The following is a 47836-nucleotide window of genomic DNA, read 5'->3' as shown; positions in this document are numbered from 1 at the left end:
TCGGGGTGTGGCTTTCTTGCGTTAGGCGACCATGCGAAGAATTGCTCGGGAGCGCCGGCCAGGCATCCCTGGTCTAGGATCCTCAGCCCAGAAGGCGGAACCCGCGGGCTCTAAAATGGAGACACAACTTCTGTCGCCGGGCGCACCGCCGACAGCCAGTTCTCTGCTTCGAAAGGCTGCGCCATGCACTCGACTTCTGACTCCCATCCGCACACCGCTCCCGCAGTCTCGGTGCCGCACCCTGATCGTGGCGACCCGCGCTTGCCGCACTTGCGCAACGCCACCGGTTTCATCGAGTACATGGAGACTGGGTGGGCTACTCCCGATCGCACGCCCGACACCGTGCCGGGCATCGCCGCGGCCACGGCAGCACACCGCGAGCGGTTGAGCCCCGCGTTTGCCGGCCGCACGATCGTGGTGGTGGGCGGCGTCGCACCGGTGCGCGTGAACGACAACTATTACGGATTCCGCCCCGACAGCAATTTCTTCTGGTTGAGCGGATGCTCGGCCGAAGACGCCGTGCTCGTGATGAGCCCCACAGCCGGTGGCCACGACGCCACGCTCTTCATTCCCGCTCCGGCATATCCGGGCGAGGCAGACTTCTTTGCGGATGCCGCCCACGGCGAACTCTGGGTTGGCTCCGCCCCCGGCATGCCCGAGTGGACTGCCGCGCTGCAGATCGAGACGCGTCCGCTCTCGGAACTCGATGCGGCTTTGGCTCGCGCGAGCGATATCGCGCTGACCGGATCGCTGCACGGCGCCCGCCCGCTGTTGCGCGACATCCCGGTCTCGCACGATCTCGGTCGGGTGCTCTCGGAGATCCGCATGATCAAAGACGAGTGGGAGATCGCCGAACTGCGCGGTGCCGTGAACCACACCATCGAGGGCTTCAAGGCGGTCGCTCGCGAGATTCCGCAAGCCATCGAGTTCGGCGGCGAACGCTGGTTGCAGGGCACCTTCGACCGCTACGCGCGCACCGTCGGAAACGGCACCGGGTACACGACGATCGTCGGCAGCGGAAAGAATGCACCCGTGCTGCACTGGGTGCGCTGCGACGGTCCCGTGAATCCCGACGCCGCCGTGCTGCTCGACATGGGAGTGGAAGCCCGCTCCCTCTATACGGCGGATGTCACGCGCACGCTTCCGGCATCCGGAACCTTTTCGCCCGCCCAGCGCCAAGCGCACGACCTCGTCGAGAAGGCGCACCGTGCGGGACTCGCGGCCGTTGGCCCCGGAAAAGTCTTCAGCGACTTTCATCTCGCCGCGCTCGAGGTGATAGCGACCGGTCTGCACGACTGGGGCATGCTCCCCGTTTCGGTCGATGAGGCGTTGAGCCCGCAGGGCCAGCACCACCGTCGGTACATTGTGTGCGGCATCGGACATCACCTCGGCCTCGACGTTCACGACTGCGCGCAGTCGAGCTACTCCGCGTACCAGAGCGGCGAACTCGTGCCCGGAATGGTCATGGCGGTCGAGCCCGGACTCTACTTTCACGAGTGGGATAACACGGTGCCGCCCGAGCTGCGGGGCCTCGGCGTGCGCATCGAAGACAACGTGATGGTCACCCCAACAGGCCACGAAATTCTCTCCGAAGCACTTCCAATCACGGCGGATGGCATTGAAGGGTGGATGCGGGGCCTCTAACCAAGGACAATGGGGAGCGATCGCTCATTTTTTGAAAGGTGCATACATGGAAATCTTCGCCACTGGCGGACTCGTCCTCCTCATCGGAATCGGGGTGGTCATCCTTGTTGTACTTTTCCTGGTCATGTTGCTGATCGCTCGCGCCTGGTTCAAGGTCGCTCGCGCCGACGAGGCTCTCGTCGTTTCGGGGCGTTCGCAAAAGGACTCCTCGGGTAAGGACTCCGCCGTCACGGTTATCGTGAATGGCAAGGCGTTGGTCAACCCGATCACGCAGCGCCACGAGACAATCTCGCTGCGTTCGCGTCAGGTATCGATGACCGCTGAAGCGCAGTCGGCCGACAACGTGACGTTGCAGGTCGAAGCGGTTGCGATCGTCAAGATCGGTTCGGACCCGATGCTGGTTCGTCGCGCTGCTGAGCGTTTCGCCTCGCAAGACCAGGCCATCGAGCAGTTCACGACAGAGCAGCTTGAGGGTGCTCTTCGTGGTGTTGTTGCCACGCTGTCTGTTGTTGAACTCATGCGTGAGCGCAAGAAGTTCTCTGACCAGATCGCGACGGATGTTTCAACTGAGCTTGCTGAGCAGGGCCTCATTCTTGACTCGTTCCAGATCAAGGGCATCGGCGACAAGGTGGGTTACATCCAGTCGCTCGGTACCCCGCAGATTGAGTCGAAGCGTCGCGAAGCCGAGTTGGCTACCGCCGACGCTAACCGCGAAATCTCCAAGCGCAACATCACCGTTGCCGAGGCAAACCTGATTGAGCAGACCGCGCTCGACAAGAACACCGCAGACTCTAAGGCCGAGGTCGGTAAGGCTAACGCTGAAGCCGAGCAGGCCGAAGCTCTCGCTCGCGCCCGTGCCGAACAGGGCGTTCTGCAGCAGCGTGCTGAGAACCGTCAGGCGGAGCTCGACGCTGACGTGAAGCGTCTCGCTGACGCCAACCTGTACAAGGCTCAGAAGGATGCCGACTCCGACGCTTACCGTCTCGTTAAGGGTGCAGAAGCTCAGGCCCAGATCGCGGCTGTCGAAGCTGAAGCAGTGCGCGTTCGCGCCGCTGCCGATGCGGATGCCACCCGCCTTGCCGGTGAAGCAAAAGCTGCGAGCATCGAAGCTGAAGCCGCGGCTCTCGCTAAGCATCAAGACGCGCTTCTCGCTCAGCGCGCCCTAGAAACTCTGCCGCAGGTCATGGAGCAGTGGGCCAAGGGTTACGGCCAGATCGGTTCTGTCACCGTCATCGGCGGCAGCGGAGCCAGCGGTGGAGACACCGTCGGCACCGAAAGTGCTGTTGCGCTGCGTGGAACGTTCGAGTCGATCAAGGCAGCAACCGGCCTTGACCTCGCGTCGATCATCCAGGGCCGCACCGTTGGTCAGGCTGTAGGCGAAGCCGCTCGCGGAGAGTCGAACGACAGCGCTCTCGGCGCCACGCTAGCGCAGGCAGCAAACACCGTCGCAAACGCTGCGCCTCAGTCGGCTCCGGCCGCTACCGAGGGCGACACGGCTGAGTAGCGTTTGGCACCTCAACTAGAACGGCAATGGCCGGGCATCCTCACGGATTCCCGGCCATCGTTGTTTTTGCCGCTAGGGGCGACGGGGGCGCGTGCCCACTGCGCCTCGAGCGCTAGTCGTCGTCGCTGACGAGTTCTGAGCCCTCGGGATACACGTCGAGCTGGGGCTTGCGAGCGAGGAAGATGATGCTCGCGATGAGGCCGCCCCACACGAGCACGGCGGCGATGATGAAGAACGTGATGGCGATGCCGCTCATTTCTTGAGCTCCTTCAATACTTGGGCGCTGGGCCAGGGGGTGAAGTCATCTGGGTCGTGCTTCCAGCGCAGCGCGGTCATGGTGATTGCCCCGATCAGGATCACCGCGATGGTGCCCCAACCCGCAATCGCGAGGTACCAGAGCGGGTAGCCCTCGTAGCCTTCCGTGACGAGCACGATGATGCGTTGGATGAGCATGTAGAGCAGCACGGCGGGCGCCAGAATTCCGACGAGAAGCTGCCAGATTCGCCCGACCTTGAAGGTGGAGACGGCGTTGAGGTGGCCGGCCAACTCTGGCCCCTTACGGAAGACCCAGATCACGAGGATTGTCGCCGCAATTGCCGCACCGACGATTCCAATGTTGTTGGCCCACTGGTCGACGGTGTCGAGGGTGATGAGTCCGGTGGTCGTAGAGAACAGCAGTACCGAAACAACGGCCAGTGCCGACCCGACCCGGAGCGATGCCTGGCGGGAGGTAATCCCGAACTTGTCTTGGAACGCGGATGACACGACCTGCAGTACTGACAACAGCGAGGTGAAGCCGGCCATCACGAGCGAGCCGAAGAACAGTGCCCCGAAGAGTGGCCCGCCGGGCATTTGCGAGACGATCGCGGGGAACGTGATGAACGAGAGGCCGACGCCGGTGAGCCCCTCGAGCTCGTCGACACCGACGCCCTGTTGGAACGCAAAGAAGCCGAGCGTCGCGAAGACACCAATGCCGGCGATGATCTCGAACGAGGAGTTCGCGAACGCAACAACGAGAGCGGGTGCTGTGACGTTTGCCTTGCGGCTGCGGTACGAGGAGTACGTGATCATGATGCCGAACGCGATCGACAGCGAGAAGAAGATCTGGCTGTAGGCCGCGATCCACACGCCGGGGTCGCTCAGGGCGGAGAAGTCAGGGGTGAAGAGAGCATCCAACCCGGTCATCGCGCCATCGAGGAACAGAGCGCGAACGACGAGGATGAGGAAGGCCACGACGAGCAGCGGCAAGAAGATCACGTTGGCGCGCTGTACGCCCTTGGCGATGCCGGACCCGAGAACGGCGAGCACTGCAACCCAGACGAGCACGAGGGGGATGAGCACGGCAGGCACGAACTGCGTGCTAAAACCGGGGTCTGAGGTTTGCAAGAACTCACCGAGGAAGAAACCTGCGGTGTCATCGCCCCAGCGCAGGTCAAAGCTGAAGGTGAAGTAGCTGGCTGCCCACGCGACGACGGCGGCGTAGTAGACGGCGATGACGATGCAGATCCAGACTTGGAACCAGCCAAGCGACTCTAGCCACTTGCCCGCCTTGCCGCCGAGACGACGGAACGCGGTCGGCGCTGATCCGCGAAAGCGGTGCCCGATCGCATAGTCAAGAAAGAGAATCGGGATGCCGGCCGTGACCAGTGCGATCAGGTACGGAATCAGGAATGCCCCGCCACCGTTCTCGTAGGCGACACCGGGGAAGCGCCAAATGTTGCCGAGACCCACGGCGGAGCCGATGGCCGACAGGATGAAACCCAGCTGGCCCGACCACTGTTCACGCGGCCGTGAGGCGACCGTTCCGTGTGCTCCCGAATGCTGTTGCGCTGACACAGTTGCTCCTCTGCGTGATGGTCACCCGAATGACCGTCGCTGGGGCCGCCCCGAAATAGTGGCCCGCTACCCCCGAAGGAGTGTTCTCACGTTAACACCGTGGGGTGCCAGATGGCGACATGTGACGGTGAACGATGGCGGTGGGCTGGCGCTACAGCGCTGCGGTAAGGGCGTCAAAGGGGAGCTCGACCCCGAGGATGTTTTCGGCCGCGCGGTGACCGGAGCGTAGTGCCGCGGTAACGGTGGCTGGATCATCCGTCCACGTTGCTTCGCCCGCAAAATGCAGCACGTTCTCGACCGGCGTGGCCATCAGATCGTGGTCGTCGGGCGTGGATCCCGGGGTCATGTACGCGTACGACCCGTACGAGTAGGGATCGTCTTGCCAGCGCGTCACGAGCACTTCGTCGGGGTGCTCGACGCGCTCGCCGTAGAGCCCGCGCAGAGCATCGAGAACCGACGAGCTGATGTGTTCGTCGCTCCACTCGCGCGCCTCGATAGCGCTGGGGCCGGCCGCGAACGTGAGCAGGGTGGGAACACCGTGCAGATCGGTGAGATCGTACCAGGAATGCCACCACTTGCCCGCCTCGCCCTGCTGGCGAATCGCGTAGACGCTCTCATCCCAGAAGCGAGTGGGGAAGCGCAGAAAGACCTTCTCGAAGTTGTTCATCTCGAAGCCATCGATGGCGTGGGTGAGCCACTCGGGCAGTGCTGGCTCGAACGTGAGATCGCCGCTCTTGAGCACCCCAATCGGCACCGTCACGATCACGCGGTTCGCAGCAAACTCACCCTGCGCGGTCGCAACCGTTGCGCCTTGCTTCGACCAGCGGATGCCGGTGACCACATGCTCGAGACGCACGTCGAGTCCCTGCGCGAGATTCGTTGCCAGCTCGTCGTAACCGTCGGGGAACACCACCTCGTCGCCCTCAACCGTGTCATCGTCGAGACCGTGCGCATCGAGCAACCCGGCGTGCACGCCGTACTGCTCCTCGGAGCGGTGCAGCACGAACTCGCGCACGCGCTCCGCCCGATCGAGGTTCCAGCCGAGGGTGGAAAGCGCGGCATCGGTCGCCTGCTCATACGACGAGCCGAGAGTGGAAGCCTGCACCGCCGTGGCAAGATGCGCGTCGAAGGTGCGTACGTCATCCGCGAACTGGGCGACAGCGTCGTCGCTGAGGCGCTCGCCGGTGGGGCTGTAATAGGCGATGGGGCGGCCGGTGGGTTGGTAGCTGCCGACCGTGAACTCGGCCGTGCGCATGCCGAAGGCGTTGACGATTTCGGTGAGGGGGTTGTCGTCGATGCCGTGAATCCAGGATGCTCCGCGGTCGGTGGCGACGTCGCCGGAGCGTTCGGTGAAGGTACGGCCACCCGTGCGGTCGCGGGCTTCGAGCACGAGCACGCGCTGGCCCGATTGGGCAAGAAAGCGTGCCGCGGTGAGCCCGGAGACTCCGGCGCCGACGACGATCGTGTCGAAGCGTGTTGCGGCAGGGTCGACGGTGGGCGCGCTAGCGAAGTCGGTCATGAGGTCACAGTAGCAACGCGGTGTTGGGTTCGGATGACCTTGACGTCGGTTTGGGGTGTACCCCACGTGGGCGGTTCGCGACCGCGACCGTCCGTAAGGGGAACCTATTACGGTCGGTAGTCTTCGCGGTCTTCGTAGAGTGAGCGAGCGCTGGGATCCGCGCTTCGGCCACCGTTGGCCGCTCCGCCTAACTGGGTAAACACGAATGCCAGGCGCTTAGCGACCCGACCCATCAGATTGAGAAACCGTTTCAACATCGTCGGTCCCTTCTCGGTTAGCTCAACTATATTCAGCAACGCAGTTCGACTGCAATACTCTCCTCCGCATCCCGGAGTTCGAACGGTGTCACAAGCGGAGCGCCGAACGCGCTGATGTCGTCACACACGCTTCGGCCTCTCACCCAGACGCTTCGGGAAGCCCAGCGGTCACTCGAATTGGTTGTCGAACAGCCAGCGCTGCGGCCTTCGTTCGACGCCGAGATTCGCTGATCGCGACGTCGAGTGTTGAGGTTGTCAGTGCGCCAATTCTGGGGCCACGAAAGAATCGCAACTCTTGCTGGTTCACCGCATTTTCGAGGAACTACGTCTAGACGTAGTTTCTTAACGAGGCTCTCCCAACATAGGATCAGAACATGGGAACGAGAGTCGCAACAGGTCGTACGCGCACAGCACGCACGACGATGTTCGCGGCTGCAGCATCCGCCCTCCTGCTCGGTCTCACTGGCTGCACCGCGGCTTCGGATGCGACCGCCACGACCGACCCGAACGATGACCGCCCTGTTGTGCTCACGACCTTTACGGTGCTCGCTGATATCGCCGAGAACGTGGCCGGCGACAACCTGCGGGTGGAATCCATCACCAAGGTGGGTGCTGAGATCCACGGCTATGAGCCCACGCCGGGCGACATCGCCAAGGCGGCCGACGCTGACCTGATTCTCGACAACGGGCTCAACCTCGAAGCGTGGTTCGCGCAGTTCGTCGACGGTCTCGACGTGCCACACGTTGTTGTCTCTGACGGCGTAGACACCATCAACATTGCCGAAGATGCCTATGAAGGGCTGCCCAACCCGCACGCGTGGATGAGCCCACTCAACGCACAGATTTACGTCGACAACATGGAGGCCGCGTTCGCTGAGCTCGACCCCGATAATGCCGCCGACTACGCCGCAAATGCTGAGGCGTACAAAGCTGAACTGCAACTCGTGCACGATGAGCTCACCGCAGAACTGGCCGAGCTTCCCGCAACGCAGCGCGCGCTCGTCACCTGCGAAGGTGCGTTCTCCTACCTCGCGCGCGACTCCGGCCTGACCGAGCAGTACCTGTGGGCGGTCAACGCCGAGCAGCAGTCGACGCCGCGCCAGATCGCATCCGTCATTGAGTTCGTGCGTGCCAACGACGTGCCCGCCGTCTTCTGCGAATCCACCGTGTCCGACCGCTCTATGCAGCAAGTAGTCGAGGCCACTGAAACGAGCTTCGGCGGAACCCTCTACGTCGACTCCCTGTCGGAGGCCGACGGCCCAGTGCCCACCTACCTCGAGCTGCTGCGCCACGACGCCGAGACCATCATCGCCGGGCTGGGCGGGGCCTCCCAGTGAGTGCGCCTGCCATCGAAGTGCGCAATGTCACCGTTCACTACGGCGATGTGCTCGCGCTCGACAACGTGAGCCTCAGCCTCGCGCCCGGCCGCATTTATGGCCTCATCGGCATGAATGGCTCGGGCAAGTCGACCCTTTTCAAGACGATTACCGGGATGCTACGCCCCGACCACGGCACAGTCACGCTGGCAGGTCAGCAGCCTGCACTCGCGCGCAAGGCCGGAGCGGTCGGCTACGTTCCGCAGAGCGAAGACGTGGACTGGGCGTTCCCGCTTTCGGTTCGCGATGTGGTGATGATGGGTCGCTATGGCCACATGGGTTTCTCGCGTCGCCCGAAGGCTGCCGATAAGGCTGCCGTCGCCGAGGCGCTTGCCCGCGTTGAACTGACTGACCTCGCTGACCGCCAGATTGGCCAGCTCTCGGGCGGCCAGAAGAAGCGGGCGTTTGTGGCCCGCGGCATCGCTCAGGGCGCGACGATCCTGCTTCTCGACGAGCCGTTCGCTGGAGTGGACAAGCGCTCCGAACGCACGATCACGATACTGTTGCGCGAGCTCGCCGCCGAGGGAGCCACCGTGCTCGTCTCCACCCACGACCTCAATGCGTTGCCGAAACTCGCCGACGAGGCGATCTTGCTGATGCGCACGGTGCTGCTGCAATCCACTCCCGCCGAGGTGCTGAAGCCCGAAAACCTCGCACGGGCCTTTGGCCTCGACGTCACGGCGGGAGACGCAGAATGAACCCTCTCGATTTCCTCCTCGAACCCCTCAGTTACGACTTCATGGTGCGGGCCCTCGCCACAAGCGTGACCGCCGCCATCGTGTGTGCGGTGCTGTCGTGCTGGCTCGTGCTCATCGGCTGGTCGCTCATGGGCGACGCTGTTTCGCATGCGGTGCTCCCCGGTGTGGTGCTCGCCTATGTAGTGGGCGCGCCCTTCGCACTCGGTGCTGTCATCTTCGGCTTCCTTGCCGTCGCCCTCATTGGCATCGTGCGAAACACGAGCCGCATCAAAGAGGATGCCGCCATCGGCATCGTCTTCACCACCCTGTTCGCGCTCGGAATCGTGCTCATCTCCGTCACGCCCTCGCAGACCGACCTCAACCACATCATCTTCGGCAACCTCCTCGGAGTCTCCTGGGCCGACCTCGCCCAAGTTCTCATCCTCGGCGCGATCACGCTCACGATCCTGCTCGTGAAGCGCCGCGACTTCACCCTCTACGCCTTCGACGCCACCCACGCCCACGCGATCGGCCTCAACCCCAAAGTGCTCGGCGCTGCGCTGCTCGGCCTACTCGCCCTCACCGCCGTCGTCGCGCTTCAGGCCGTCGGCGTCGTTCTCGTCGTGGCCCTGCTCATCATCCCCGGCGCCACCGCGTACCTGCTCACCGATCGCTTCTCGCGCATGCTCGTGATCGCCCCGGTAATGTCGGCGCTCGCGGCCGTCACCGGGCTGTACCTCAGCTACTACCTCGACACGGCATCCGGCGGCATGATCGTGCTCGTTGAAGGCTGCATCTTCGCGCTCGTCTACCTGTTCAGCCCCACGCAGGGTGTGATCGGTAAGCGCCTCGGTGCGATGAAGCGGCAGCGGATGCTCGCCGCTCAGTAGCTCGAAAGGCACCGCCTGCACGCGGAACCCGCGCGGTGCGCCTCAGGTCATGCCGTGAGGGTGCCGCCCGATACGTAGAGTGCGTCGGTCGCGCTCCGGCCCAGGCTGATCGGCACAGCGGATTGGCGCACAGCACCGTCAGTCGCCTCGCCCCGCGCCTCACGGCTCGCCTCACCGCTCTTGCCACTAGCGTCATCGACCACAACGACCTCGAGCGCATCCGAATACGGCGCCCCGGCGTTCACGCTGAGGGCCGCTTCGAACACGATTCCGCGCTCTTCGAAGAACTTAAGTAGCTCGGGGTCGTCGTCGGAGATGCGTTCCACGACCACGGTGCTGCCGGGGGCAATGCGGGTGAGCTGCACGGCATCCGGGATTGTGATCACGCCGTCGGCGCTGGGGATAGGGTCGCCGTGCGGGTCGCGGGTGGGGTGTTCGAGAAACTCGTCGATGCGTTCCACCATGAAGTCAGAGACGGCGTGCTCGAGGTTTTCGGCTTCGTCGTGCACTTGATCCCAGCCGTAGCCGAGCACGCTCACGAGGAACGATTCGATGAGGCGGTGCCGGCGAACCATCGCCACGGCGTGCGCGCGACCCACGTCGGTGAGGGCGATGGAACCGTAGCGGGCATGGTCCAGGAAGCCTTGATCGGTGAGGCGACGCACGGCATCCGAGACGCTTGAAAGCGTGTAGCCGGTGCGCTCAGCGATCACGGTGGCGGTGACGGGGGAATCTGACCATTCGGAAAGACTCCACACAGTCTTCAGATAGTTCTGGGTGCTGACCGAGAGCTCTGTGACCGACATGCGCCCAGTCTAAAGCCGAAGATTCAAGTACGGGTAGACGTAGTTCACGGCGTTTGCCCCCGCCGGGAGAACATCAGGCGGGGGCAAACGAGTGAAGAAAGTTAGTTGAACATTCCGTCGAGACCAAGGTCACCGCTGATGCCACCGATGAGGTCGTCGGTGTCGATAACACCGTCGAGGATGTCGTCAACGTCCACGACGTCAGTCACGTCGGTGACCACGTCGGTGGCGTTGTCTACAACGTCGGTTGCCTGAGTGGCGTTGTCGACGACGTCGGAAACGTTGGCGTCGTTCGCTACGTCAGACACGTTCGCGGAGTCGCTCACGTTGCCGACTGCGGTGTCGTTGCCGGATGCCACGGGTGCGTTGATCTCGTTGCCGGAAGCAACAGCGTTGCCGTTGAGAAGGTCACCGTTGAGGATGCCGCCGCCGAGGATGTCTCCACCCAGAAGGTCAACGTCGCCGACCTCGGGTGCTACAACGACGGGGATGTCGGTCTGCTTGGGGGAGGAGTAGGAGTATGGCTTCGTCGAGGTGTAGCTGTCACCGGTTGCTGCCATGGCGGGAGCTGCTGCTCCGACTGCGATGAGGGCTACTGCGGTAGCGGTTGCGCCGAGCGTTGTCTTCTTCGTAAATGCGTTCATGACTGAACTCCTTCTTACGTGGTCGGCCTCCGTAGAGGCTCTGCGTCTCGAGGCTTTCCCGAGGCGCAATGAGTACTCCGGAGTGCGGGTGTGACCGGTTTGGGGGTCATGTCGAAAAAGTGTGAAATCGGGCAATCGGGGGTGCGGATGCCGGCTGCCGGGTGCGCGCAGATCCGCATGTTTCCGGGGCTGAGGTCACAAGCTGGCAGTCAACTGAGGGGAATCTGGTGAACTGCCCAGTGCTGCATCCAGTGGGCTATTCGGCGGCGGCAGCTTTCACTGCCGTGTACGCCTCGAGGGCTTCGCGGCGGGTTTCGGCGAGATCCACGATGGGTTCGGGATACGCGTCGGTGCCGAGTTCGGGAATCCAATACGAGACGTAGGCACCCGTGGGGTCAAACTTTTTCTGCTGCAAGACCGGGTTGAACACACGGAAGTAGGGGGCGGCATCCGCACCAGATCCGGCAACCCACTGCCAGTTGGCGGGGTTGCTGGCTTCGTCAGCGTCAACGAGGGTGTCCCAGAACCACTGTTCGCCGGCGCGCCAGTCGATGAGCAGGTTCTTGATGAGGAAGCTCGCGACGACCATGCGCACGCGGTTGTGCATCGTGCCGGTGTGCCAGAGCTCGCGCATCCCGGCATCCACGAGGGGGATGCCGGTGCGGCCGCGGCGCCACGCGTCGACTTCGCTGACACCGGCAGGCTCGTTCACGTCGCCGAGCTGGTCGACGGTGTAACCCCAGGGGAAGGCGTTGTAGGCGGGGCGGTAGCTGTCGGTCGCGAGGCGCGGGTTGTCGAAGAGCAGGGCGGTGGAGAATTCGCGCCAGCCAATTTCGCTGAGGAACTTGGCGACGTTCTTGCGGGCCGCGGTGGGCACATCGGCGGAGCCGTTGCCGTTACCGGAGTCGCTGTCGTTGCCGGCGCCGCTACCGTTGCCGCGCAGCCGGTTCCAGATCTGGGTAGGGCTGATCTCGCCGAACCGCAGGTGTGGGCTGAGCCCACTCGTGGCATCCACGGCAGGTTCGTCGCGGCGGTGATAGTCGGCGAGACGTTCGGCGACGAAACTTTCGAGGCGATCGTGGGCGCCATCTTCGCCGGGAGTCCAGGTCTCGCGCAGTCCCTCGGCCCAGTCGGGGCGGGTGGGCAGCAGATCCCAGTCGGCGAGGTCGTCGCTCGCGGGGGAGTCGGTAGGCCAGCTCAGCTCGGCTGCGGTCGGCGCCGGCAGTGCATCTCGCACCGGACGATCTTGTGCCGCACGCCAATACGGAGTGAAAACCTTGTACGGCTCGCCCTGCCCATTGCGGATATGCCACGGCTCGTTCAGCAGATTACCCTGATGGCTTTCGACCGTGAGCCCCTGCTCGCGCAGACTCGTTTTGAGGCCGGCGTCAATGTCGCGGGCTGCCGTGTAGCGACGGTTCCAGTGCACCGAGGCGGCGCCGAGCTCGTCCACGAGCGCCGGCAGCACCTGCGCGGCCGGGCCGTGACGCAGCGTCAGCTGGCCGCCTAGATTCAGTAGGGCGGCATCCAGAGCAGTGAGGCTGTGATGCAGCCACCACTTGCTTGCCGCACCCAGCGGACGGATGCCGTCGCCGGTTTCATCATGAACATAGACAACAACAAGCGGTCGGCCTTCGCTCGCGGCGGCCGTTAGCGCAGGGTTGTCGGCTAGTCGCAGGTCGTTGCGCAGCCACACGATGGAGGGCTGATTCTGGTTTCCGCTCACCCCTCAACTCTAGGGTCGGCGGCTGACTATTTAGCTGAGCGGGTGAAAGTGCTCGCACTGCCACTGCTGGGTGTCCTGGGCCTGGCGATTGCGGGTATCAGCCCAGGGTGGGTACACGCGGAAACCGCGCTTGCCGCCTAGCCCGTCGACCGAAACGATGCCGCGGGCGATCAGCGTGCTGACCGGAAAGATGAAAGCGCCAAAGCCGTTGCTAGCGCGGGTGACGACAACGAGGTGCTGCGTGCCATCATCGCTGGGGAATGGTTGCGTAGTGCCATCCACGTCGCGGCGCCAGACCGTGACGAAGAAGCCGGGCTTGGTGGGGGTGAGTTTTGCGACCCGAAACCGGGTTGCAGCAGGAAGCGTGGTGACGGCCCCGTACTCGGCGTTGTCGGGCTCGGCCACGAGTTGATCGTGTTCGAGCAGCGCGTCGCCAAGGATGCGGATGACGTGGGCAACATCCGGATGCACTGGGGCGGTGGTCACGGTGTCCGTTCGATTCGGCGGTCGTGTCAGCCTAGGCCGTGCGATCCCCAAAAATCGCGCACCGCTTAAATAGTTCGAGGGCCGGTTTCAGAGGCATGAAACCGACCCTCTCCCTTTGCACCAAGAGTGTCCTGCAATCACATTCCGCAGTAGCTGCCACAGCAAACAACCTCTGCTCTATGAATGTATAACGGAAAGATAACGCTGTCTAGTTACCGTTCCGTTATTTTTGGCAAATTTCCAGAAAAGTCTGTCTACCCCTGCGTTTCTGGGCAAAACAGGCCGAAATGGAATGCTTTGTGCGCAGATGAGCAGCGGGGTTCGGCTGCCGCTCGCTGTGCCGCTCGCCCCGGCAGGAAAGCTAGTTCAATGCCACGATCTGGCCGACCGCGGTGTCGAGCTGCACCATGCTGCCAAAGGTTGCACCCTTAAGCGTCATGACGTAATTGGAGCCATCTGCCGAGGGGGCATAGTTGACCACGGTGCCTTCGGGCAAGATCGTGAGCGCGTGCCCGTCCGGTGTCGAGAGGGTGCCGCCGGGGGTGGCAAGGCTCAGGCTGGCGGGCTTGCTCTGCGGCGCGATCTGCTTCAGCACGAACTGCACGGTGCCAAGATGTTGAATGAGCGCCATCCGCTCTTCGTCGGCGGATGCGAACGACGCAGGCGCGGCGACCGGCGCTGGCGTGATGATCTCGGTGGTCTGGCCGGTCCCGCCCGTAGCCGCGCTTTCGGCGGGCTTCGACAGGGCTAAGCCTTCCGAATCAAACGTGAATTCTGTCTGCGCGACCTGAAATGTCAGGGGAGAGTTGAGAGCCGACCCGTTGAGATAGAAGTTGGCGACAAGTGCGGTCATGAGAAGCGTTCCAAAAGCGCCCAGCAGGATGCCAATGATTGGACTTAGCCGGGCGGTGGCCTCCCGATAGTGGCGAAGTCTGAGGGCGTAGAAGCCGTAGGCGATCGCAGTGATCCCCACCGTGGATGCAATGTATCCGTTCCCTGCTCCCGCCGAAGCGATGGGGAACAGGGCAAGCCCGGCAGCGATGATGCCGAAGACCAGTGAGAGTCGTCCAGGCCCATTGCGTACCAACTTCCGCGGGGCGAAAGTGGTCGTCGACCGATTCGATGAGTAACGGTAGCTATCTGCCGGACGATAGTTGTTGTTTTCGGGCGGCGACCAATCCCGTGGTCCAGCTTGCTTCATGGATTCCCCTCGACTCGCACCCCCGCGCGAGCATCACTCAATTCTTGCAGCCGGAGGCACCTCGGCGGCTACCCCAGAAGGGGTGGAGAGGTCTTTTAGTTGCGTTGATTGCCTCACTTCTGACACTATGAGCGCGGCAGATTTCCCGCTACTGCGGGGCCCTGGAAGTGGACTTTCAAGTCGCGTTTTCAGACGTCGGTCGTTATTTAGGCGAAGCGCGTCGCAATCTTTTCGCGACGACCGACAGGTATCACCTTGCCCCACTCTTCCTGCGCAAAGCTGCGCTATCTCACTATGGTTCAGGCTTCTCTCGCTCTACGGGCTATCGCTTCCTCGGGCGATCCACGCCGCCGAGAGAAAGCGCTCTACTGGTGTGAGCGGTGCCGCGCCTTTCACCTGACATCGCAGGCTGGCAATCAGAACAACAAATGGATGCGCGAAGCGGCGAAGCGAGTGAGGGCTCGCGCGCCGCTCGCAGTCCCCTAGTGCGCCGAGTCGACGAGCTTGAGCCCGACGATGCAGCCGACGAGGCCCATGAGGAGCAGAATCTTGACCCACGAGACGGGCTCGCCGCCGAAGATCATGGCGTAGGCCACGGTCAGTGCGGCGCCGATTCCTACCCAGATCGCGTAGGCGGTGCCGATGGGAATCTCGCGCATCGCGTAGCCGAGGCCACCCATGCTGGCGAGAATCGCGACGCCGAAGACGACCGTCGGCCAGAGCTTCGTGAAGCCCTCCGACTTGCCGAGGGCGGTAGCCCACACGGCTTCGAGCACGCCAGAAAGAATCAGAATAAGCCAGTACACAACAGTCTCCTTGGCCAGTCTTGTCGCATACCCGGTACTGATCCGTCGTCGGGAGCCGACTATTGCGGCTACAAATTCAGCGTAGCAAAGTGGGTGCGCCTTGGCAGCGGCGAGCAGCATCGAGCACAGCGTCGAGTGTGATCCCGCGTCGATCCATGACCTGCGCCCCTGAACCGGATTCACCGAACTCTTCCACGCTCACCACTTCGCCGTTGAGACCGACCCAGCGGTACCAGCCATCCCCGCGTCCTGCCTCGACGGCAACACGGGCGATGATTGCCGCCGGTAGAACCGACTCGCGATAGGCAGCATCGCTCGCCGCAAACCACTCCACGCTCGGCATCGAAATCACGCGGGCAGCAACACCATCCGCGGCCAAAGCCTCCGCCGCCTCAATGGCAAGAGCAACCTCGCTGCCAGTGGCGATGAGTGCGAGATCGAGGCCCTCGCCGTTCTGCCACGCAACATAGCCGCCGTGGGCGACTTTGGCATCCAAGTCGTCGCGTTCGTGCAGAACGGGAACGTCCTGGCGTGAGAACACGAGGGCCGTGGGGCCTGCGGGTTGCGCTATCAGGCGCTTCCACACCGAGACGACCTCGGCGGCATCCCCGGGACGCACCACATCCAACCCGGGCACGGTGCGCAGTGACGCTACTTGCTCAACGGGCTGATGAGTTGGCCCATCCTCACCAACAGCAACGCTGTCGTGAGTAAACACATAAACGACGGGCAACTGCATCAATGCAGCGAGGCGGATGCTCGGTCGCATGTAGTCGCTGAACACGAGGTACGTCGACGCAAACGGTCGCCATGGCCCCTGAATTGCGATGCCGGTGAGTATCGCCGCCATGGCGTGCTCCCGAATCCCAAAGCGGATGAATTCGCCGCCGGGGTTACTCGCGGTCACGGCGGAGCCGGGCACCTCCACCCCGGTCGAGCCGGCGAGGTCTGCCGATCCGCCCCAGAGAGATGAGACGTTCTGCAGTGCTTTGATGGCGACGCTGTTGAGCTTGCGAGTGGCCGACGGGGTGCCGGCGGTGGGAACCTCAATGCCGTTCAGCGCGCTGAGGGCTGCGGCGGCATCCGGATTGCGGAAGGCGTGCCAGGCGCTCGCCGCGTCGGGGTGTGCTGCCTTCCACGTTCCCAGCGCTGCGTTCCACTCTTCTTCGAGGGCCTGGCCTCGGGCGAGAGCGCCGCGGCTGAAGCCGAGGGCGTCGTCGGTGACGAGATCGTTGAGCGGAGCATCCGCAGCGAAACCGAGTGAAGTCTTGATGGCGGCAACTTCGTCGTCGCCAAAGCCGCCGGAGTGGGCGGCGGGCTTGCCCGAGAAAGCGGCCGAGGGGGCGCCGATCACGCTGCGCACGGCCACGAACGTGGGGCGGCCATCGCGAGACTGCGCTTCAGTGAGCACCGCTTCGATCTCATCGAGGTTGCTCGCGTCGTTGATCTCGAGAACTCGCCAGCCGTAGGCGGCGTAGCGAGCGCGAACGTCTTCGCTGAAGGCCGCCTCGCCAGTGGAGTCAATGGTGACGTTGTTGTCGTCCCAGATCACGATCAGGTTGTCGAGGCCGAGGGTGCCCGCCAAGCTCGATGCTTCGCCGCTCACGCCCTCTTGCATGCAGCCGTCCCCGGCGATTACCCAAATCGCGGAGTTCAGAATCTCATTGTCGGGGGTAAACAGCGCGCGCTCGCGGCGGGCGGCCAGCGCCATGCCCACGGCCGAGGCGACTCCTTGCCCGAGCGGGCCGGTGCTCATTTCAACGCCAGGGGTGTGCCCGAGCTCCGGATGCCCGGGGGTGCGGCTATCGAGGGTGCGGCTCTTGGCCAACTCGTCGAGCTCAAGCCCGTAGCCCGTCAGGAATAACTGCACGTAGAGCAGCAGGCTCGCATGGCCGGCGGAGAGCACGAGGCGGTCGCGACCCAGCCAGTCAGGGTTGCCGGGGTTGTGGCGCAGAATCCGCTGGTAGAGCACGTGCGCGAGGGGCGCCAGCGCCATCGCAGTTCCGCCGTGGCCGTGGCCCTTCGCCTGCACCACGTGGGCGGGAATGGCGATCGCGGCGCGCAGCGAATCCGCTTCGGCGGGAGTGACGTTACCTGAGAAAGGGAGGCCGGTGTCTGACATACCTGACACTTTGGTCTACTTGTGTACTAAAGTCAATGTGTGCGGAAGGATCCGCCCAGTCACGAAGTAGACTTCCCTGACGGTAGGTCACAATGCGGAGGACAAAGCTATGGCGCACGTGATCTCCACCGGTTCTGGCGTCGTGCTCGACCTCATCCGTTCGGGTCAGGCCACAACGCGTACCGATCTCATCTCCCAGCTCGGCTGGTCGCGCATCACTCTCGCTCGTCGCCTCGACGAGTTGCTGAACGCCGCGATTATCGTCAGCGCTGGCCAATCCGATTCGCGTGGTGGGCGCCCGCCCGAAGAGTTCGTCGTCAACAAAGATGCTGGCCTGTTGCTCGCGATGGACATCGGCGGCTCGCACTCTCGGCTCGCCATCACCGACCTCGTTTCCACGATCCTGCTCGAAGACGAAGCAGACATCGGGCTCGGTCACGGCCCCGACGACATCTTTGACTGGAGCTGCCAGGTTTTCGACCACATGCTCGCCCAGCTCGGCAAGTCTCGCGCCGACGTGCGCGGAATCGGCGTCGGCGTTCCCGGCCCGGTCGACTCGGCCAGTGGCCGCATCGCCTCGCCGCAGATCAATGCCCAGTGGGCGGATGTCGTGGTCAAGGATTACTTCCCCGACGATTACCGTGCGGTCTTCGCCGTCGATCGCGACGTCAACATTCTCGCGGTGGGCGAGCATCGCTTGGGCTGGCCGGAATACGACGACGCCATCGTTCTGAAGGTGGGAATGGGCATCGGCTGTGGTCTCGTGCTCAATGGTCGGGTCTATCACGGCGGTCGTGGCGGGGCCGGCGATCTGGCCCACTCGCCCTCCGGCGGCGACGACGAGTGTCTGTGTGGTCGCGTCGGCTGTCTCGACACGGTGGCCAGCGGTCGGGCGATCGCGCGCGAGTTGTTGGCGAGTGGCGCTGCTGTGCGCACGAGTGCCGACATCGTGGCGCTCAGCGACTCTGGGCACGAGGGTGTCGCAGCCCTATTGAAGGCAGCGGGGGAGCACATCGCGGATTCACTCGTCGACCCCGTGGCGCTCTTGAATCCTTCCGCCGTCGTGGTCGGCGGCAATATCGCGCACGCGGGCGACGTCTTTCTGGCGCCCATCCGGGAGCGATTGCTGCAGAACGCAACGGCGTTCTCGCGGCGCGACCTAGTGGTGATTCCGGCCAAGCTGGGTCATCAGGCTGGCGTGATTGGGGCATCCCTCATCGTGCAGGATGCGCTGTTTGAGGCGGATCGTATCAGTCGCCTCACTCGTGAGAATGGCGCTTCTCTCGCCCACTATGGCGAGAAGTAGCCACTTAGGGTTACTCGTAGACATAAGTCCCTCTTTGGCGCTAGGCTCGCAATCGCCCAGAGCATTCACTCACGGTGAAAGCTCAACGGACGAGCGAGAGAGCAGGATGCAGTGAGCGCGACCTTGGCAGACGAACTCAGCGATGACGCGATTGTCCTCGGTGCTGAGGCGAGCGACTGGCGCGCTGCCGTGCGGCTCGCGGGCGCTGCTCTCACCGCCACCGGCTCGACGACTGACGAGTACACCGCCGAAATGATTCGCGCGGTGGAAGACCTTGGCCCCTACATCGTGATCGCGCCGGGAATCGCTCTCGCGCACTCGCGGCCATCACCCGCTGTGGTGAAGACGGGGATCAGCTGGGTAAGCCTGGCAGAGCCGATCGAATTCGGCCACGCCGCAAACGATCCCGTTCGACTGGTTGTGGGCTTAGCGGCCACCGACCACGATTCCCACCTTGCCACCATGTCGAATCTCGCTGGCGTTCTCAGCGGCGATCTCGACCGCCTCCTCGAGGCGACCGATCCAGAACAACTCCGGGCAATCATCCGAGAGAACACGCAGTAAATCACTCTCGAAATCGAAAGGCACACTCATGAAGATCGTTGCGGTTTGTGGAATGGGAATCGGCACCTCGGTTCTCCTCAAAATGAACGCGGAAAAGGTGCTTCGCACGCTCGGGGTCGACGCCGAGGTGGAGGCAGCTGACATCGGAGTCGCGCGCGGAATGTCGCGAGACGCCCAGATCGTGCTGACCTCTGAAGAACTCGCTCCGGAAATCGGAGATGTCAGCGCCGAAGTCATCATCATCGACAACTTCTTTGATCTCGAAGAGATCACTACCAAGCTCAAGGCCGCGCTACCCGAATAGTGCACCGCCTTCTCGGCTAACTAACCAATACAAGGGAGAACACAATGGAGTGGCTTGTTGTAGTCCTGAATTTCATCGGACAACAGATCCTCAATGTGCCGGCATATCTCGTCGGCATCATCACCGCGGTCGGGCTCATTGCCCTCAAGCGGCCAGCCGGAGCCGTTATCGGTGGCGGTCTTAAGGCGGCACTTGGCTTCCTGATCCTGGGCGCCGGTGCCGGAGTCGTCGTCGGTTCGCTAACTCCGCTCGGCAACCTCATCCTTCTGGTCACGGGCGCGCAGGGCGTTATCCCGACCAACGAGGTCATCACGGCTCTTGCCTCGGTGGAGTACGGCGCCACCAGCGCCTACGTGCTCACCCTCGGTTTCATCGTGATGCTCGCGCTTGCTCGGTTCACGCCGCTCAAGTACGTGTTCCTCACGGGTCATCACATGGTGTTCATGGCGCTGCTTCTCAGCGTGGTGCTCTCTGTTGGTTTCGGCCCCGACCTCAACTGGCTCGTCGTTCTCATCGGAGCGCTGCTGCTCGGTGTGATCATGGTCGTGATGCCGGCGTTCGCTCACCCGTGGACAAAGAAGATCACCGGGGACGACACGATCGCTATCGGTCACTTCGGAACCCTCGGCTACATCGCGGCTGGTGCCGCTGGTCAGGCCACCGGTCAGAAGAGCCACTCCACGGAGAAGATCAACTTCCCGCAGGGCCTCAAGTTCTTGCGCGACTCCATGGTTGCTACCGCCATCTCGATGGTTCTCATCTACCTGGTCTTCGCCGTGTGGGGTCTCATCGCTCTGCCGCAGCAGGAAGCACTCGACGTCTTTGGTGCTGCTGACAGCGGCGCGTACATCATGGCTGCGTTCGCTCAGGCTCTGCAGTTCGGAGTCGGTGTCGCGATCATCCTCTACGGTGTGCGCACCATCCTCGGTGAACTCGTTCCCGCCTTCCAGGGCATCGCCGAAAAGGTAGTTCCCGGAGCCAAGCCGGCGCTCGACATCCCGCTGGTCTTCCCGTTCGCAGCTAACGCTGTACTCATCGGATTCCTCGCATCGTTCCTCGGCGGGCTCATCTCGCTCGCACTGCTGGCAACGTGGCTCGGACCGGTCTTCGGCCTCGCGCTCATCCTCCCCGGCATGGTTCCCCACTTCTTCACGGGTGGTGGCGCCGGTGTCTACGGCAACGCAACCGGTGGTCGCATGGGTGCCGTCGTCGGTGGATTCGTCAACGGCGTTCTCATCACGATCCTTCCCGCCATCCTGCTCCTCGTTCTCGGTGAGCTCGGCTTCGCGAACAGCACGTTCGGCGATGCAGACTTCGGTTGGTTCGGAACCCTGATCGGTGTCAGCCTGCTCAGTGGAGTGCCGGCCGTGGGAGTCGTGCTCACGATTCTTATTGCCGTCGTACTCGTCGTGGCGGCATCCATCTTCCAGATTCGTGTCGTCAACAAGGGCTGGCTGCCTGGCGCTAAGAGGGACGCATGGCTCGCCAGCGAGACCGAGAAGGCTGACGCTGAGAAGGCAGCAGCAAAGGTCTAACTCACAGAACCAGGCATCGGGTGCCTTGGGCGGGCGTCATCCCACGGGGGATGGCGCCCTTTCTGTTTGTCGGCGAGCCCGCGAAACGGCTTACTCGAATGCCCGCACAGAATCAGGCACGCGGATGCCGGAGCGCAGGTCGGGCGTGGCAACAACCTCCACGGCTCGAGCTCCGAACCGCACGTGCCCGCCCCACGCATCGCCCGCGATGTCGGCGTCGGTGTCATCGGGCCAATCGTCGGAGGTGCGCAACGACCATTCCGCGATCGGCAGCGCCAGCACGAGCGTCGCTGCGAGTTCTTTCTTAGTGTTCGGGCGCACTTCGGCCAGGCGGCCGGGGATCAGCTTCTCGGTGATGGCATTGACGGCGGCGGACTTCTCCTCGCCTTCCAGCGCCCGAAATGGTCCAAACAGTACGGCGCTGCTGTAAACCAACGACGATTCGAAGGCGGAGCGGGCCACCACGATGCCACCGACGGCAGTGACCGAGATCGCGACGGGCGCACCAGAAACGAGCCGCATCCAGCGTGAGCCACTGGAGCCGTGCACGATCAGCTCATCCCCGAGGCGTGCAACTGCGGTCGGCAGAACTCCGGGGGTGCCGTCGTCATGAACGTAGGCGACGTTCCCGACGATCTCCGAGTCGAGAAGTGCGTCGAGGGCGGCGCGATCGCGCGACATCTTCTCGGGCATCCGGGTGGCATCAGTCCTTGTCATCCCGCCAGTGTGGCACGCGGGATCGCGGTCTACTGGCCGAACGACGATATGACAAGCACACTTGACACATCACAGATATGTAAAGCATGCTTGTCACATGGAATCTGAAGTAAGAGACAGACGTCAGGCCGCAGGGCTTTCCCAAGCGGCCTTGGGCGCAGCGCTAGGCGTTTCTCGCCAGACCATTAATGCAATCGAGACGGGGCGTTACGACCCATCCCTGATTCTCGCGGTGCGGCTTGCCCGGTTCTTTGGGTCGACGATTGAGGAAGTGTTTCACATTGAAGACAACGACTAGTTTCACAGTTTCGACCATCAACGTGGTGCTGTTGGGCCTTCTGCTCGCCGGCGCGGTTGTCACGGGGCTCTTCGCCAACTGGTTCGAGATGGCGCTGTTGCTCGCCGCGGCCGTGTTCATTTTCGTCAGCGCCGTTTATGCGCGGGGCCAGAAAGCGAGCGACGTCACTCGGCTCAACGCCATCGAATACCGTGACGAACGCGACCGCCTTCTCGCGAAGAGTGGTTTCGCCGTCGTGGGTGTCGTTGCGCTCGTTCTTGCCATCGTAGAGTTCGTGCTCGCGGCGGTGTTCCAACACCTGGTTTTGCTCGCTTCGGCCCAAGTGCTCGTGCTCTGCGCGGTGTGGGGTATCGCTAACTCAGTTGCGGCAAAGCGCGGCTAGCCTGCCACGGGGCTCGCCCGCATCCAGACTTCTGAAGCGCCTCCAGCGGGGTGAACGCGTGCGCCCTAGATGAAGTCCGGGCTGGGCGTCGAGGCGAAGCGTACCGAGACATCCGGATGACGGTCGTAGCGGTAGCCAATGCCACGAACAGTACGAACAACATCTTCGTACGCTCCGAGCTTGGAACGCAGGCGACGGATGTGAACGTCGATGGTGCGCTCGTTGGGAGCCTCGTCATCTTCGGCCGACCAGAGCGTCGCAATGAGCTGGGCGCGGTCGATGGTCTGCGATTCGCGCAGGATAAGGAACTGCAGCAACTCGAACTCTTTGTAGGTAAGGGCTGCGGGGGAGTCATCGATGAGCACGCGCTTGCGGGAGAGGTCAACGACTACGCCGCTCGCGGGCTTCTCCTCGGGCTCTTCGACCTGCCGGTGCTTGGCGAGAGCAGAAGGATCCTGCAGGGCGAGGCGCACGACGTCAACATCGCGTCCACCAGCGCCGACGGGGGCGAGGGCCACGGCGGCGTGAGTTTCGGAGTTCGGCACGAGCTGCTGCGTGAGCTGCTTGAGCTGCTCCACAATCGCGCTCAGGTCGGTGCCAGCAGCGGCGGCCTTGAGCTCGTCGATGCCTACGTAAAGCACAAAGCCGCGGGCTTCAGTTCCCTGGGGAACAGCGCGCAGGTGCGGCGCTTCGGTCGGTGCGGCCGGAGCCGGTGCTGCGGCTGGGCGGGTGTCCCGCGCAGGCTGCACAGCGAGCGACAGTTCGCGCGTGGTGCGCGGTGCTGCGTGCGGTGCGCTGTGAGCGGGAGCCGCGGGAGCGAAAGAGGTGCGAGGGGTACGTTCGATTGTTGCAATTGACATGGGTCCAGAAATCCTTGGATAAGGGTGAAGGGCCTCTGATGATGAGGGTGTGATCCTTCGAGATAAAACAGGTGTGTCAAGTCAGAAAGTCGCCGTTATGAGGACGAAAATCTGGGGGCATTCATTCTGGTGAGAACGCCCGGCTCAAGGTTGGCCTACTAGGCACACATTCGACAACACAGCATCGCGCGTGCCGGCACGGTGCTCGAAAGCAGTGCGCCAGCGGTCCTGGAAGCCACGGGGGCGGTCAGGTCGCGAGTGTGTACGGTCATGACTGCAACTATGTTTCATGCAGCGCGCGTCTGTCAAGTTACGCGCGCGAAAAATGTGCGGCTAGACGAGGCCGTACAGGCGGTCGCCGGCGTCGCCGAGACCGGGAACGATGTAGCCGTTCTCGTTGAGGCGCTCATCAAGTGCGCCGAGCACGATCGTGACATCTTGGTCGCCCATGGCCTTCTCGAGCGCAGCAAGGCCTTCGGGGGCGCCGAGGATGCAGACAGCCGTGACGTCGGTAGCACCGCGGTCGAGCAGGTACTGAATAGCCGCGATGAGCGAGCCACCGGTAGCGAGCATGGGGTCGAGTACGAAGCACTGGCGGTTCGAGAGGTCGTCGGGCAGACGCTCGGCGTAGGTGTCGGGCTGCAGGGTTTCTTCGTTGCGCACCATGCCCAAGAATCCAACTTCGGCAGTGGGAACGAGCTTGACCATTCCTTCGAGCATTCCGAGACCGGCACGAAGAATCGGCACGACGAGCGGCTTGGGCGAGCTGATGGCCACACCCTTCGTCGCCGTGACGGGCGTCTCAATGTCGACCTCTTCAACGCGCACTGAACGGGTGGCTTCGTACGCCAAAAGCGTGACGAGCTCTTCCGTTAGCGCCCGGAAAGTCGGGGCGGCGGTGTTCTTGTCGCGCAGCACGGTGAGCTTGTGCGTGATGAGCGGGTGGTCGGCAACGTGAACTCGCATAGGCTAAATCTACTTGAGGTACGGACCACTTGGAGAACCGATCGTGACAAAGTTCGATCATTGGATGACGCGGGCCATCGCTGAGGCCACGCTCACGGCCGATTCTGCCGACGTTCCGGTGGCTGCTCTGGTCTTTGATCAGAACGACAATCTCGTCTCCATCGGGCGCAACGAGCGGGAGCTCACGGGCGACCCCACGGCGCACGCCGAGGTCGTGGCGATCCGGGCAGCTGCCGCGGCCACCGGTTCGTGGCGGCTCGACTCCATGACTCTCGTGGTCACACTGGAGCCGTGCACGATGTGTGCTGGCGCGATTCTGCAGGCCCGCATCCCGCGCGTGGTGTTTGGGGCGTGGGACGAAAAAGCCGGCGCATCAGGCAGCGTTAATGATTTGCTGCGTGACCGCCGGCTTCCGCACAAGGTCGAGGTTGTGGCGGGCATCCAAGAGGCTGAATGTGCTGCGCTGCTGACGGACTTTTTCGAGGCCCGCCGCTAGCGCCCGCCCGCCCGCCCGCCCGCTCGCGGGGCGTGCGAGGCGCTAGTTGCTAGTTGCCTAGTGCCAGAGCACCGCAACGAATACGTTGATGAGCGCGCCCATGCCTGCGAGGTGCAGGAACGGTAGCGCCGCCTTCTCGTTGCCGCCGTTTGCCAGCGCCTTGGCCTGACGCGCTCGAGCAACCAATACGGCGGCAAGGACAACAACGGCAAAGGCCGTCTTCACCGCAATCTTCGCGTTGTTCACGTCGGCGTCGCCGGCCTGCAGAACGCCGACGAGGGCGAGCCCCGTGACGAGCTGAGTGATTGCACCGATCAGCATGGTGCCGAACTCGAAGCTCTTCTTGCGACGCATCTGCAAGAAGAACGATCCCAGAATCAGCGCGAGTCCGAGGATGTGGGTAATGAGCAGCAGGGACCGAACGAGGTCAAGGGTTTCCATGGAAGGTGATCTTTCTTAGTCGTTGCCCACGATGACGATGGTGTCCGTGGGCGGAGCGGCTTCGGGCGGGCGACGGTAGACGTCGGGTTCGATGTAAATAACGCGGGCCATGGGCTCGGCCTCGCGGATCTCTTTCTCCACGCTATCAATGCTGGCAGCAACATCCACCAGCCGGGTCTGAGCGCCGAAGTCGACCTTGGCGGCGACCATGAGCTCTTCGGGGCCGAGGTAGAGCGTCTTCATGTGGATGAGCGAGCGAACGTCGGGGTGCGCGTTGATGGCGTCGCGGATAGTGTTGCGCTGCTTCACCGTCGCACCTTCGCCGACGAGCAAGCTCTTGGTCTCGATGCCGAGAATGATCGCGACGATGATCAGCAGAATACCGATGGCGATCGTGCCGATGGCATCCCAGGTTGAGTCGCCCGTAATGACCGTGAGACCGACGCCGAAGAGGGCGAGCACGAGACCGATTTCAGCGGCAACGTCTTCGAGTAGCACTACGGGAAGCTCAGGTGCTTTAGCGTGACGCACAAACGCGATCCAGCTCTGCTTACCCCGAACAAGGTTCGATTCCTTGACAGCAGTGCGCAGCGAGAAGCCTTCAAGCACAATCGCGATGAGCAGCACGGTGATCGGCAGCCAAGCTTGCTCAAGCGGGTGGGGATCTTGCAGCTTGTGAATGCCCTCGTAGAGCGAAAACACGCCACCGACCGAGAACAGGATGATCGAAACGACAAACGCGTAGACGTAGCGCTCGCGGCCGTAACCGAACGGATGCTCGGCATCCGCATGCTTCTTCGCTTGCTTGCCACCGAGCAGCAGGAGGGCCTGATTGCTTGTGTCTGCAACGGAGTGCACGCTCTCCGCGAGCATCGAACTGGACCCCGAAATCAAGAAGGCAATGAATTTGGTCACGGCAATTCCGCCGTTCGCCGCCATCGCCGCGAGGATTGCTTTGGTTCCGCCTGACGCGCTCATGCGATCAATCCTAGGATGTTCACGTGACTACTTCCCTTCCTAACATTGCAATTGTCGGCGCCGGATCAATGGGAGGCGCCATCCTGTCGGGTTTACTTGACCCTTCAGTGACCGTCAGTGGGGGCATCCGCGTCACGAACCGCACGGAAGCGAAGGCTGCCGCGGTGCGCTCTGACGGTGTCGAATCATTTGCCTTGGAGAATACTCCGGATGGCAATGCTCGCGCCGTGAAGGGCGCCAAGGTCGTCATGCTGGGCGTAAAGCCCGCGATGATCCCTGACACTCTCGCCGACCTCAAGCCGTTCTTGGAACCCGATGCGATCGTCATCAGCGTTGCCGCTGGTGTCACGACGGCGCGGATGGAAGCCATCGTCGACAACGTCGTGTTGCGGGCTATGCCCAACACTCCCGCCATCGTCGGTAAGGCCGTGACGGGGGTGAGCGCTGGGTCGCGCGCCACCGAAGACGACCTCGCGATTGGTCGCGCCGTGTTCGAGACAGTCGGCACTGTCATCGAAACTCCCGAATCTCAGATTGATGCGCTCAGCACCATCTCGGGATCCGGCCCCGCCTACGTGTTCTTGATTCTCGAAGAGTTTGCTCGCACCGCCGAAGACATGGGGTTCACGCCCGAGCAGGCACTGACGTTGGTGGCGGGAACGTTCGAGGGTTCTCTTGCTCTACTGGCGTCATCCGACAGCTCTCCGGCGCAACTCCGTAAGCAGGTTACGAGTCCGAAGGGAACAACCGAGCGCGCCGTGGAGCAACTGCAGGCCGCCGACCTCAAGGCGATCTTCGACCGCGCTACCGCTGCGGCGCTGGCTCGCGCCAAGGAGCTCGCTGCGGGCTAGCGCAGCTACTTCCACAAGCGACCGCGAGCGGGCACGGGTGCGTTTAAAAGCGGCCGTGCAGGGCGCGCGAGCGTCGTGACATCGAGTCGATGATCACGGCGAGCAGCAACACTGCTCCCGTGACCATGTAGCGCACCGAGGAGTCGAGGCTGAGTAGCGTGAGGCCGCTTGAGATCGATTGAATGACGACGATTCCCAGCAGGGCCGACCACGCACTTCCGCGACCGCCGAAGAGGCTGGCACCGCCGATGACGGCTGCCGCGATGGCGGTGAGGTTAGTGTCTCCGCCACCACTGCTCTGGTTGGCGGCGGCCAGGCGTGATGCCGCCAAAATGCCGCCGAGTGCGGCGAGCGTCGCGCTGACCATGAAGACGGAAATATACACCCGATCAACGCGGATGCCGGCACGCCGGGCTGCTTCGACGTTGCCGCCGACCGCGTAGATGGAGCGCCCCCAGCGCGTGCGCTTGAGCGCGAAGTCCATCCCGATCACGAGCACGATGAAGAGCAGGAACATGAGCCCGATGCCGCGATCGGTGTTGAGGTACCACGCTCCGAAGAGTAGGGCGACGATCATCAGGGCGCCGCGGAGCAGGATCGCGGTTCGTGACTCGGGCAACAGCCCCGCGCGGCTGCGACGATTCGCGAGCGAGAGATGGGCGCCCACGTAGGCGAGCGTCGCGACTCCGGCGAGCACGTACGAGAGCCACGCGGGCAAGAACATGAGCTGGGCGAATTGCACGATCCAGGAGTCGAACGGGATGTTGATCGAGCCGAGCTTGCCCAGTACCCAGAGCTGCAGGCCGAGAACGCCGAGAAGACCGGCGAGAGTGATGACGAAACTCGGAACGCCGAAGCGCGTCAGTAAGAAGCCATAAAACCATCCGAAGATCGCGCCAGCGGCGAGCGCTGCAGCGATGGCCGCGATGAGCGGCCAGCCCAGTTGGGTGAAGGTGACAGCGAGAATCGCGGCGGCGAGGCCGGAGAGCGAGCCAACCGAGAGGTCGATCTGGGCGAGCAGGAGAACGAGCACGACGCCGAGGGCAATCGTGCCCAGGGCGGCGGACTGCATGGCGAGGTTCACGAGGTTGGCGCTCGACAAAAAGGTCGGGTTCAGAATCTGGAAGATCGTCCAGATGAGGGCGAGGCCGACCACGACGGGAATCGCCCCGAGGTCGCCACCGCGCACCCGCGAGCGGAACGCCGCCCAAGACTCGGCGATTCCCGTAGCGGGCGGAAGGTAAACGGCAGGCGTGTTGTTCGTTGGCGGGCGGTTCTCAGAAGTGCTCATGAGCTGAGTCCCTCCTTCACGCGAGTAAACGTCGCCCCGGTCATCCCGGCCCGCCGGCTCACAGCGTTGTCGGTGGCACCGGTGATCGCCGCGATGATGTCTTCGTAGGTCACGTCGGCGACGGCGAAGTCGCCGTTGTTGCGACCGAGTCGCAGCACGACCACGCGGTCGGCGACAGCCTGCACATCCGCCATGTTGTGGCTCACGAGCACAATGCCGTGACCGCGCTCGCGGAGGTGCTCAATAAGGTTCAGCACCTCAGCAGTCTGCGCAACGCCCAGGGCGGCGGTGGGCTCATCCAACACCACAATCGACGGGTTACCGATGAGCGAGCGCGCAATGGCAACGGTCTGCCGCTGGCCGCCCGAGAGGCCCGCGACGGGAGTGCGCACCGATGGAATCTTGGCGGACAACTGACGGAGCAGCGCCCACGTCTGCTGTTCCATCTCAACTTCATCGAGAGCACTGCGGCCCAACTCGCGCCCCAAGAACAGGTTGGAGACAACGTCGAGGTTGTCGCAGAGCGCTAAGTCTTGAAACACCGTGGCGATACCGAGGTCGCGGGCGTCGGTGGGGTTCGCCAGCGACACTTCGTCGCCGCGGTACGTAATAGTGCCCGAGCTGGCCGGATGCACGCCCGCCAGTACCTTCACGAGCGTCGACTTTCCCGCACCATTGTCGCCCACGATCGCAACAACCTCGCCGGGGTAGATGTCGAGCGACACGTCATTCAGGGCGTTGATGGCACCGAACTGCTTACTGATTCCGCGCAGCGACAGGATCGGTTCATCGTCTGAACTGGCCGGGGTGACCTCGGTCATAAGATGCTCTCTTCCTTGAGTTCATGCGTGGGCGTCGGGGTGGATGTGCGTGTGGGCGAGTGTTCACTGGCGCTGCCGTGGATCATCATTGAATCCCCGCCGCCGCACACGCAGCGGCATACTCCGCCGTGCAAATTTGCTCGACCGTGTAAAAACCGTCTGCAACTACGGTCTCCATGATGTTGTCGATTGTCACGATCACGGGCGTCAGCAACGTGGTCGGGATGCCGTTGGTCTCAGGGCTCTGACCGATCAACTGTTCGCCGTTGAGTAGAGCAACCGCGTGGGTGGCTGCAATCTCGGCTTCACGCTTGAGGTCCTTGTAGATGGTCATGTACTGGTCGCCGCTCACGATGCGCTGAATCGCGGTGAGTTCGGCATCCTGGCCCGTGACGGGAGGCAGCGGGGTCACTCCGCCCGCTTTGAGCGCTGCGATCGCTCCGCCGGCCGTGGCGTCGTTGGCGGCGTAGACCCCCACCAGGCTGTCGCCGTACTGCGTGACTTGGCTCGCCATCCACTCTTGGGCTTTGTCGGGGCTCCAGTCGGGGGTGTCGAACTCGGCCACGACGGTGAAGGCGCTGCCGTCAATCACGTTGTGGGCGCCGCGCTTGAAGAGTCGTGAGTTGTTGTCGGTGGGGGAACCGTTGATCATCACGATGTTGCCCGACGACAGGCCCTGGTCGGCGAGGCGTTCGACGAGGGCTTTGCCCTGCAGCGCGCCGACTTTTTCGTTATCGAAGGACACCCAGAAGGCAAGCTCGGGGCTGCCGATCAGGCGGTCGTATGAGATCACGGGAACCTTGTACGACTGAGCGGTGGCCACGATTGTCACTGCTGCCGAGGAGTCGACGGGGTCGAGCACGAGCACGCTAATGCCCTGAGCAAAAGCCGATTCTGCCTGTTGCTGTTGCTTGGCCGGGTCCTGGTCGGCGTTGGCGTAAATCACGTCGCACTCGGGGCACAGTTCGGCCACCTTCGCCTCAAAGAACGGGCGATCGTACGCCTCGTAGCGCGCCGTCTTCGATTCGGGCAGCAACAGGGCAATCGTGCGCGACCCATCTGAGCCAGTGCTTGGCATCACGAGCCCGCAGCCGCTCAGGGCGAGCATCACGAGCACGGCGGAGGCAATCACGCGCAGCAGGCGCGAGCGGGTGCGGATCATGAGTCGTCCGAGTCCGAGTCCGAGGTGTCTGCCGAGAGAGTGGTTCCGGATCCGATGGAGAGTTGGTCAATCGCGAACGCAATTGAGCCCAGCAGTTCGCTGCGCGGCCCGAGTTGGCTCTGAACGAGGTCGGCGGCCTGCCCCGAACCCACGATCACCGAGCGTTCCATCGCGTGGCGCATGGGGCCGAGTAGGAGCTCGCCCGCCTGCGAGAGTTCGCCGCCGACCGCAATGCGCTCGGGGTCGAAGACGTTACTGAGATTGCCCGCGGCGATGCCGAGGTGGCGTCCCGCATCGGCAATGGCTCGGATGCACGCGCTATCCCCGGCGATTGCCCGCACCACAACATCGTGCAGCTTGAGACCGCGACGGCCCGTGCGCACCGACTCGACGATGGCTTGACCGCCGGCGAGAGTTTCGAGGCATCCGCGATTGCCACACCGGCACAGGGCGCCGTCTTCATCGAGCACCATGTGCCCAAATTCACCGGCTGCGCCGTGATGGCCACGGAATACTGCACCGTTGAGGATGAGGCCGGCACCGATACCGTCGTCGATGCTCACATAGAGCGAGTTGGGCTTGCCGCGCAGGGCACCCGAGCGAAACTCGGCCAGCGCCCCCAGATTGGCGTTGTTGTCGACGTACACCGGGCTGTTCAGGCGGATGCCGAGTGATTCCGCGACCGGAACACCGTCCCAGCCGCGCATGATTCCGGTGCGCGAGATTATGCCCGTCGCGGCATCCACCGGAGCGGGCATCGCGAGTCCCACCGCCAGAATCTCGTCATGGGTGGCATCGACAGACTCGAGCATGTCGGTGATGAGCTGGGCAGCACGGTTGAGTTCGTTGTCGGCGCGATGGTCTTTCGCGAGCGGCATGTGATGTTCGGCGACAACCGTGTGGGCGACGTCCGACAGCGCTACACGCATGTGGCGCTCGGAGAAATGCACGCCAACTACAAGGCCGAGTGCGCGAGCGAGAGTGACTTGATGGGCGCGTCGACCGCTGCGCGTGCTCATTGTTGTGGCGAGCACGCCAGCAGTGACGAGCTCTTTCACAATGTTGGAGACGGTGGCGGGGGAGAGCCCGGTGACACCGGCCAGTTCGATCTGCGTGAGGCCACCATGGTGCTTCACCGCGTCGATGATGCGAGCGCGGTTAGCTTCGCGGAGCGAAGTCTGCGACCCCGGGGTCGCCCGTTTTTTGCTCACGGAATCAAGATACAGGTAGCGGGCGGCCGCAGATCAGTCCACGAACGGGGCTAGGTTGCGAGAGTCGCAAACTTTTCGATGTCTTCGGAATTGCCGCTGACGATCACGAGGTCGTGGTTGGAGATCACGGTCTCGGGCGTTGCGTAGGTGAATTCCTTGCCCGGAGACTTCACGCCGACCACGGTGATGCCGTACTTGCGGCGCACTTGCGACTCGCTCAACGGCAGGCCGCGGATGGGCTTCGGGGGATACATCTTCACGATGGCGAAGTCATCATCGAACTCGATGAAGTCGATCATCCGGCCCGATACCAAGTGGGCTACGCGCTCGCCGGCTTCGGCTTCGGGGTAGATCACGTGGTTGGCGCCGATGCGGTTCAAGATCTTGCCGTGCGAACGGCTAATGGCCTTGGCCCAAATCTGGGGAATCTTGAGGTCAACGAGGTTCGCGGTGATGAGCACGCTTGCTTCGATCGAGGAGCCGACGGCGACCACCGCGATGGAGAAGTCTTGCGCGCCGATCTGCTGAAGAGCATCCAGGCTGCGGGCGTCGGTCTGCACGGCGTGAGTGACGCGCTCCGACCACTTCTGCACGAGGCTGAGGTCGGCATCGACGGCGAGAACTTCGCGGTCGAGGCGCTGCAGCTGACCGGCGGTTGCCGCTCCGAAGCGGCCGAGTCCGATCACTAGGACCGGCGCATTGTGCGGAATCTTGTCAACCAACGATGGGCCTCTCTTCTGCTCTCGTGAACAATTGACGGCGCTGACTGGCCGCAAGGGCTGCCGCCAGAGTAACTGTTCCCACTCGTCCGGCCCACATTGTGGCGGCAAGGATGTACTTGCCACTATCGGGCAGCGACTCGGTAAGGCCGGTAGAGAGCCCACAGGTGGCAAAGGCTGAAATGACGTCAAAGAGCACCCTGTCGAGCGGCTCTTTCGTGATTTGCAGAATCGCGATCGTCGACACCGCGACAATCGTTGCTCCCCACAGCGTCACGCTGACGGCCAAGCGAAGCACGTCGGTCGGGATGCGGCGCTCGAAGGCGTGCATGTCGTTGTCACCGCGCGCTTCTGCCAGCGCGGCCAAGAACAGCACGGCCAGGGTCGTGACTTTGATCCCGCCGGCGGTCGAGGCAGAACCGCCCCCGACGAACATCAGCATGTCGAAAACGAGCAGAGTCGACCCGTTGAGTTCATCGATGTCGATCGTCGAGAATCCACCCGAGCGCGTCATGGTTGACAAGAAAGTGGATGTCAGGGGCCTAGAAATCAGACTCTGCCCACCGATGGTGTTGGTGTTGTTCCACTCGAGCACCAGCACGGCCAGTGCCCCGATAAAGATCAATAACACCGTGGTGAAGAGGGTGAGGCGAGCGTGAACCGAGAGACGCGCGCCGTCCTTGAGGTTACGAACTACCGCGAAGATCACCGGAAAGCCGAGGCTGCCGAGGAACACGCCCGTTCCGATCGCGCCGAGCATCCACGGGTCTTGAGCGAATGCTTCCATGCCGCTTGCTGCAGGAACGAAGCCGGTGTTGGTGAAGGCGGATGCGGCGAAGTAGAAGCCCTGCCAGATGGCGGGCCACACGTCGAACCCTTCGACCAGCAAGCGGGGGATGATCACGAGAGCGAGAACGAACTCGATCGCGAGAGCGCTGATGGCGACGGTCGCGAGCAGCCCGCCAATCTCGCCGAGGCGGATGGCTTGAGACTCGGAGACGGGGCCGACGTGGATGCGCGAGGGGTTGGTGTCGCTCGCGGCGATGAGGCGCTGGCGCAAGCCGAGCCGGCGTGAGACCACAAGGCCCAGCATGCTCGCGAGGGTGAGGACGCCGATACCGCCCACCTGCAGGCCGATCAGAATCGCCGTATTTCCGAAGGCGGACCAGTGCGTTGCCATGTCGACGGTCGTGAGCCCGGTGACACAAATGGCAGAGACAGCGGTAAACAAGGCGTCAACGAGGGGAGTGGCTTGACCGTCGCGAGCCGAGATAGGCAGTACGAGCAGTGTGGTCAGAACGACAACGAGTGCGGAGAAGATGGCGATCGCGAAACGCGCGGGAGTGGCAGCGGCGAAACGATCGATCACATCGCGAATGCGAGCAAGGAGGCTGCGTTCACGAGGGTGTGCACGCATGGGTGCCCAAGAACTCATCTAATTATCTCCCCACGCACAGGAGGCAATGGTACTCCTCAGCAAGCCCCGGTACCCTGTCTCTCATGGCCGACATCTTTGACGTAGTAGCCGATTCAACCCGGCGTAGCCTTTTGACGGTACTGCTTGAGCAGTACATCGCCTCGGAATCTCCGAGTGGCGAGCTCAGCGTAAGTGAGATTGTCGAGAAGCTCGATTTGAGCCAACCGACCGTATCCAAGCATCTGAAGGTGCTGCGCGACCACGGGTTGGTGTCGGTGCGTGAAGACGGCCAGCACCGCTATTACCGCCTCGACTCGTCTCCTCTCGAAGAGGTCGAAGACTGGTTGATCCCGTTCTTGAGCGCGGACTTCCACGACGACTTCGACGACGAGCTTCGCGAATCGACCGGCGCGTTCGCTGCCTGGTCGGGGGCGGATGTCGGAGACAACTTCGGTCGTCGTGTCGCCGAGCGCACGCACCAAGCTCGCTCCGCGCTGCACGATGTCACGGAGGCCGCCAAGCACCTCCCGGGCACCGTGCGCTCTCGCATCTTCGGCAAGGATTAGCCCTCAGGCGCGCCGCGTAGGCGTTATTAGGGGTGGACAGCGAGTCACACCAGCCTCTATTCTTACCGATTAGCACTCCAGTCACATGCTGGGTGCGTCGTTTAGTTATTGAGGGCGCTGCGCAGTTGGTGAAAATCGCGCGGTAGCCAAACCAAAGGGGCTGGTCCGATGTCGCGGGATCTTTCTGAGATGCGCTTTCTCACCGTCGCTGAGGTGGCGGACATGATGCGTGTTTCAAACATGACCGTGTATCGACTCGTTCACTCTGGTGAACTGCCTGCCGTTCGCTTCGGTCGCTCGTTCCGCATCCCGGAATCGGCTGTAGCAACTGCTGTTGCACCCCCAATTTCTGAGGTCGGTTAGCGGCAAACGTTCGCTCTGGGTTGGTTCCCAGTTCACCGAGACTTTAAAACCCGCCCGGTGCGGTAAACTCTTCCGGTATGTCTTTCCGCGGTTCTGAATCGGACCGGGTCGGTTCGTTCAGAAATCAGTGAGGTTCCTATGGGTTCAGTCATCAAAAAGCGTCGCAAGCGTATGGCAAAGAAGAAGCACCGCAAGCTGCTTCGTAAGACTCGCCACCAGCGTCGCAACAAGAAGTAACTAGTCCCAATGACTAGGTGACCGTCTTTCTAGACGGTCACAGCTCAAACACCCGAGCGTTCATCTGAACGATCGGGTGTTTGAGGTTAACGGGAGCTTTTTCGAACGCTCTTGGCTTGCCGCTTCACGCGTTTGCGCGCCTCTTTGAGGCCGGCACGGTTGAGGGGCATGATTTGCCACCCCATTGTTTGTGCATGGTGGGTGAGCTTGACATCCGCGTTCACGGCTACACGATTGCCGACGGCGCTCAGTAGCGGGATGTCGTTGCTGGAGTCTGAATATGCCCAGCACTCTGCCAGGTCGGCTCCCACGCGCTCAGCGAGCTCTGTGGCAACAGTGGCTTTTTCGGGGCCGTGAAGCACGTGGCCCTCGAGTTCGCCCGTGAGAAGGCCGTCTTCGGCGCGCACGCGCGTGCCCAGCGCTCCGGTGAGGCCCAGGCGCTCGGCAATTACTTGCGCCACAAACTGAGGCGTTGCGGTGATGAGCCACACTTCGTGGCCTTTCGCGAGGTGCTCCTTAGCGAGGTCGACGGTCTCGGGCCACAGGTTCGGCAGAATGTCGCGTTCGTAGATTGTCTCGGCAAGCTCAATGAGCGTCTGCATCGAGTGGCCGCCCACAATCTCGAGAGCGCGCTCGCGGGCGTTCATCATGTGTTTGTGGTTTTCGCCGACCGCTACGAAACGAAACTGGTGCCAGGCGAAGCGCGCAATGTCTCGCCAGCCCACGATTCCTCGTCGCCAAGCTTCCTTGCTGAGGTAGTAAGCACTCGCGCCGCGCATCAGCGTGTTGTCCACGTCGAAGAAAGCCACAACCGCGTTATGGCTCGATGGGGGCGCCGTTACCTCGTGCATTCGCATTATTCTAAGACCGTGCCCACGAAACGTCTCACATTAATTGGAAAACCGGGTTGTCATCTCTGCGATGACGCCCGCGAAACGATTAATGCTGTCATCGCGGAACTGCCCGCAGAGTGCTCGGTCGAGCTTGTTGAGCAGTCGATTCTGGATGACGAAGCTCTTCACGCCCAGTATTGGGATGAGATTCCTGTGGTGCTTATCGACGACCGCGTACACACCATCTGGCGTGTCGAATCGCAGCGCTTGAGCGCCGCATTACTGGAGGAAGCCGAATGATCCGTCACGTTGTTATGTGGAAGCTTAACGCTGAGGATGCCGTCGGCCAGAAGGCGGCTGTGGATGCCATGGCCGCCGCGCTCGAACCGTTGGTTGGCCAGATCGAGGGCCTCGAATCGCTGACGGTGCGCGCGGATATTGCAGCGGTGGACTCGAACTGGGATGTCATCCTCGTCTCAGACCACACATCGCCCGAAGCACTCGTTGCCTACGGCACCCACCCGCTACACGTGGAAGCGGGAGCCGTAGTTAAGGCGAACACTCGCGACCGCGTCTGCGTCGACTTCGAGTTCTAGAAGCTACTTGCTTACGCTGATCGGGCCGGTCATGTGATTCTTGATCGAGTCCCGTTCAGCGGCTAGCGACGCGAGCGTTCCGCTGTCGAGACCCGGCTGGAGCATGTCGTCGAATGGGTTTCCCATGCCGCTCTTGGAGTGCACAACTTCGGCGTAAGCGGTTGCGGCCGCAGCCACTTTCGCACTTGCTCGCTGCGCCTTCTTGAGCGAAACAGCAGAACTGCCCACTATCTCGGCGTGCTTGTTGAGTGCCTTCTTGAGATCCTTGAGTGCAGCATCAATTTTCTTTGACATGACGTCATCCTGCCTTAGTGAGCTATGCGCTGGCTATGGGTTCGGTGTGTCGAACTGTGAGGCCCTCGCGAGCCCCACAGGGCGGCTACGGAGTGAGGCGGGTTGGTCCGCGGAACAGGTACGTTGCTTCGCGCAGGTTCGGTAGTCCGAGCAGAAGCATCAGTACGCGACCGAGGCCCATGCCGAATCCACCGTGTGGCGGTACGCCGTAGCGGAAGAAGTCGAGGTAGAAGTCGAGCTCCTCCGGGTCCATTCCCTTGTCGCGAATCTGCGCCTCCAACACGTCAACGCGGTGCTCACGCTGGGCGCCAGTGGAAATCTCGACGCCGTTGAACACGAGGTCGTAGCTGTTCGTGAGACCTGCATCATCCGCGTGACGCATGTGGTAAAACGGGCGGATGCTGGCGGCGTAGTCGGTCAAGAATACGAAGTCGTGATCGAAAGTTTCTTTCACGTAGGCGGCGATCTGGCGCTCACCCTCCGGGTCCATGTCGGCGTCGGCGCGCGGCACGGTGTAGCCACGGTCGCTGACGATCTGCTTGGCCTCAGCCAGCGGGATGCGGGGGAACGGGCGAGTGGGCACCGTCATTTCGATTCCGAACAGCTTCTCGATCTCGTCGCCGTGCTTGTCTTTAACAGCCTGGAAGCCGGCAACCATGAGCTCTTCGTGCAAGTTCATGACGTCTTCGTGGCTCGAGATCCAGCTGATCTCGCTGTCAACCATCGTGAACTCGGTGGCGTGACGCGAGGTGAAGCTGGGGTCGGCACGGAAGCTCGGGGCGATCTCGAAGATCTTGCCGAAACCAGCGGACTGAGCCATCTGCTTGAAGAACTGGGGGCTCTGCGCCAAGTAAGCCTTGGTGTCGAAGTAGTCGACCTCGAACAGCTCAGCCTTCGACTCGCTCGCGCTGGCCATGAGCTTGGGGGTGTGAACCTCGATGAAGTCGTTCTCGACCCAGTAGGTGCGCCACGCGTGCTCGAGCGTGGTCTGGATGCGGAAGATCAGGTTGTTGCGCGGTACACGAAGGTCGAGGAAGCGCCAGTCCATGCGCTTGTCAACGCTGGTGTCTTCCGCAATCGGAGTCTCGGGGATGGCCTCAGCGGCGATCTCGATCGCGGCAAGCTTGATCTCAACGCCGCCGAGTTTCACGCGCTCGTCGTGCTTCAACTCACCGCTCGCGGTGAGGAAGGTGCCCTGAGCGAGCCCCGAGATGATCTCGGCGAGGGGATCCTCAGCCGGGGTGCCGTCTTCATTGAACGAGCGGGGGTGAACAAGCTGCACCGCACCCGACTCATCGCGCAGTACGACGAACTGCACCTTCTTTTGATCTCGAACAGTGTCGACCCAACCCGAAACGGAGGTCTCTCCATCGCTTGCGGCGGCCAAGTTCTTAATAAGGGTGCGTGTAGTCACAGCGCCGAGTTTACAAGGGATAACGCGAGAGAAAGTGCGGCAGGGCTGCCAACGTAGACTGAATACCGTGCCAGCAGACCTCATCCATCTCGTCCGCCATGGTGAAGTGCACAATCCAGACCGCATTCTCTATGGCCGTCTTCCCGGGTATCACCTCAGTGAACTCGGTCATCAGATGGCGGATGTCGCCGCCGCAAGCTTCGCCGACCGGCCGCTCACGGCGCTTTACGCGAGCCCGCTGCAGCGCGCTCAAGAGTCAGCGCAGCCGTGGTCGGAACGCTACGGATTGCCCATCACGACCGAAGAACGCATTATTGAGCCGGCTAACTGGTTCGAGGGCGGTCGCCTGCAATTTCCGAAGGTTCTCACGCAGCCGCGGGCCTGGCCGCACCTCGTGAACCCGCTCAAACCCAGTTGGGGCGAGGCGTACGTGAGCATCGAAGCACGCATGCTCGCCGCTATCGATGACGCGTGGTCGGCTGCCGAGGGCGGCGAAGTGGTCATGGTCAGTCACCAGTTGCCCATCGTGATGGTCGCTCGTTCCGTCAAAAAGATGCGCTTGGCGCACGACCCCCGCAACCGTCGCTGCACGCTGTCGAGCATCACGACGCTCGCTCGCGAGGGCGACCATTTCGTCGAGGTTGACTATCAGGAACCTGCGGGAGAATTGCTCGTAGCATCCATCGATCTAGGAGCAGTGTGAACCGCCGTCTCATCGCCGTTGTTGTGGCGTTCGCCGCACTCACGACGGTCTCGTGTTCCAGCCCGAACGAGTCCCTTGCCGAGCAGTACCAAAACGGTTCGGAAGAGGGCTACATTTCGGGCGACGGTTCGACCGTCGAGATCCCCGCCGATAATCGCGACGAACCCATCACGTACGACGCCACTCTCGACACCGGCGATACGGTCTCCAGCAGCGACTTCGCTGGCTCGGTCTACGTCGTCAACTTCTGGTATTCGAGCTGCCCTCCGTGTCGGCTCGAAGCTCCCGATCTTGCTGACCTGAGTGAGGAGTACACCGAGGTGCCGTTCCTTGGCGTCAACGTGGCGGATACCGCAGAGACCTCTCTTACTTTTGCTGATGAGTTCGGCATCCCGTACCCCTCTGTCGTGGATGCCACGACCGCGGGCGTGCAGCTGGCGTTTGCCGGCTCCGTGCCTCCCAACGCGGTGCCGACCACTCTCGTGGTGGACCGCGAGGGCCGCGTCGCCGCCCGCATCAGCGGCCTTGTGCGTGACCCGAGCATCCTCGCAGCGATGATCGACTCTGTCGTCGCCGAGGAACAGTAAGTGTCTAATCCCGTCGGCGAGCTCATCCTCGGCGGCAACCTTCTTATCGCGATTCCGATCGCTTTGCTCGCGGGCCTCGTCTCGTTTGCGTCGCCCTGCGTTCTTCCCCTCGTTCCGGGTTACCTCGGCTACATCGGCGGCTTCACTAGCAACGAGGAAAAAGGCAGCACGAAGCGCCTTGTCCTTGGCGTTGGACTGTTCATTCTGGGCTTCACCGTGGTGTTCGTGGCGTTCACCGTGCTGTTCGGCACGGCTGGTCTTCTGCTGCGGCCCTGGCTCGACCTGATCACCCGCATCGCCGGTGCTCTCGTGATCGTGATGGGTGTCGTGTTCATCGGGCAAGTCACTTTCGCGCAGCGCACGATCAAGCCGAAGTTCAAGGTCGCAACCGGCCTCGCTGGTGCACCGCTGCTTGGCGTCGTCTTCGCCCTCGGCTGGACTCCGTGCGTTGGCCCCACTCTCATCGCTGTCGGCAGCATGGTTTTGGATGGCGGCGACCCTGGCCGGGCCGCTATCGTCGGTGTTGCTTACAGTCTCGGTCTCGGCATCCCGTTCCTCTTGGTGGCCCTCGGCCTCAACTGGGCGACCGGATCGGTGGCGTGGATGCGCCGCCACATTCGTCTTATTAACCTGATTGGTGGAGCACTGCTCGTACTGATCGGTCTCCTCATGGTCACCGGCGTGTGGCGTGCAATCGTGACAAGTTTGGGAGCGGTAATCGGTGGCTTCGACACACTCCTCTGATCCAACGAACGGCGACTCGGCCGCGGATAACTCGATGACTGAGGGCGATGCAACGCGTCCGAGCGACCACATGGATGCTCCGGCACCCGCGCCGCAGAGCAAAGTTGAGCAACCGCGACTGACTCTCGCGGGCTACGCGCGGTTCTTCTGGCGTCAGCTCACGAGCATGCGCACCGCGCTGTTCCTGCTGTTGCTGCTGGCTGTCGCGGCGATCCCGGGCTCGCTTGTTCCGCAGATCACCTCGGACCCCAACGGTGTTATCGCGTACCGCACCAACTACCCCGATACCGCTGCGGTGCTCGATTTCTTCCAAGTCTTCAACACCTATACCTCGGTGTGGTTCTCGTCGATCTATCTGTTGCTCTTCATCTCGTTGATCGGCTGTGTGCTGCCGCGCACCAAGCACCACTTCGATGCTCTGCGTGCCAGCCCGCCCAAGACCCCCGCTCGACTCTCGCGCCTGCAGGGCTTTACGACGCGCACGACCGAAGCGGATGTCGATACGACCATCGCCTCCGCCCGCCGACTGCTGCGCTCGCAGCGCTATCGCACCGAGCTCTACGGTGACTCGGTCAGCGCCGAACGCGGCTACCTGCGCGAAACCGGAAACCTCGTGTTCCACGCCGCGCTCGTGGGCGTTCTGGTCACGGTTGGAATCGGTGGTGGCTTCGGCTACACCGGCCAGCGCGTTGTTGTCGAGGGCTACGCCTTTAGCAATTCGCTCGCCAGCTACGACTCGTTCAACCCGGGGCGCTTCTTCACGGACGATGCGCTCGATCCGTACACCGTCGCGCTGGACTCGTTCGAACCCGTGTACGAGCAGAACAACCGTCAGGCGATCGGTCAAGCGATCGACTTCACGGCCAACGTCACGACCACCGTGCGTGGCGAAGAACCGCAGCAGTCGCAAATCAAGGTCAACGAGCCGCTCAGCCTCAGCGGAACAAACCTGTACCTCCTCGGTAACGGCTATGCGCCCGTGCTCACCGTGCGCGACGCCGATGAGAAGGTCATCTGGTCGCAGCCAACGCCGTGCCTTCCGTTCGATGCCAACCTCGGCAGCACCTGCGTCATCAAAATTCCGGATGGTCTCGACCAGCAAATCGGAATGCTCGGTTTTCTCTATCCGACCACCGGCACTCTCAGCTCGGGAGCGCTCGCGTCTGTCTATCCCGACCTCATCTCACCCGTGCTCACGTTGGAGGTGTACGAAGGCGATCTCGGCCTCGACAACGGCCAAGGCTCCAACGCCTATGCGCTCAACACCGACTCCCTCGAGCAGGTAGCGGGGCGTACCTCCGAGGCAGAAACACTGCGCTTGACTCCCGGCGATCGGCTCGAACTGCCCAACGACCTCGGCAGTGTCGAGTTGACGAGCATCCCGCGCTTCGTGTCGCTCGATGTTCACCACGACCCCTCGCAACTGCCCGTGCTCTTGTTCTCCGTCTTGCTATTCGCGGGTCTCATCACCAGCCTCTTTGTACCGCGTCGCCGCATGTGGGTTTCAGCCCGCACCGACGCTTCGGGAACCACAACAATCGAGTACGCCGCACTGGCTCGCGGCGATGACCCCAACCTCGAAGCTGCGGTCACAGACTTTGCCGAGAAACATTCCCAGCAACTCGGGGTTAGGGTGGATTCGTGACTGAGACCTTCGTGTCGTATTCGCTGATTGCGGTCTATTCAGCGATGGCGATCTACACCCTTGCGTTCGTGTTGTTTGCTGTCGACTTGGCGCGCCGTTCAGCAGAGTCGAGCGACGCTTCCGCAGCGCGTGCGACCGGTCTTGCTTCGGCATCCGCCCAGCAGGCCAGCGTGATGGTGAACGGCTCCAGTGTGGGAGGCACCGACACCCTGACGACGGCAGGGGCATCCGAGTCGAAGATCGTCGCGCACTCGCCCAAGTCACTCAAGCTGGCCATGGCGATGACGGTGCTCGCCTGGGTGCTGCACGTCGGTGCGGTCATCTTCCGCGGCGTTGCTGCAAACCGCGTGCCGTGGGCCAACATGTTCGAGTTCACGCTCACCGCGACCGCGCTCATCGTCGGTGTCTTTCTCATCGTTCAGTTCTGGCAAGACCTGCGCTTCCTCGGTTCATTCATCACGGGCTTCGTGCTGATCGCCTTGGGCGTTGGCACCTCTAGCTTCTACGTGGACGTCGTACCCCTGCCGCCTGCGCTGCAGTCGACCTGGCTGGTCATCCACGTGTTCGTCGCCAGTCTCAGCACGGGGTTCTTTGCGCTCGCCGCCAGCCTCTCGATCGTGCAGCTTCTGCAAGCACGCCGCGAAGCCGGCAAGGCGCTCAAGCTGCGCTTCCTCGACACCTTGCCCGCTGCTGACCGCCTCGAAACCTTGGCGTACCGCCTTACGGTTGTCGGCTTTGTCATGTGGACCTTCACGCTTGTCGCCGGCGCTGTCTGGGCTGAGCGTGCGTGGGGTCGCTACTGGGGCTGGGACACCAAGGAGGTCTGGACCTTCATCATCTGGACCCTCTACGCCGGTTACATCCACGCCCGGGCAACTCGCGGCTGGCGCGGCTCGCGTTCAGCGTGGCTTGCGATCGTCGGCTTCCTCGCGATCGTCTTCAACTTCACGGTCGTGAACCTCTTCTTCAAGGGACTTCACGCCTACTCAGGCCTGTAAGCAGTATTTGCAACTTCGGCTACGGCTTCGGCTAGAGCTGCGGCGCCGCAACGGTAGCCGCAGCCGCTACCCACATCGCCGAGGCAAAGAAAAACGCTGGGGCCGCACCGAGCAGCACCCCAGCGTTTGCTTGGGAGAGCCGCAAGCGGCTCAGGGTTGTCGAGCTTAGCTGGCGGGAGTCAGCTGCATGGCCACGGTCGGGCTGTCGTCGCCCGTCGAGAATTGGATGATCGGGCCATCGGCGCCGCACTCGTAGGGCGCTGAGTTGATCGGGGCGCTATTGAGGAATCCCTCGGTGAGGTCGGTGCCGTCAACGCTGACCCCGCCAACAGTTACCGTCATTGCAATATCGCTCTCGTCGTGCGAAGTAGTGATGACGGTGTCGCTTGCTTCGTAATCGCCGTCGATAGCGCCCGTGATCGAGCCAACGCCTTCGCTGCCAGCCACCTCAAGAAGGATCGTGAAGTCGGGCGTGTAGGTGTACGTCGTGTCGGTAAACGAGAGCCCCGTTCCGCCCTCCACGCTGATGTCGAGTCCCTCGGTGGTGCCGCTGACGGCGCTGTAGAAGCCCTGCATCTGGTCTTCAGCGATGTACCAATCTCCGAGAAGGCACTCGGGGCCACTCACCATCTCTTCTTCGGGCTCAGCGGGAGCCGAGGCATCCGTCTCCGAACTCTCGGGCTCCTCAGAATCCGCGGGCGCACTGCACGCGGTCAACGCGCCCAAGCTGAGAACGCTGACGGCGGCTAGTGCACGCAGGCGGCGCAACTCAGTAGACATTTGTACTCCTCGAAACCGGACCGCCCTCGGTGGCGACCAACGGAGCCAGCCTACTGAGCGGCCTCGCTACTGCTGTGAGTAGTTTTTACCTAGTTCGTGACAGCGAGTCAGTCGGTCGAGCCACCACTCCGTTCGTTCAGGATTGGCGGCCCACCGAACGAGCAGCGCTTCGTCGGCATCAACGCGGCGCACTTCGAGCTGGCCATCGCGGGCCCGCAGGGGAGAGGCCGTCACGTCAGCGGCGAGTAGGGATGCCGTGGCAAGCCCGCAGTCATAGTCGAGGGGCTCGATGGCGGCGGCGAGGTGCGCGCCCATGGCGAGGCCCACCGAAGTCTCTAAGGCGCTGGAAACCACGACGGGCAGCCCGGCATCATTGACGATCGCCAGTGCGCGAGAAATGCCGCCCAGCGGCTGCGCCTTGATCACCAGCAGGTCGGCGGCGCCCGCTCTCGCCACCGCGAGTGGGTCGGCGGCTTTGCGCACGCTTTCGTCTGCAGCGACCGGGATCCCCATGTACTTGATGCGGGTGCGCAGCTCGCCCAGCTCTTCCACGGTGGCACAGGGCTGTTCGACGTACTCGAGGTCGTACTCGGCGAAGGCGTGCACGGCGCGCTCGGCCTCATCGACCGTCCACGCACCGTTGGCATCGACGCGGATGCGACCTGCCGGGCCCATCACGCGACGCACTTCGGCGACGCGAGCAATGTCATCCGCCAAGGTCTGGCCAGGCTCGGCGACTTTCACTTTCGCGGTGCGGCAACCGTGGAAGCGCTCGAGCACCGCCTCGACGAGGTCGGCGGGTACGGCGGGCACGGTGGCATTGACCCAGACGTGATCCCGTACGAGCGGCGGCTGTTCGTTAAAGGCGTAGTCGATCGCGGCCACGAGCCACGGCGTCGCTTCGGCGTCGTCGTACTCGACGAAGGGGGAGAACTCGCTCCACCCCTGCGGGCCGCGAAAGAGAAGAGCTTCGCGCTGATCGATGCCGCGAAAGCGCGACGTCATGGGCAACGACACGACATGGGCGGTGTCAAGAATTTCGTTCACTGAAGGGAACATGTTCCCAGTCTGACAAGTTCCACTGTCAGTTAGGGTAATTGCGTGACTAATCCGGGTGATATCGAGCGCGTTGCGACCAAAGTCGTGCCGTATTACGTCGTCGGCGTTGTCGATGACGAAGAAACTGATGTGCCCGTTGATGGCGATTCAGAAGAGACCGTCGAACCCGAAGAGACTCCGGTAGCGCGTCGCCCGCGACCACGCTGGGTTGGATTCATCGCCGCGGCGCTGGGCTTTGCAACACTCGTGCTCTTCATCGGCGCCATGATCGTCTCGGCAGGAGGCGATTACCCCACCGGCACGGCGCTCGCTTACGCCACGATCATCACCTCGATTTCGGCGGCGATTACCGCTGTGATCTCGCTCATTCTTGGTCTGCAGCGGCGCTGGGCGGCCTTCGGTCTTGCGCTCGCAGTGCTGGCCAATCCACTCATCGTGCTTACCGTCTTTCGTTTCTTCGACCGCTAACGGCCCTCGACGGAGAAGAGAAGCTCGGCCCCAACGGTTCGGCATCAGCCCGCTCGGCGCCGCGATGGTTATGGTGGAGCCATGGCGCCTGTTTCCGAAATCTTTGACGAGAAGTTGTGGCGATCAGTCGCCGGGTTTGATGACCTCACCGACATCACCTATCACCACGATGTAACGGGCACGATTGCCCGCATCGCGTTCGACCGCCCTGAAGTGCGCAACGCCTTCCGGCCGCACACCGTCGACGAGCTCTACCAAACTCTGGATGACGTGCGCCAGAACCCGCGCATCGGTGTCGTTCTCCTCACCGGCAACGGTCCGAGCGAGAAGGATGGCGGCTGGGCCTTCTGCTCCGGCGGCGACCAGCGCATCCGCGGCCGGGCTGGCTATGAGTACGAAGGCCAAGAGGGCGCCACAAACCCCACCGCCGCTGCAGGGCTCTCCGAAGCCGTAGCCGAAGCCGAGGCCGAAGCTGCTGCCGCCGCGGGCAAGCGCCGCGCCGCAGCCGGCCGCCTGCACATTCTTGAAGTGCAGCGCCTCATCCGCTTCATGCCCAAGGTCGTTATCGCCGTCGTTCCCGGCTGGGCTGCCGGGGGAGGGCATTCGCTTCATGTGGTCTGCGATCTGACGATTGCCAGCGCCGAGCACGCCCGCTTCAAGCAGACGGATGTCGACGTCGGGTCGTTCGACGCCGGCTACGGCAGCGCCTACTTCGCCCGCCAGGTCGGCCAAAAGTTTGCCCGCGAAGTGTTCTTCCTTGCCCGCGAGTACGACGCGCAGCGCGCCCTCGACGCGGGAGCGATCAACGCCTCCGTGCCCCACGCCGAGCTCGAAGCCACGGCCTACGACTGGGCGACCACGATCATGACCAAGTCGCCGACCGCCATCCGCATGGTCAAATTTGCCCTCAACGCTGTTGATGACGGTCTTGTGGGCCAGCAGGTCTTCGCGGGCGAAGCCACCCGCCTGGCGTATGGCACCGATGAAGCCGTGGAAGGCCGCGACTCGTTCCTGCAGAAGCGCGAACCCGACTGGTCGCCGTTTCCCTGGCAGTACTAACGCTCCGACAGCTCACCGCAGAGAGGTTTACCCGTGACCGCTGAAAACACTCCGACCCGAGAACTCTGGTCTGTTGACGCCCGCGATCCCCGCAAAGTGTGGGCGGCGCTGAAGCCAGCACTCGATGGATCGGGAGCCGCGATTCTGCCGCACCCGACCTCCCCCTCTGGCCTGCCCGAGACCGTGCCCGCGAACGTTGCGGTCATTGTGGAAACGAGCGGATCGACCGGCCGCCCCAAGCGCGTAATGCTCAGTGCTGCGGCGTTGAAGGCGAGTGCTGCGGCATCCGACGAACTTCTGGGCGGACCTGGCCAGTGGCTGCTGGCCGTTCCGGCGCACTACATCGCGGGCATCAACGTGCTGGCGCGCTCGTACTTTGCCGGCACCGAACCCGTACTCATGCCTCCGAAGGGGTTCACGGCGGAGACCTTCGTGGCTGCTGCGGCCGAACTCACTGCCGAGCGTCGCTTTGTCTCCCTTGTACCCGTGCAACTCTCGCGACTGCTCGAGTCGGATGAAGCTGTCGCGGCCCTCTCTCGTTTCACCCGGATTTTGGTCGGCGGCCAGTCGACACCGATCGCTCTGCTCGCTGCGGCTCGCGCTCGCGGCCTCGCCGTCTCGACGACGTATGGGTCAAGCGAGACCAGCGGCGGAGCCGTCTGGGACGGTAAACCGCTGCCCGGTGTGGGCCTACGACTCGTGGATGACCGCATCGAACTCTCGGGGCCGATGCTCGCTGAGGGCTACCTCGACGATCCGCGCCGCAGCGCCTTCTCATTCCGTCTGCACGAGGGCGTGCGCTGGTACCGCACCGACGATGTCGGGGAGATCGTGGACGGCGTACTGAGGGTTCGCGGCCGCGCCGACGACATGATCATTTCGGGCGGGGTGAAGGTTTCTCTCGCCGAGGTGGAGACCGCTGTTCGGGCGCTTCCCGGGCAGAGTGCCGCGGTGGTGGTGGCGGCTCCGCATCCGGAGTGGGGCGAAGCTCCCGTCGTCATCACGACGACGGCCATCGAGCTAGATGTGCTGCGCCAGTCGGTCGCTGCCCAGCTGTCTTCGACGGCAGCGGCTCCCGCTCGCGTCATCCTGATCGATGAGATTCCTATGCTTTCGACGGGAAAACCCGACAAACTCGCCTTAGCGTCAGTCGTGCTTAAGTAGAATCCCTCCGTGGCCTCTCCCAAACAGCAACGCATCGATCCGAAGACCGTCTCGCCGAAGGCGGGCTCGAAGTCGAGTTCGGGTGCGGGCAAGAACGCCAACAAGAACGCCGGCACCGGAAAGAACAAGAGTGGCCGCCCCGGTGGGCGCCCGCCGAAAGCGCCCAAGATTGCCAAGGCAACGGCGCGCGACTGGATCAGCGGCGCTCGCATCCAGACGCTTCCCCTCGCTTTTGCTCCCGTGGCGCTCGGCACCGCTGCCGCCTATGTGCTGCCGCATGAAGAAGACGGTGCTGGTTGGCACTGGCTGCGCGCCCTGCTCTGCCTCGTGGTCGCGGTCTCGCTGCAGATCGGTGTGAACTTCGCCAACGACTACTCCGACGGAGTGCGGGGAACGGATGATCACCGCGTTGGTCCTCGTCGGCTCACCGCCTCGGGTGCCGCTCGCCCGCGCACCGTCATCACGGTCGCGTTCGTCTGGTTCGGCATTGCCGCTGTTGCAGGGCTCATCATT

The 47836-nt window shown here is 62.9% G+C and carries 53 protein-coding genes and 1 riboswitch (1 of these 54 cut by a window edge); of the genes, 27 read left to right on the top strand and 26 right to left on the bottom strand.

The annotated features are described in order from the left end of the window. The first annotated feature begins 183 nt into the window (after positions 1 to 183). Positions 184 to 1644: an aminopeptidase P family protein gene (locus ACWTV1_RS13060; protein ID WP_498505656.1), complete on the top strand. Its 1461-nt coding sequence runs from the start codon at positions 184 to 186 to the stop codon at positions 1642 to 1644. Between the two features lie 46 nt (positions 1645 to 1690). Next, a complete protein-coding gene (locus ACWTV1_RS13055) occupies positions 1691 to 3148 on the top strand; it encodes an SPFH domain-containing protein (protein ID WP_498505655.1) in 1458 nt (485 codons plus the stop codon). 112 nt (positions 3149 to 3260) lie between these two features. Here the strand turns inward: ACWTV1_RS13055 and ACWTV1_RS13050 are convergent, their stop codons facing one another. The 3 genes from ACWTV1_RS13050 to ACWTV1_RS13040 all read right to left on the bottom strand — a co-directional run bounded on the left by ACWTV1_RS13050 (position 3261) and on the right by ACWTV1_RS13040 (position 6503). Continuing rightward, positions 3261 to 3404 carry a MetS family NSS transporter small subunit gene (locus ACWTV1_RS13050; protein WP_197180149.1) on the bottom strand — a complete coding sequence of 48 codons (144 nt, stop codon included), beginning with the start codon at positions 3402 to 3404 and terminating at the stop codon, positions 3261 to 3263. After that, the gene (locus ACWTV1_RS13045) at positions 3401 to 4984 is read right to left on the bottom strand and encodes a sodium-dependent transporter (protein WP_498505654.1); all 1584 of its coding nucleotides are present in this window, start codon (positions 4982 to 4984) and stop codon (positions 3401 to 3403) included. Before ACWTV1_RS13045 ends, ACWTV1_RS13050 begins: the two co-directional genes overlap by 4 nt. A 151-nt stretch (positions 4985 to 5135) precedes the next feature. Beyond that, complete coding sequence (locus ACWTV1_RS13040; RefSeq protein ID WP_498505653.1) at positions 5136 to 6503, bottom strand: flavin monoamine oxidase family protein; 1368 nt, start codon at positions 6501 to 6503, stop codon at positions 5136 to 5138. A gap of 631 nt (positions 6504 to 7134) precedes the next feature. Between ACWTV1_RS13040 and ACWTV1_RS13035 the strand changes: the two genes are divergently transcribed. Genes ACWTV1_RS13035 through ACWTV1_RS13025 form a run of 3 tightly spaced genes read left to right on the top strand, consistent with a single transcriptional unit; the run spans position 7135 to position 9703 of the window. Then, the gene (locus ACWTV1_RS13035) at positions 7135 to 8097 is read left to right on the top strand and encodes a metal ABC transporter substrate-binding protein (RefSeq protein ID WP_498505652.1); all 963 of its coding nucleotides are present in this window, start codon (positions 7135 to 7137) and stop codon (positions 8095 to 8097) included. Then, positions 8094 to 8834: a metal ABC transporter ATP-binding protein gene (locus tag ACWTV1_RS13030; protein ID WP_498505651.1), complete on the top strand. Its 741-nt coding sequence runs from the start codon at positions 8094 to 8096 to the stop codon at positions 8832 to 8834. The genes ACWTV1_RS13035 and ACWTV1_RS13030 overlap by 4 nt, the downstream gene beginning before the upstream one ends. Further along, positions 8831 to 9703: a metal ABC transporter permease gene (locus tag ACWTV1_RS13025; RefSeq protein WP_197126192.1), complete on the top strand. Its 873-nt coding sequence runs from the start codon at positions 8831 to 8833 to the stop codon at positions 9701 to 9703. The genes ACWTV1_RS13030 and ACWTV1_RS13025 overlap by 4 nt, the downstream gene beginning before the upstream one ends. Before the next feature lie 47 nt (positions 9704 to 9750). Here the strand turns inward: ACWTV1_RS13025 and ACWTV1_RS13020 are convergent, their stop codons facing one another. The 7 genes from ACWTV1_RS13020 to ACWTV1_RS12990 form a co-directional block, all read right to left on the bottom strand. Then, positions 9751 to 10509 carry a metal-dependent transcriptional regulator gene (locus ACWTV1_RS13020; RefSeq protein WP_498505650.1) on the bottom strand — a complete coding sequence of 253 codons (759 nt, stop codon included), beginning with the start codon at positions 10507 to 10509 and terminating at the stop codon, positions 9751 to 9753. A gap of 101 nt (positions 10510 to 10610) precedes the next feature. Continuing rightward, positions 10611 to 11153 carry a hypothetical protein gene (locus ACWTV1_RS13015; RefSeq protein ID WP_498505649.1) on the bottom strand — a complete coding sequence of 181 codons (543 nt, stop codon included), beginning with the start codon at positions 11151 to 11153 and terminating at the stop codon, positions 10611 to 10613. 256 nt (positions 11154 to 11409) lie between these two features. Further along, positions 11410 to 12879, bottom strand: a complete 1470-nt coding sequence (locus tag ACWTV1_RS13010; RefSeq protein WP_498505648.1) for a cryptochrome/photolyase family protein — start codon at positions 12877 to 12879, stop codon at positions 11410 to 11412. Between the two features lie 30 nt (positions 12880 to 12909). Then, positions 12910 to 13365, bottom strand: coding sequence for a MepB family protein (locus ACWTV1_RS13005; RefSeq protein WP_498505647.1), 456 nt, complete (start codon positions 13363 to 13365; stop codon positions 12910 to 12912). A 361-nt stretch (positions 13366 to 13726) separates the two neighbouring features. Next, complete coding sequence (locus tag ACWTV1_RS13000) at positions 13727 to 14566, bottom strand: hypothetical protein (RefSeq protein ID WP_498505646.1); 840 nt, start codon at positions 14564 to 14566, stop codon at positions 13727 to 13729. 482 nt (positions 14567 to 15048) lie between these two features. Next, complete coding sequence (locus ACWTV1_RS12995; RefSeq protein WP_100389353.1) at positions 15049 to 15372, bottom strand: DMT family transporter; 324 nt, start codon at positions 15370 to 15372, stop codon at positions 15049 to 15051. Positions 15373 to 15381: 9 nt separating this feature from the next. Beyond that, positions 15382 to 15446: riboswitch (guanidine-III (ykkC-III) riboswitch) on the bottom strand. A gap of 2 nt (positions 15447 to 15448) precedes the next feature. Then, positions 15449 to 17494: a transketolase family protein gene (locus tag ACWTV1_RS12990; protein ID WP_498505645.1), complete on the bottom strand. Its 2046-nt coding sequence runs from the start codon at positions 17492 to 17494 to the stop codon at positions 15449 to 15451. Positions 17495 to 17603: 109 nt separating this feature from the next. Between ACWTV1_RS12990 and ACWTV1_RS12985 the strand changes: the two genes are divergently transcribed. From ACWTV1_RS12985 to ulaA, 4 genes are all read left to right on the top strand, one after another. Continuing rightward, the gene (locus ACWTV1_RS12985; RefSeq protein ID WP_498505644.1) at positions 17604 to 18800 is read left to right on the top strand and encodes an ROK family protein; all 1197 of its coding nucleotides are present in this window, start codon (positions 17604 to 17606) and stop codon (positions 18798 to 18800) included. A 111-nt stretch (positions 18801 to 18911) separates the two neighbouring features. Beyond that, entirely contained in the window at positions 18912 to 19364 is a 453-nt protein-coding gene (locus ACWTV1_RS12980) for a PTS sugar transporter subunit IIA (RefSeq protein ID WP_498505643.1), read from the top strand. A 28-nt stretch (positions 19365 to 19392) separates the two neighbouring features. Continuing rightward, on the top strand, positions 19393 to 19668 hold the full coding sequence (locus ACWTV1_RS12975; protein WP_100389357.1) for a PTS sugar transporter subunit IIB: 276 nt from the start codon (positions 19393 to 19395) through the stop codon (positions 19666 to 19668). A 44-nt stretch (positions 19669 to 19712) separates the two neighbouring features. Next, positions 19713 to 21203, top strand: a complete 1491-nt coding sequence (ulaA, locus tag ACWTV1_RS12970) for a PTS ascorbate transporter subunit IIC (protein WP_498505642.1) — start codon at positions 19713 to 19715, stop codon at positions 21201 to 21203. A 90-nt stretch (positions 21204 to 21293) separates the two neighbouring features. On the opposite strand, the gene ACWTV1_RS12965 is transcribed toward ulaA, so the two are convergent. Further along, complete coding sequence (locus ACWTV1_RS12965; RefSeq protein ID WP_498505641.1) at positions 21294 to 21920, bottom strand: pyridoxamine 5'-phosphate oxidase family protein; 627 nt, start codon at positions 21918 to 21920, stop codon at positions 21294 to 21296. Positions 21921 to 22017: 97 nt separating this feature from the next. Between ACWTV1_RS12965 and ACWTV1_RS12960 the strand changes: the two genes are divergently transcribed. After that, positions 22018 to 22218 carry a helix-turn-helix transcriptional regulator gene (locus ACWTV1_RS12960; protein WP_100389361.1) on the top strand — a complete coding sequence of 67 codons (201 nt, stop codon included), beginning with the start codon at positions 22018 to 22020 and terminating at the stop codon, positions 22216 to 22218. Then, positions 22202 to 22600, top strand: coding sequence for a hypothetical protein (locus ACWTV1_RS12955; protein ID WP_498505640.1), 399 nt, complete (start codon positions 22202 to 22204; stop codon positions 22598 to 22600). Before ACWTV1_RS12960 ends, ACWTV1_RS12955 begins: the two co-directional genes overlap by 17 nt. A gap of 65 nt (positions 22601 to 22665) precedes the next feature. Here ACWTV1_RS12955 and ACWTV1_RS12950 read toward each other — a convergent pair whose 3' ends face one another. Together ACWTV1_RS12950 and upp are read right to left on the bottom strand one after the other, a co-directional pair. Further along, positions 22666 to 23460 carry a winged helix-turn-helix domain-containing protein gene (locus ACWTV1_RS12950; RefSeq protein ID WP_100389363.1) on the bottom strand — a complete coding sequence of 265 codons (795 nt, stop codon included), beginning with the start codon at positions 23458 to 23460 and terminating at the stop codon, positions 22666 to 22668. A gap of 333 nt (positions 23461 to 23793) precedes the next feature. Next, entirely contained in the window at positions 23794 to 24426 is a 633-nt protein-coding gene (gene upp, locus ACWTV1_RS12945; RefSeq protein ID WP_100389364.1) for a uracil phosphoribosyltransferase, read from the bottom strand. 43 nt (positions 24427 to 24469) lie between these two features. Between upp and ACWTV1_RS12940 the strand changes: the two genes are divergently transcribed. Continuing rightward, a complete protein-coding gene (locus ACWTV1_RS12940; RefSeq protein WP_486175929.1) occupies positions 24470 to 24922 on the top strand; it encodes a nucleoside deaminase in 453 nt (150 codons plus the stop codon). 57 nt (positions 24923 to 24979) lie between these two features. Here the strand turns inward: ACWTV1_RS12940 and ACWTV1_RS12935 are convergent, their stop codons facing one another. Then, positions 24980 to 25363 (bottom strand): hypothetical protein, encoded by a 384-nt coding sequence (locus tag ACWTV1_RS12935; protein WP_498505639.1) that lies wholly within the window; start codon positions 25361 to 25363, stop codon positions 24980 to 24982. Between the two features lie 15 nt (positions 25364 to 25378). Beyond that, positions 25379 to 26341 carry a cation diffusion facilitator family transporter gene (locus ACWTV1_RS12930; RefSeq protein WP_341620690.1) on the bottom strand — a complete coding sequence of 321 codons (963 nt, stop codon included), beginning with the start codon at positions 26339 to 26341 and terminating at the stop codon, positions 25379 to 25381. A 23-nt stretch (positions 26342 to 26364) separates the two neighbouring features. On the opposite strand from ACWTV1_RS12930, the gene proC reads away from it, so the two are divergent. Then, a complete protein-coding gene (gene proC / locus ACWTV1_RS12925) occupies positions 26365 to 27192 on the top strand; it encodes a pyrroline-5-carboxylate reductase (RefSeq protein ID WP_498505638.1) in 828 nt (275 codons plus the stop codon). 43 nt (positions 27193 to 27235) lie between these two features. On the opposite strand, the gene ACWTV1_RS12920 is transcribed toward proC, so the two are convergent. The 6 genes from ACWTV1_RS12920 to ACWTV1_RS12895 all read right to left on the bottom strand — a co-directional run bounded on the left by ACWTV1_RS12920 (position 27236) and on the right by ACWTV1_RS12895 (position 33831). After that, positions 27236 to 28483 (bottom strand): sugar ABC transporter permease, encoded by a 1248-nt coding sequence (locus ACWTV1_RS12920; protein ID WP_498505637.1) that lies wholly within the window; start codon positions 28481 to 28483, stop codon positions 27236 to 27238. After that, positions 28480 to 29304 (bottom strand): ATP-binding cassette domain-containing protein, encoded by an 825-nt coding sequence (locus ACWTV1_RS12915; RefSeq protein WP_100389370.1) that lies wholly within the window; start codon positions 29302 to 29304, stop codon positions 28480 to 28482. The genes ACWTV1_RS12920 and ACWTV1_RS12915 overlap by 4 nt, the downstream gene beginning before the upstream one ends. Positions 29305 to 29389: 85 nt before the next feature. After that, complete coding sequence (locus ACWTV1_RS12910; protein ID WP_498505636.1) at positions 29390 to 30466, bottom strand: ABC transporter substrate-binding protein; 1077 nt, start codon at positions 30464 to 30466, stop codon at positions 29390 to 29392. Beyond that, on the bottom strand, positions 30463 to 31677 hold the full coding sequence (locus ACWTV1_RS12905) for an ROK family transcriptional regulator (RefSeq protein ID WP_498505635.1): 1215 nt from the start codon (positions 31675 to 31677) through the stop codon (positions 30463 to 30465). Before ACWTV1_RS12905 ends, ACWTV1_RS12910 begins: the two co-directional genes overlap by 4 nt. A gap of 50 nt (positions 31678 to 31727) precedes the next feature. Further along, positions 31728 to 32399, bottom strand: a complete 672-nt coding sequence (locus ACWTV1_RS12900; RefSeq protein WP_100389373.1) for a potassium channel family protein — start codon at positions 32397 to 32399, stop codon at positions 31728 to 31730. Next, the gene (locus ACWTV1_RS12895) at positions 32392 to 33831 is read right to left on the bottom strand and encodes a TrkH family potassium uptake protein (protein ID WP_100389374.1); all 1440 of its coding nucleotides are present in this window, start codon (positions 33829 to 33831) and stop codon (positions 32392 to 32394) included. Before ACWTV1_RS12895 ends, ACWTV1_RS12900 begins: the two co-directional genes overlap by 8 nt. A 65-nt stretch (positions 33832 to 33896) precedes the next feature. On the opposite strand from ACWTV1_RS12895, the gene ACWTV1_RS12890 reads away from it, so the two are divergent. From ACWTV1_RS12890 to ACWTV1_RS12880, 3 genes are all read left to right on the top strand, one after another. Next, positions 33897 to 34379: an ArsR/SmtB family transcription factor gene (locus ACWTV1_RS12890; protein WP_100389375.1), complete on the top strand. Its 483-nt coding sequence runs from the start codon at positions 33897 to 33899 to the stop codon at positions 34377 to 34379. Positions 34380 to 34547: 168 nt separating this feature from the next. Next, positions 34548 to 34742, top strand: coding sequence for a helix-turn-helix domain-containing protein (locus tag ACWTV1_RS12885; protein ID WP_100389376.1), 195 nt, complete (start codon positions 34548 to 34550; stop codon positions 34740 to 34742). A 138-nt stretch (positions 34743 to 34880) separates the two neighbouring features. After that, entirely contained in the window at positions 34881 to 34979 is a 99-nt protein-coding gene (locus ACWTV1_RS12880; RefSeq protein ID WP_003792170.1) for a 30S ribosomal protein bS22, read from the top strand. An 86-nt stretch (positions 34980 to 35065) separates the two neighbouring features. Here ACWTV1_RS12880 and ACWTV1_RS12875 read toward each other — a convergent pair whose 3' ends face one another. Beyond that, positions 35066 to 35830, bottom strand: a complete 765-nt coding sequence (locus ACWTV1_RS12875; protein ID WP_100389377.1) for an HAD family hydrolase — start codon at positions 35828 to 35830, stop codon at positions 35066 to 35068. Positions 35831 to 35848: 18 nt separating this feature from the next. Here ACWTV1_RS12875 and ACWTV1_RS12870 point away from each other — a divergent pair, with 18 nt between their 5' ends. Both ACWTV1_RS12870 and ACWTV1_RS12865 read left to right on the top strand, forming a co-directional pair. Further along, positions 35849 to 36112, top strand: coding sequence for a glutaredoxin family protein (locus tag ACWTV1_RS12870; RefSeq protein WP_498505633.1), 264 nt, complete (start codon positions 35849 to 35851; stop codon positions 36110 to 36112). Further along, positions 36109 to 36408, top strand: a complete 300-nt coding sequence (locus tag ACWTV1_RS12865) for a Dabb family protein (protein WP_498505632.1) — start codon at positions 36109 to 36111, stop codon at positions 36406 to 36408. Before ACWTV1_RS12870 ends, ACWTV1_RS12865 begins: the two co-directional genes overlap by 4 nt. 3 nt (positions 36409 to 36411) lie before the next feature. Here ACWTV1_RS12865 and ACWTV1_RS12860 read toward each other — a convergent pair whose 3' ends face one another. Together ACWTV1_RS12860 and aspS are read right to left on the bottom strand one after the other, a co-directional pair. Beyond that, positions 36412 to 36702 carry a hypothetical protein gene (locus ACWTV1_RS12860; RefSeq protein WP_100389381.1) on the bottom strand — a complete coding sequence of 97 codons (291 nt, stop codon included), beginning with the start codon at positions 36700 to 36702 and terminating at the stop codon, positions 36412 to 36414. An 85-nt stretch (positions 36703 to 36787) separates the two neighbouring features. Beyond that, positions 36788 to 38116 (bottom strand): aspartate--tRNA(Asn) ligase, encoded by a 1329-nt coding sequence (aspS, locus tag ACWTV1_RS12855; RefSeq protein WP_100389382.1) that lies wholly within the window; start codon positions 38114 to 38116, stop codon positions 36788 to 36790. Between the two features lie 67 nt (positions 38117 to 38183). On the opposite strand from aspS, the gene ACWTV1_RS12850 reads away from it, so the two are divergent. The 5 genes from ACWTV1_RS12850 to ccsB are packed head-to-tail and all read left to right on the top strand — an operon-like array spanning position 38184 to position 42793. Then, the gene (locus ACWTV1_RS12850; protein WP_498505631.1) at positions 38184 to 38819 is read left to right on the top strand and encodes a histidine phosphatase family protein; all 636 of its coding nucleotides are present in this window, start codon (positions 38184 to 38186) and stop codon (positions 38817 to 38819) included. Continuing rightward, positions 38816 to 39406: a TlpA family protein disulfide reductase gene (locus tag ACWTV1_RS12845; protein WP_498505630.1), complete on the top strand. Its 591-nt coding sequence runs from the start codon at positions 38816 to 38818 to the stop codon at positions 39404 to 39406. The genes ACWTV1_RS12850 and ACWTV1_RS12845 overlap by 4 nt, the downstream gene beginning before the upstream one ends. Then, the gene (locus ACWTV1_RS12840; protein ID WP_100389385.1) at positions 39407 to 40150 is read left to right on the top strand and encodes a cytochrome c biogenesis CcdA family protein; all 744 of its coding nucleotides are present in this window, start codon (positions 39407 to 39409) and stop codon (positions 40148 to 40150) included. Between the two features lie 34 nt (positions 40151 to 40184). Continuing rightward, positions 40185 to 41795: a cytochrome c biogenesis protein ResB gene (gene resB / locus ACWTV1_RS12835; RefSeq protein ID WP_498505629.1), complete on the top strand. Its 1611-nt coding sequence runs from the start codon at positions 40185 to 40187 to the stop codon at positions 41793 to 41795. Next, positions 41792 to 42793, top strand: a complete 1002-nt coding sequence (gene ccsB, locus ACWTV1_RS12830) for a c-type cytochrome biogenesis protein CcsB (protein WP_498505628.1) — start codon at positions 41792 to 41794, stop codon at positions 42791 to 42793. Before resB ends, ccsB begins: the two co-directional genes overlap by 4 nt. A gap of 165 nt (positions 42794 to 42958) precedes the next feature. Here the strand turns inward: ccsB and ACWTV1_RS12825 are convergent, their stop codons facing one another. Together ACWTV1_RS12825 and ACWTV1_RS12820 are read right to left on the bottom strand one after the other, a co-directional pair. After that, complete coding sequence (locus ACWTV1_RS12825; RefSeq protein ID WP_498505627.1) at positions 42959 to 43573, bottom strand: hypothetical protein; 615 nt, start codon at positions 43571 to 43573, stop codon at positions 42959 to 42961. A gap of 66 nt (positions 43574 to 43639) precedes the next feature. Then, on the bottom strand, positions 43640 to 44632 hold the full coding sequence (locus ACWTV1_RS12820; RefSeq protein WP_498505626.1) for an o-succinylbenzoate synthase: 993 nt from the start codon (positions 44630 to 44632) through the stop codon (positions 43640 to 43642). A 42-nt stretch (positions 44633 to 44674) separates the two neighbouring features. On the opposite strand from ACWTV1_RS12820, the gene ACWTV1_RS12815 reads away from it, so the two are divergent. From ACWTV1_RS12815 to ACWTV1_RS12800, 4 genes are all read left to right on the top strand, one after another. Next, the gene (locus ACWTV1_RS12815; RefSeq protein WP_498505625.1) at positions 44675 to 45100 is read left to right on the top strand and encodes a 1,4-dihydroxy-6-naphthoate synthase; all 426 of its coding nucleotides are present in this window, start codon (positions 44675 to 44677) and stop codon (positions 45098 to 45100) included. Between the two features lie 81 nt (positions 45101 to 45181). Beyond that, the gene (locus tag ACWTV1_RS12810) at positions 45182 to 46159 is read left to right on the top strand and encodes a 1,4-dihydroxy-2-naphthoyl-CoA synthase (protein ID WP_498505624.1); all 978 of its coding nucleotides are present in this window, start codon (positions 45182 to 45184) and stop codon (positions 46157 to 46159) included. A 33-nt stretch (positions 46160 to 46192) separates the two neighbouring features. Further along, positions 46193 to 47323, top strand: coding sequence for an AMP-binding protein (locus tag ACWTV1_RS12805; RefSeq protein WP_498505623.1), 1131 nt, complete (start codon positions 46193 to 46195; stop codon positions 47321 to 47323). A gap of 9 nt (positions 47324 to 47332) precedes the next feature. Next, positions 47333 to 47836, top strand: partial view of a 1,4-dihydroxy-2-naphthoate polyprenyltransferase gene (locus tag ACWTV1_RS12800; RefSeq protein ID WP_498505622.1) — the start only. 549 nt of this gene lie beyond the right edge of the window; 504 of the gene's 1053 nt are visible here — the first part of the coding sequence; the start codon lies at positions 47333 to 47335; its stop codon lies off the right edge, out of view.

Source organism: Salinibacterium sp. VpJ6, assembly GCF_059767345.1.
This window is presented reverse-complemented; position numbering and strand designations above follow the sequence as displayed.

Bases quoted from the DNA above. Each gene is read 5' to 3' on its own strand.
- ACWTV1_RS12965 (WP_498505641.1), bottom strand. From the start codon at position 21,920: ATGACAAGGACTGATGCCACCCGGATGCCCGAGAAGATGTCGCGCGAT.
- ACWTV1_RS12875 (WP_100389377.1), bottom strand. From the start codon at position 35,830: ATGCACGAGGTAACGGCGCCCCCATCGAGCCATAACGCGGTTGTGGCT.
- ACWTV1_RS12960 (WP_100389361.1), top strand. From the start codon at position 22,018: ATGGAATCTGAAGTAAGAGACAGACGTCAGGCCGCAGGGCTTTCCCAA.
- ACWTV1_RS12930 (WP_341620690.1), bottom strand. From the start codon at position 26,341: ATGAGCGCGTCAGGCGGAACCAAAGCAATCCTCGCGGCGATGGCGGCG.
- ACWTV1_RS13000 (WP_498505646.1), bottom strand. From the start codon at position 14,566: ATGAAGCAAGCTGGACCACGGGATTGGTCGCCGCCCGAAAACAACAAC.
- ACWTV1_RS12885 (WP_100389376.1), top strand. From the start codon at position 34,548: ATGTCGCGGGATCTTTCTGAGATGCGCTTTCTCACCGTCGCTGAGGTG.
- ACWTV1_RS12985 (WP_498505644.1), top strand. From the start codon at position 17,604: ATGGCGCACGTGATCTCCACCGGTTCTGGCGTCGTGCTCGACCTCATC.
- upp (WP_100389364.1), bottom strand. From the start codon at position 24,426: ATGCGAGTTCACGTTGCCGACCACCCGCTCATCACGCACAAGCTCACC.
- ACWTV1_RS12935 (WP_498505639.1), bottom strand. From the start codon at position 25,363: ATGGAAACCCTTGACCTCGTTCGGTCCCTGCTGCTCATTACCCACATC.
- ACWTV1_RS12880 (WP_003792170.1), top strand. From the start codon at position 34,881: ATGGGTTCAGTCATCAAAAAGCGTCGCAAGCGTATGGCAAAGAAGAAG.
- ACWTV1_RS12825 (WP_498505627.1), bottom strand. From the start codon at position 43,573: ATGTCTACTGAGTTGCGCCGCCTGCGTGCACTAGCCGCCGTCAGCGTT.
- ulaA (WP_498505642.1), top strand. From the start codon at position 19,713: ATGGAGTGGCTTGTTGTAGTCCTGAATTTCATCGGACAACAGATCCTC.
- ACWTV1_RS12950 (WP_100389363.1), bottom strand. From the start codon at position 23,460: ATGTCAATTGCAACAATCGAACGTACCCCTCGCACCTCTTTCGCTCCC.
- ACWTV1_RS13015 (WP_498505649.1), bottom strand. From the start codon at position 11,153: ATGAACGCATTTACGAAGAAGACAACGCTCGGCGCAACCGCTACCGCA.
- ACWTV1_RS13020 (WP_498505650.1), bottom strand. From the start codon at position 10,509: ATGTCGGTCACAGAGCTCTCGGTCAGCACCCAGAACTATCTGAAGACT.
- ACWTV1_RS13050 (WP_197180149.1), bottom strand. From the start codon at position 3,404: ATGAGCGGCATCGCCATCACGTTCTTCATCATCGCCGCCGTGCTCGTG.
- ACWTV1_RS12920 (WP_498505637.1), bottom strand. From the start codon at position 28,483: ATGAGCACTTCTGAGAACCGCCCGCCAACGAACAACACGCCTGCCGTT.
- ACWTV1_RS12915 (WP_100389370.1), bottom strand. From the start codon at position 29,304: ATGACCGAGGTCACCCCGGCCAGTTCAGACGATGAACCGATCCTGTCG.
- ACWTV1_RS12865 (WP_498505632.1), top strand. From the start codon at position 36,109: ATGATCCGTCACGTTGTTATGTGGAAGCTTAACGCTGAGGATGCCGTC.
- ACWTV1_RS12910 (WP_498505636.1), bottom strand. From the start codon at position 30,466: ATGATCCGCACCCGCTCGCGCCTGCTGCGCGTGATTGCCTCCGCCGTG.
- ACWTV1_RS13035 (WP_498505652.1), top strand. From the start codon at position 7,135: ATGGGAACGAGAGTCGCAACAGGTCGTACGCGCACAGCACGCACGACG.
- ACWTV1_RS12810 (WP_498505624.1), top strand. From the start codon at position 45,182: ATGGCGCCTGTTTCCGAAATCTTTGACGAGAAGTTGTGGCGATCAGTC.
- ACWTV1_RS13040 (WP_498505653.1), bottom strand. From the start codon at position 6,503: ATGACCGACTTCGCTAGCGCGCCCACCGTCGACCCTGCCGCAACACGC.
- resB (WP_498505629.1), top strand. From the start codon at position 40,185: ATGACTGAGGGCGATGCAACGCGTCCGAGCGACCACATGGATGCTCCG.
- ACWTV1_RS12990 (WP_498505645.1), bottom strand. From the start codon at position 17,494: ATGTCAGACACCGGCCTCCCTTTCTCAGGTAACGTCACTCCCGCCGAA.
- ACWTV1_RS13025 (WP_197126192.1), top strand. From the start codon at position 8,831: ATGAACCCTCTCGATTTCCTCCTCGAACCCCTCAGTTACGACTTCATG.
- ACWTV1_RS12860 (WP_100389381.1), bottom strand. From the start codon at position 36,702: ATGTCAAAGAAAATTGATGCTGCACTCAAGGATCTCAAGAAGGCACTC.
- ACWTV1_RS12975 (WP_100389357.1), top strand. From the start codon at position 19,393: ATGAAGATCGTTGCGGTTTGTGGAATGGGAATCGGCACCTCGGTTCTC.
- ACWTV1_RS12820 (WP_498505626.1), bottom strand. From the start codon at position 44,632: ATGTTCCCTTCAGTGAACGAAATTCTTGACACCGCCCATGTCGTGTCG.
- ACWTV1_RS13060 (WP_498505656.1), top strand. From the start codon at position 184: ATGCACTCGACTTCTGACTCCCATCCGCACACCGCTCCCGCAGTCTCG.
- ACWTV1_RS12895 (WP_100389374.1), bottom strand. From the start codon at position 33,831: ATGAGTTCTTGGGCACCCATGCGTGCACACCCTCGTGAACGCAGCCTC.
- ACWTV1_RS12890 (WP_100389375.1), top strand. From the start codon at position 33,897: ATGGCCGACATCTTTGACGTAGTAGCCGATTCAACCCGGCGTAGCCTT.
- ACWTV1_RS13055 (WP_498505655.1), top strand. From the start codon at position 1,691: ATGGAAATCTTCGCCACTGGCGGACTCGTCCTCCTCATCGGAATCGGG.